At 39.9% G+C, this 57,671-nt stretch carries 62 protein-coding genes, 1 tRNA gene and 1 pseudogene (1 of these 64 cut by a window edge); 20 read left to right on the top strand and 44 right to left on the bottom strand.

Features of this window, described 5'->3' with window-relative positions; genetic code table 11:
- Positions 1-150 precede the first annotated feature (150 nt).
- The 6 genes from ACQKMF_RS15140 to ACQKMF_RS15115 all read right to left on the bottom strand — a co-directional run bounded on the left by ACQKMF_RS15140 (position 151) and on the right by ACQKMF_RS15115 (position 6,998).
- Positions 151-564 (bottom strand): MerR family transcriptional regulator, encoded by a 414-nt coding sequence (locus ACQKMF_RS15140; protein WP_157831082.1) that lies wholly within the window; start codon positions 562-564, stop codon positions 151-153.
- 85 nt (positions 565-649) lie between these two features.
- Positions 650-2,290: a SulP family inorganic anion transporter gene (locus tag ACQKMF_RS15135; RefSeq protein ID WP_402941494.1), complete on the bottom strand. Its 1,641-nt coding sequence runs from the start codon at positions 2,288-2,290 to the stop codon at positions 650-652.
- Between the two features lie 510 nt (positions 2,291-2,800).
- On the bottom strand, positions 2,801-4,210 hold the full coding sequence (locus ACQKMF_RS15130; protein WP_402941491.1) for a glycoside hydrolase family 1 protein: 1,410 nt from the start codon (positions 4,208-4,210) through the stop codon (positions 2,801-2,803).
- 256 nt (positions 4,211-4,466) lie between these two features.
- Positions 4,467-5,588 (bottom strand): NADH-dependent flavin oxidoreductase, encoded by a 1,122-nt coding sequence (locus ACQKMF_RS15125; RefSeq protein ID WP_402941488.1) that lies wholly within the window; start codon positions 5,586-5,588, stop codon positions 4,467-4,469.
- A 21-nt stretch (positions 5,589-5,609) separates the two neighbouring features.
- On the bottom strand, positions 5,610-5,918 hold the full coding sequence (locus ACQKMF_RS15120; protein WP_101224065.1) for a heme biosynthesis protein HemY: 309 nt from the start codon (positions 5,916-5,918) through the stop codon (positions 5,610-5,612).
- An 81-nt stretch (positions 5,919-5,999) separates the two neighbouring features.
- On the bottom strand, positions 6,000-6,998 hold the full coding sequence (locus ACQKMF_RS15115) for a Gfo/Idh/MocA family protein (RefSeq protein ID WP_402941483.1): 999 nt from the start codon (positions 6,996-6,998) through the stop codon (positions 6,000-6,002).
- Positions 6,999-7,205: 207 nt separating this feature from the next.
- Here ACQKMF_RS15115 and ACQKMF_RS15110 point away from each other — a divergent pair, with 207 nt between their 5' ends.
- Positions 7,206-7,991 (top strand): SDR family oxidoreductase, encoded by a 786-nt coding sequence (locus ACQKMF_RS15110; RefSeq protein ID WP_101224066.1) that lies wholly within the window; start codon positions 7,206-7,208, stop codon positions 7,989-7,991.
- Between the two features lie 64 nt (positions 7,992-8,055).
- Here ACQKMF_RS15110 and ACQKMF_RS15105 read toward each other — a convergent pair whose 3' ends face one another.
- Together ACQKMF_RS15105 and ACQKMF_RS15100 are read right to left on the bottom strand one after the other, a co-directional pair.
- Positions 8,056-9,279, bottom strand: a complete 1,224-nt coding sequence (locus tag ACQKMF_RS15105) for a multidrug effflux MFS transporter (RefSeq protein WP_402942914.1) — start codon at positions 9,277-9,279, stop codon at positions 8,056-8,058.
- Positions 9,280-9,948: 669 nt separating this feature from the next.
- On the bottom strand, positions 9,949-10,926 hold the full coding sequence (locus tag ACQKMF_RS15100; RefSeq protein ID WP_427573902.1) for a 2-hydroxyacid dehydrogenase: 978 nt from the start codon (positions 10,924-10,926) through the stop codon (positions 9,949-9,951).
- A 328-nt stretch (positions 10,927-11,254) separates the two neighbouring features.
- On the opposite strand from ACQKMF_RS15100, the gene ACQKMF_RS15095 reads away from it, so the two are divergent.
- Together ACQKMF_RS15095 and ACQKMF_RS15090 are read left to right on the top strand one after the other, a co-directional pair.
- The gene (locus tag ACQKMF_RS15095; RefSeq protein WP_427573900.1) at positions 11,255-12,220 is read left to right on the top strand and encodes an MBL fold metallo-hydrolase; all 966 of its coding nucleotides are present in this window, start codon (positions 11,255-11,257) and stop codon (positions 12,218-12,220) included.
- Between the two features lie 189 nt (positions 12,221-12,409).
- A complete protein-coding gene (locus tag ACQKMF_RS15090) occupies positions 12,410-13,606 on the top strand; it encodes a M14 family zinc carboxypeptidase (protein ID WP_427573898.1) in 1,197 nt (398 codons plus the stop codon).
- A gap of 157 nt (positions 13,607-13,763) precedes the next feature.
- Here ACQKMF_RS15090 and ACQKMF_RS15085 read toward each other — a convergent pair whose 3' ends face one another.
- Together ACQKMF_RS15085 and ACQKMF_RS15080 are read right to left on the bottom strand one after the other, a co-directional pair.
- Positions 13,764-14,735 carry a TRM11 family SAM-dependent methyltransferase gene (locus tag ACQKMF_RS15085; protein ID WP_101224070.1) on the bottom strand — a complete coding sequence of 324 codons (972 nt, stop codon included), beginning with the start codon at positions 14,733-14,735 and terminating at the stop codon, positions 13,764-13,766.
- Positions 14,736-14,881: 146 nt separating this feature from the next.
- Positions 14,882-15,973, bottom strand: a complete 1,092-nt coding sequence (locus ACQKMF_RS15080; protein ID WP_427573896.1) for a CotH kinase family protein — start codon at positions 15,971-15,973, stop codon at positions 14,882-14,884.
- A gap of 152 nt (positions 15,974-16,125) precedes the next feature.
- Between ACQKMF_RS15080 and ACQKMF_RS15075 the strand changes: the two are divergent.
- Together ACQKMF_RS15075 and ACQKMF_RS15070 are read left to right on the top strand one after the other, a co-directional pair.
- Positions 16,126-16,179 (top strand): annotated as a pseudogene (locus ACQKMF_RS15075) (hypothetical protein); the annotation flags it as partial.
- A 22-nt stretch (positions 16,180-16,201) separates the two neighbouring features.
- Entirely contained in the window at positions 16,202-16,660 is a 459-nt protein-coding gene (locus ACQKMF_RS15070; RefSeq protein WP_427574185.1) for a hypothetical protein, read from the top strand.
- 206 nt (positions 16,661-16,866) lie between these two features.
- Here the strand turns inward: ACQKMF_RS15070 and ACQKMF_RS15065 are convergent, their stop codons facing one another.
- Genes ACQKMF_RS15065 through ACQKMF_RS15055 form a run of 3 tightly spaced genes read right to left on the bottom strand, consistent with a single transcriptional unit; the run spans position 16,867 to position 19,609 of the window.
- Positions 16,867-17,178, bottom strand: a complete 312-nt coding sequence (locus tag ACQKMF_RS15065) for a DUF3870 domain-containing protein (RefSeq protein WP_427573894.1) — start codon at positions 17,176-17,178, stop codon at positions 16,867-16,869.
- A gap of 23 nt (positions 17,179-17,201) precedes the next feature.
- Positions 17,202-18,407, bottom strand: a complete 1,206-nt coding sequence (locus tag ACQKMF_RS15060; protein ID WP_101224431.1) for an acyl-CoA dehydrogenase family protein — start codon at positions 18,405-18,407, stop codon at positions 17,202-17,204.
- Between the two features lie 14 nt (positions 18,408-18,421).
- Complete coding sequence (locus ACQKMF_RS15055) at positions 18,422-19,609, bottom strand: CaiB/BaiF CoA transferase family protein (protein WP_101224073.1); 1,188 nt, start codon at positions 19,607-19,609, stop codon at positions 18,422-18,424.
- Positions 19,610-20,045: 436 nt separating this feature from the next.
- Between ACQKMF_RS15055 and ACQKMF_RS15050 the strand changes: the two genes are divergently transcribed.
- Complete coding sequence (locus ACQKMF_RS15050) at positions 20,046-20,984, top strand: DHH family phosphoesterase (protein ID WP_427573891.1); 939 nt, start codon at positions 20,046-20,048, stop codon at positions 20,982-20,984.
- 135 nt (positions 20,985-21,119) lie between these two features.
- On the opposite strand, the gene ACQKMF_RS15045 is transcribed toward ACQKMF_RS15050, so the two are convergent.
- From ACQKMF_RS15045 to ACQKMF_RS15030, 4 genes are all read right to left on the bottom strand, one after another.
- Positions 21,120-22,136, bottom strand: coding sequence for an aliphatic sulfonate ABC transporter substrate-binding protein (locus ACQKMF_RS15045; protein WP_427573889.1), 1,017 nt, complete (start codon positions 22,134-22,136; stop codon positions 21,120-21,122).
- Between the two features lie 41 nt (positions 22,137-22,177).
- On the bottom strand, positions 22,178-22,930 hold the full coding sequence (locus ACQKMF_RS15040) for an ABC transporter permease (protein ID WP_101224076.1): 753 nt from the start codon (positions 22,928-22,930) through the stop codon (positions 22,178-22,180).
- Positions 22,863-23,705 carry an ABC transporter ATP-binding protein gene (locus tag ACQKMF_RS15035; protein ID WP_427573886.1) on the bottom strand — a complete coding sequence of 281 codons (843 nt, stop codon included), beginning with the start codon at positions 23,703-23,705 and terminating at the stop codon, positions 22,863-22,865. The genes ACQKMF_RS15040 and ACQKMF_RS15035 overlap by 68 nt, the downstream gene beginning before the upstream one ends.
- Before the next feature lie 270 nt (positions 23,706-23,975).
- Positions 23,976-26,078, bottom strand: coding sequence for a YhgE/Pip family protein (locus ACQKMF_RS15030; RefSeq protein ID WP_427573884.1), 2,103 nt, complete (start codon positions 26,076-26,078; stop codon positions 23,976-23,978).
- Between the two features lie 310 nt (positions 26,079-26,388).
- Between ACQKMF_RS15030 and ACQKMF_RS15025 the strand changes: the two genes are divergently transcribed.
- A complete protein-coding gene (locus ACQKMF_RS15025) occupies positions 26,389-27,078 on the top strand; it encodes a DUF421 domain-containing protein (RefSeq protein WP_402941450.1) in 690 nt (229 codons plus the stop codon).
- Positions 27,079-27,255: 177 nt separating this feature from the next.
- Here the strand turns inward: ACQKMF_RS15025 and ACQKMF_RS15020 are convergent, their stop codons facing one another.
- Positions 27,256-27,780 (bottom strand): type 1 glutamine amidotransferase domain-containing protein, encoded by a 525-nt coding sequence (locus ACQKMF_RS15020; RefSeq protein ID WP_230177678.1) that lies wholly within the window; start codon positions 27,778-27,780, stop codon positions 27,256-27,258.
- A gap of 109 nt (positions 27,781-27,889) precedes the next feature.
- Positions 27,890-28,627, bottom strand: coding sequence for a tRNA pseudouridine(38-40) synthase TruA (gene truA, locus ACQKMF_RS15015; protein ID WP_402941446.1), 738 nt, complete (start codon positions 28,625-28,627; stop codon positions 27,890-27,892).
- Positions 28,628-29,563: 936 nt separating this feature from the next.
- Between truA and ACQKMF_RS15010 the strand changes: the two genes are divergently transcribed.
- On the top strand, positions 29,564-30,700 hold the full coding sequence (locus ACQKMF_RS15010; RefSeq protein ID WP_427573881.1) for a site-2 protease family protein: 1,137 nt from the start codon (positions 29,564-29,566) through the stop codon (positions 30,698-30,700).
- Positions 30,701-31,173: 473 nt separating this feature from the next.
- Here the strand turns inward: ACQKMF_RS15010 and ACQKMF_RS15005 are convergent, their stop codons facing one another.
- The 9 genes from ACQKMF_RS15005 to ACQKMF_RS14965 all read right to left on the bottom strand — a co-directional run bounded on the left by ACQKMF_RS15005 (position 31,174) and on the right by ACQKMF_RS14965 (position 37,662).
- On the bottom strand, positions 31,174-32,001 hold the full coding sequence (locus ACQKMF_RS15005) for a hypothetical protein (RefSeq protein ID WP_427573879.1): 828 nt from the start codon (positions 31,999-32,001) through the stop codon (positions 31,174-31,176).
- Positions 32,002-32,665: 664 nt separating this feature from the next.
- Entirely contained in the window at positions 32,666-33,223 is a 558-nt protein-coding gene (locus ACQKMF_RS15000; protein WP_230177409.1) for a DUF5381 family protein, read from the bottom strand.
- 13 nt (positions 33,224-33,236) lie between these two features.
- Positions 33,237-34,034 carry a hypothetical protein gene (locus ACQKMF_RS14995; RefSeq protein ID WP_402941437.1) on the bottom strand — a complete coding sequence of 266 codons (798 nt, stop codon included), beginning with the start codon at positions 34,032-34,034 and terminating at the stop codon, positions 33,237-33,239.
- Between the two features lie 9 nt (positions 34,035-34,043).
- Positions 34,044-35,291 carry a glycine zipper domain-containing protein gene (locus ACQKMF_RS14990; RefSeq protein ID WP_427573876.1) on the bottom strand — a complete coding sequence of 416 codons (1,248 nt, stop codon included), beginning with the start codon at positions 35,289-35,291 and terminating at the stop codon, positions 34,044-34,046.
- A gap of 260 nt (positions 35,292-35,551) precedes the next feature.
- Positions 35,552-35,719, bottom strand: a complete 168-nt coding sequence (locus ACQKMF_RS14985; RefSeq protein WP_157831085.1) for a hypothetical protein — start codon at positions 35,717-35,719, stop codon at positions 35,552-35,554.
- 35 nt (positions 35,720-35,754) lie between these two features.
- Positions 35,755-36,057, bottom strand: coding sequence for a WXG100 family type VII secretion target (locus tag ACQKMF_RS14980; RefSeq protein ID WP_230177407.1), 303 nt, complete (start codon positions 36,055-36,057; stop codon positions 35,755-35,757).
- 287 nt (positions 36,058-36,344) lie between these two features.
- Positions 36,345-36,761 carry a hypothetical protein gene (locus tag ACQKMF_RS14975; protein ID WP_054397148.1) on the bottom strand — a complete coding sequence of 139 codons (417 nt, stop codon included), beginning with the start codon at positions 36,759-36,761 and terminating at the stop codon, positions 36,345-36,347.
- 243 nt (positions 36,762-37,004) lie between these two features.
- Positions 37,005-37,244, bottom strand: coding sequence for a hypothetical protein (locus ACQKMF_RS14970; RefSeq protein WP_427573873.1), 240 nt, complete (start codon positions 37,242-37,244; stop codon positions 37,005-37,007).
- A gap of 346 nt (positions 37,245-37,590) precedes the next feature.
- Positions 37,591-37,662 (bottom strand) — tRNA-Val (locus ACQKMF_RS14965).
- 211 nt (positions 37,663-37,873) lie between these two features.
- On the opposite strand from ACQKMF_RS14965, the gene ACQKMF_RS14960 reads away from it, so the two are divergent.
- Entirely contained in the window at positions 37,874-38,095 is a 222-nt protein-coding gene (locus tag ACQKMF_RS14960; protein ID WP_101224088.1) for a hypothetical protein, read from the top strand.
- A gap of 17 nt (positions 38,096-38,112) precedes the next feature.
- Here the strand turns inward: ACQKMF_RS14960 and ACQKMF_RS14955 are convergent, their stop codons facing one another.
- Positions 38,113-38,670 carry a phosphatidylglycerophosphatase A family protein gene (locus ACQKMF_RS14955; protein WP_101224089.1) on the bottom strand — a complete coding sequence of 186 codons (558 nt, stop codon included), beginning with the start codon at positions 38,668-38,670 and terminating at the stop codon, positions 38,113-38,115.
- A 191-nt stretch (positions 38,671-38,861) separates the two neighbouring features.
- Here ACQKMF_RS14955 and ACQKMF_RS14950 point away from each other — a divergent pair, with 191 nt between their 5' ends.
- The 5 genes from ACQKMF_RS14950 to ACQKMF_RS14930 all read left to right on the top strand — a co-directional run bounded on the left by ACQKMF_RS14950 (position 38,862) and on the right by ACQKMF_RS14930 (position 41,758).
- The gene (locus tag ACQKMF_RS14950) at positions 38,862-39,584 is read left to right on the top strand and encodes an alpha/beta hydrolase (protein WP_101224090.1); all 723 of its coding nucleotides are present in this window, start codon (positions 38,862-38,864) and stop codon (positions 39,582-39,584) included.
- An 80-nt stretch (positions 39,585-39,664) separates the two neighbouring features.
- Positions 39,665-40,180 carry a YjcG family protein gene (locus tag ACQKMF_RS14945; RefSeq protein ID WP_101224091.1) on the top strand — a complete coding sequence of 172 codons (516 nt, stop codon included), beginning with the start codon at positions 39,665-39,667 and terminating at the stop codon, positions 40,178-40,180.
- Between the two features lie 4 nt (positions 40,181-40,184).
- Positions 40,185-40,613, top strand: coding sequence for a GNAT family N-acetyltransferase (locus ACQKMF_RS14940; RefSeq protein WP_427573869.1), 429 nt, complete (start codon positions 40,185-40,187; stop codon positions 40,611-40,613).
- A gap of 159 nt (positions 40,614-40,772) precedes the next feature.
- Entirely contained in the window at positions 40,773-41,036 is a 264-nt protein-coding gene (locus ACQKMF_RS14935; RefSeq protein WP_101224093.1) for a hypothetical protein, read from the top strand.
- A gap of 233 nt (positions 41,037-41,269) precedes the next feature.
- Positions 41,270-41,758 carry a spore coat protein gene (locus ACQKMF_RS14930; protein WP_101224094.1) on the top strand — a complete coding sequence of 163 codons (489 nt, stop codon included), beginning with the start codon at positions 41,270-41,272 and terminating at the stop codon, positions 41,756-41,758.
- 55 nt (positions 41,759-41,813) lie between these two features.
- Here the strand turns inward: ACQKMF_RS14930 and ACQKMF_RS14925 are convergent, their stop codons facing one another.
- Entirely contained in the window at positions 41,814-42,110 is a 297-nt protein-coding gene (locus ACQKMF_RS14925) for a hypothetical protein (protein ID WP_402941416.1), read from the bottom strand.
- A 152-nt stretch (positions 42,111-42,262) separates the two neighbouring features.
- Between ACQKMF_RS14925 and ACQKMF_RS14920 the strand changes: the two genes are divergently transcribed.
- Positions 42,263-44,536 carry an ATP-dependent helicase gene (locus tag ACQKMF_RS14920; protein ID WP_260357950.1) on the top strand — a complete coding sequence of 758 codons (2,274 nt, stop codon included), beginning with the start codon at positions 42,263-42,265 and terminating at the stop codon, positions 44,534-44,536.
- 197 nt (positions 44,537-44,733) lie between these two features.
- On the opposite strand, the gene ACQKMF_RS14915 is transcribed toward ACQKMF_RS14920, so the two are convergent.
- The 11 genes from ACQKMF_RS14915 to mgtE form a co-directional block, all read right to left on the bottom strand.
- A complete protein-coding gene (locus tag ACQKMF_RS14915; protein WP_034314458.1) occupies positions 44,734-44,988 on the bottom strand; it encodes a stage VI sporulation protein F in 255 nt (84 codons plus the stop codon).
- 114 nt (positions 44,989-45,102) lie between these two features.
- Entirely contained in the window at positions 45,103-45,243 is a 141-nt protein-coding gene (locus ACQKMF_RS14910; protein WP_101224097.1) for a YjcZ family sporulation protein, read from the bottom strand.
- 102 nt (positions 45,244-45,345) lie between these two features.
- Positions 45,346-45,702 (bottom strand): stage V sporulation protein AE, encoded by a 357-nt coding sequence (spoVAE, locus tag ACQKMF_RS14905; RefSeq protein WP_063577046.1) that lies wholly within the window; start codon positions 45,700-45,702, stop codon positions 45,346-45,348.
- 16 nt (positions 45,703-45,718) lie between these two features.
- A complete protein-coding gene (gene spoVAD, locus ACQKMF_RS14900) occupies positions 45,719-46,744 on the bottom strand; it encodes a stage V sporulation protein AD (RefSeq protein WP_402941411.1) in 1,026 nt (341 codons plus the stop codon).
- 3 nt (positions 46,745-46,747) lie between these two features.
- Positions 46,748-47,218, bottom strand: coding sequence for a stage V sporulation protein AC (spoVAC, locus tag ACQKMF_RS14895; protein ID WP_230177400.1), 471 nt, complete (start codon positions 47,216-47,218; stop codon positions 46,748-46,750).
- Positions 47,219-47,235: 17 nt separating this feature from the next.
- Positions 47,236-47,622 (bottom strand): YhcN/YlaJ family sporulation lipoprotein, encoded by a 387-nt coding sequence (locus tag ACQKMF_RS14890; RefSeq protein ID WP_230177398.1) that lies wholly within the window; start codon positions 47,620-47,622, stop codon positions 47,236-47,238.
- 402 nt (positions 47,623-48,024) lie between these two features.
- Positions 48,025-48,390, bottom strand: coding sequence for a DUF1360 domain-containing protein (locus tag ACQKMF_RS14885; RefSeq protein WP_402941406.1), 366 nt, complete (start codon positions 48,388-48,390; stop codon positions 48,025-48,027).
- 14 nt (positions 48,391-48,404) lie between these two features.
- Positions 48,405-48,977 carry a hypothetical protein gene (locus ACQKMF_RS14880; RefSeq protein ID WP_402941403.1) on the bottom strand — a complete coding sequence of 191 codons (573 nt, stop codon included), beginning with the start codon at positions 48,975-48,977 and terminating at the stop codon, positions 48,405-48,407.
- Between the two features lie 11 nt (positions 48,978-48,988).
- Positions 48,989-49,303: a hypothetical protein gene (locus ACQKMF_RS14875; RefSeq protein ID WP_260356938.1), complete on the bottom strand. Its 315-nt coding sequence runs from the start codon at positions 49,301-49,303 to the stop codon at positions 48,989-48,991.
- A gap of 306 nt (positions 49,304-49,609) precedes the next feature.
- Complete coding sequence (fabI, locus tag ACQKMF_RS14870) at positions 49,610-50,383, bottom strand: enoyl-ACP reductase FabI (RefSeq protein WP_402941400.1); 774 nt, start codon at positions 50,381-50,383, stop codon at positions 49,610-49,612.
- A 133-nt stretch (positions 50,384-50,516) separates the two neighbouring features.
- On the bottom strand, positions 50,517-51,887 hold the full coding sequence (mgtE, locus tag ACQKMF_RS14865) for a magnesium transporter (protein ID WP_402942911.1): 1,371 nt from the start codon (positions 51,885-51,887) through the stop codon (positions 50,517-50,519).
- Positions 51,888-52,009: 122 nt separating this feature from the next.
- On the opposite strand from mgtE, the gene prpE reads away from it, so the two are divergent.
- Positions 52,010-52,753: a bis(5'-nucleosyl)-tetraphosphatase PrpE gene (gene prpE / locus ACQKMF_RS14860; RefSeq protein ID WP_402941398.1), complete on the top strand. Its 744-nt coding sequence runs from the start codon at positions 52,010-52,012 to the stop codon at positions 52,751-52,753.
- 87 nt (positions 52,754-52,840) lie between these two features.
- Here prpE and ACQKMF_RS14855 read toward each other — a convergent pair whose 3' ends face one another.
- Genes ACQKMF_RS14855 through ACQKMF_RS14845 form a run of 3 tightly spaced genes read right to left on the bottom strand, consistent with a single transcriptional unit; the run spans position 52,841 to position 55,222 of the window.
- Positions 52,841-53,740, bottom strand: a complete 900-nt coding sequence (locus ACQKMF_RS14855) for an RluA family pseudouridine synthase (RefSeq protein ID WP_427573862.1) — start codon at positions 53,738-53,740, stop codon at positions 52,841-52,843.
- Between the two features lie 17 nt (positions 53,741-53,757).
- Positions 53,758-54,552, bottom strand: a complete 795-nt coding sequence (locus ACQKMF_RS14850) for an NAD kinase (RefSeq protein ID WP_053534153.1) — start codon at positions 54,550-54,552, stop codon at positions 53,758-53,760.
- A gap of 49 nt (positions 54,553-54,601) precedes the next feature.
- Positions 54,602-55,222 (bottom strand): GTP pyrophosphokinase, encoded by a 621-nt coding sequence (locus ACQKMF_RS14845; protein ID WP_034314484.1) that lies wholly within the window; start codon positions 55,220-55,222, stop codon positions 54,602-54,604.
- A gap of 316 nt (positions 55,223-55,538) precedes the next feature.
- Between ACQKMF_RS14845 and ACQKMF_RS14840 the strand changes: the two genes are divergently transcribed.
- The 4 genes from ACQKMF_RS14840 to ACQKMF_RS14825 all read left to right on the top strand — a co-directional run.
- Entirely contained in the window at positions 55,539-56,117 is a 579-nt protein-coding gene (locus tag ACQKMF_RS14840) for a CYTH domain-containing protein (protein ID WP_101224105.1), read from the top strand.
- Between the two features lie 30 nt (positions 56,118-56,147).
- Positions 56,148-56,804 (top strand): lytic transglycosylase domain-containing protein, encoded by a 657-nt coding sequence (locus tag ACQKMF_RS14835; RefSeq protein ID WP_311735920.1) that lies wholly within the window; start codon positions 56,148-56,150, stop codon positions 56,802-56,804.
- Positions 56,805-57,037: 233 nt separating this feature from the next.
- Complete coding sequence (locus ACQKMF_RS14830; RefSeq protein ID WP_402941388.1) at positions 57,038-57,442, top strand: globin; 405 nt, start codon at positions 57,038-57,040, stop codon at positions 57,440-57,442.
- Positions 57,439-57,671, top strand: the beginning of a protein-coding gene (locus tag ACQKMF_RS14825; protein WP_402941385.1) for a ClpXP adapter SpxH family protein. It continues 661 nt past the right edge of the window; the window shows 233 of its 894 coding nt (coding positions 1-233); its start codon is at positions 57,439-57,441; its stop codon lies off the right edge, out of view. The genes ACQKMF_RS14830 and ACQKMF_RS14825 overlap by 4 nt, the downstream gene beginning before the upstream one ends.

The following is a 57,671-nucleotide window of genomic DNA, read 5'->3' as shown; positions in this document are numbered from 1 at the left end:
AAAAAGATCTATAGACTCCGTTCTTCCAAAATAAAGTACCGCTATCGTATATAAAGTCAGGTTATCCTCATGAGTTTGAAGTTTTCATTAAATGGCCAGTTAACAAAAAAAGACCCAATCAGGTCTTTTTTGTTGAACTTGGCAAAAAGCTTAGGCGAGCATGGCAAGGATACTCAATAAAGAGCTGCCCCGAACGGAAAGCTGTTGTGCAGCATATGTTAATTGCTGTTCATCGAGCTGTTCCAATAAAGGCTTTAATTCCAGCAATTCATTCTCCAGTCCTTTAAGGTCTGTAGATAGCTTGTCCACCATCAAGAGCACTTGCTCAGAATCAACAGTGGTTTCAGACCAGACTTGTAACCGTTCCTTGATTTCAGTCAAAGGCATATTCTGTTCTTTATACCGATTAATCATTTGAAGACGATTTAAAGCATCTTCTGTGTAATACCGATATCTTGACCCAGTTTTTTCATAGTTCAGCATTCCTAATTGTGTGTAATAGTCAATGGTTCTTCTCGAAACATTCGCAAGTTCAGCAAGCTGGCCAATCCGATATATATTCACCCAGATAGTCACCTTCTTTTAAAAATCTACTGTTAACGATACTATAACATAACTATCCAAAAAGGTGACTTCGAGGATGAAACTATTAGACTACTTTATCCGAATTGCCCTTCAACTGCTTCTTGGCAAAATACAGGGCATCTTCCTTCGAATTAAAAAAGTGCTGTTTATCTATTTTATGATACAGACCAGTGCTGAGTAACAATTCCTTGGGTTGCTGCTGAATTCCGGAAATGATTAATTTCCCCTTATATTTTCCGATGCGATTAACAATCGCCAATAGTGCAGCCTCTGCTGAAGTGTCCATATATGTTACCCGGCGCATGCTTATTACCAACACTTTCGTCTTATTATCCAAGTTCTCCAATATCGATGACTCCAGGACGTCTATCGAACCAAAGAATAGGGGACCTTCCAAGTTATACACATTGATCTTTGAATCCGAATTATCAATTGGGACTATCTCGGTAATCTCATGACTTCTTTCCCTGACTTTTAACGTGTGGCTCATTTTTGCAATGAAGGTGATGAAGGCAATCAATAAGCCAATTCCTACCCCCATGATTAAATCAGTGAAGACTGTGACGAGGAAGGTGACTAGCAAAACCGCAGAATCCGCCGTCTTCGTTTTCAATACATGAGCGAATTCCTTTCTTTCACTCATATTCCAGGCAACAAACATCAATATGGGCGCCATGCTAGCCAAAGGTATATGCTCTGCATATGGAGAAAGCACCAGCAAAACAAGTAAAACGACAATTCCGTGAATGACTCCGGACATCGGGGAGGCTGCCCCGCTTTTTATATTGGTAGCTGTCCTGGCAATGGCACCTGTCGCAGGTATCCCCCCGAAGAATGGGGTCGCGATGTTCGCGATTCCTTGCCCAACCAATTCCTTATTACTATCATGCTTGGTTCCCCCCATGTTATCGGCCACGGTAGCGGATAACAATGACTCGACACCGCCTAACAAGGCAATCGTAAAAGCAACGGGAAGGAGTGTGATAATGACTTCCACTGATAGCTCCGGCACTTGGAATTGCGGAAAACCTTTCGGAATCGCTCCATACGTAGAACCAATCGTAGCCACCTTATCGGGAAATAAAAAGTAAGCTGCAATTGTGGAAATCAGCAAACCCAGAAGCGGTCCTGGCACTCGTGGCAAAAGTCTAGGTGCCAGCAGTATGACGACAAAACATATAATCGCAACAAACACACTATATAGATTGATCGTGTCTGCTTTAATCACCAGTTCCTTCATGTTATCCATGAACGCTTCATGTTTTTCCACTTTCATACCAAAGAAGTTGGCAATTTGCCCTGAAAAGATTATTATCGCAATTCCTGTTGTAAATCCAATGATGACGGGACGGGGAATGAACTTCATCAAATTGCCTAACTTAAGCAGACCCATCAGGACTAACATAATCCCCGCTAAAAACCCGGCAATTAGCAGGCTTTCATACCCATATTGCATAACGATTCCAAATAATAAAGGAACGAACGCCCCGGTTGGCCCTCCAATTTGATACTTGGAGCCACCCAAAATCGATATGAGGATTCCTGCGATGATGGTCGTATATAACCCGTATATCGGTTCGACGCCTGAAGCAATTGCAAAAGCCAATCCTAAAGGGATGGCCACAACACCTACGACCAATCCTGCCGTTACGTCCTTTTGAAAACCCTTCATATTATACCCTTGAAATCTAGAATCTTTTATCATCTTTTTAAAACTCACATCCTTAGTCGTTTTTTTAGTTGGGATCTACCATCATCAGGAAAAATGACTTTCTTTCATTTTAGAGGGAGTTGCTTGATCAAAATTAATCTGACTTGTAGGTTTTTTCAACGGGACAAACCATGCGGGGGGGACTTTTCAAAGCTAAGAAATAATCGTCATATGTAATCTCCTTATGTTAAGTTATTTGACATGGCCTCTACCACGCTTCAACATTATACAGTAAAACGTAAAACTGTACATTGTTAGTAACGTTAACATTTGTTTACAACTTATTGCATATTTTTACATTTATATTACAATCCGGGACCATGTTTCCAGTCTAGTTAATTTGAAGCCGTAGATTCAGACTATGAATTAGGAGGTTTGAACTTTGGTCTAATTTCCCATACCGGAAAACTTGAAAAAAGACCAATAGAAAAAGCATGTTTTGAGAAAGATTGCTCAAAACATGCTCTATAAAAACTCAAGGCTCTATATAAGTTTTCTTTCAGTTTACAGCTCTTCCCCTCTCGTCTCGATAATATGTTTATACCAATGAAACGACAGCTTCTTTTTCCGGTTTAACTGATCATGATGATCCACATAAATAAATCCGTATTGCTTCTTATACCCGTTTAACCAACTTAATAGATCAATGACAGACCATGCGTAATATCCTTTTAAATGTATGCCTTCGTTGATTGCCCGCTTAATCACTTTTAAGTGCTCCTCAATATATTTAATACGGGGAACATCCACTATTTCACCATCGATAATCGGATCCTCATCACCAAGTCCGTTTTCTGTAACATACATTTTAATATCACCATAACGCTCTTTTAACATATGCAGCCCATCTAAGAATCCTTGAGGTGAGATTTCCCAGCCCCATTTTGTATATGTTTTATCTTCCATTTTCACGGTCCGATAAAAGCCATCAAAAGACGGGTTTCCTGGAGCTAGAGTAGATGTTTCTCTTGAATGCTCCATGTTTGAAATCGCTTCCCGATTTTTTCCCACACGAATGGGCTGGTAATAATTGAGTCCGATAAAATCATTTTTCCCCGCATTTCTTTTTAGCGTATCCAGTTCTTCTTCGGTCCAGCTTGGTGTCCAGCCTTTCTCCTTTAATTGCTCAACCACATAAGCTGGATATTCACCTTTTAAAATTGGGTCATAATACCAAAAAGTTTCATATTCATTGGCATGCCTAGCAGCTAATACATTCTCATGTTTGTCATCAATACTATAAGCTGGTAGGAATACATGGGTAATCCCAATTTCACCGTAATGATTCAGTCCCTTGTATACCTCTACCGCTTTGGCATGTGCATAAAAAACGTAATGTGTCGCTTGAAAGTATTTATTTTCATCGTTTTGGATTCCAGGCGGGTGCGCTCCTTTTAAATACCCTAAACCGCAAAACATAACCGTTTCATTAAACGTGATCCAATGTTTGACGCGGTCTCCGAATGCGCGAAAACAAATCTCCGCATACTTGACGAATGCTTCAGCTGTTCGCTTATTCGTCCATCCCCCATCTTGTTCAAGCGTCAAAGGCAAATCCCAATGATACAGCGTAACAAATGGAACAATCCCATATTTTAAGCATTCATTAATAACATTATTATAAAATTCCAAACCTTTTTCATTGATTTCCCCGTCACCGGTTGGCAAAATACGTGCCCATGAAATGGAAAACCGATATGATTCAAGTCCCATCTCTGCCATTAATTTAATATCTTCTTTGTAACGATGATAATGGTCTATCGCTACATCACCGTTTGTACCTTCATATGTTTTCCCCGGTATCTTCGAGAAGACATCCCAATTCGTTATACCTTTACCATCTTCATCCCATGCTCCTTCTATTTGAAAAGAAGCGGAAGCTGCTCCTAATAAAAAATCGTGTGGAAACTTCAATTATAACCCTCCATTTCATACCCTCTTATTAAATTTATAATAATATATTTAATTCATTGGCACAAATATTAATTTTTAATTCACGTAAAACATAAGCCTTAAAGATAGTATTTACTATCAGGGAATGATTAAATCCAGAATTCTGCTGAATCAACCTCTCTTTTTCTAGCTGAAGATGATTGATTTATAGTTTCATATGAACATATGCAAAACCCGTCCACCTAAGGAGGACGGGTTACGCATTTATTCAAGGCAATCACTCCACAACCGGGAGCCATCCTTTTATCCCAATCAACTTTTCCCAAAGCGAATCTGGAATGACCAGTTCATCCTGATCTTTTTTTGAAAGGGTGGTCCGTATTTCCGCTTCTTTTCCAGACCTGATTTTTTCAATCCAATGCGGTTCCATAAGAAGCTCGCGGCCAAGGGCGATAAAAGGGACACCCGTTTCCATAGCTTCCGCAACTTCATCGGGTGTATGCAGTGAGCCTACACCGACAACAGGGATACGATTACCTACTTTATCGTAAATTTTGACGATGCGTGACTTTGTCCTATCACTCTCGCGGAATGAGCCATTCCAGAAGTGGCCTACCGATATATGTAGATAATCCAGGTTTTGATTCGCTAATCTATCAACGAATTGAATCGTATCATCTAATGTGATTCCAGGATTGCTGCCTTCTTCAGGAGAAAGGCGGTAGCCGATGATAAACGGCTTTTTCGCATGCTCAGCAACCGTTTTCTCGACTTCATTCACAATGGTAAGCGGGAAAATCAAACGTTTTCCCAGTGTTCCACCCCATTTATCCGTACGACGGTTCGAGTGTGGCGAGAAGAATTGCTGCAGCAAGTACGTATTGGCACCATGGATTTCCACACCATCGAATCCTGCTTCGATTGCCCTTCTTGTTGCTTCTCCAAATGCCTTAATAATGTCTTGTATTTCATCTTCACTCATTTCCCGCGGTACAGGTGCTTCCTCGCTGGAAGCGATGGCACTTGCAGAAACAGGTTGGTTATCAGGCAATAATTCCGGCGGACTTTGCCGGCCTCCATGATATATTTGCAGGATCGCTTTTGAGCCGTTTGACTGAATCGTTTCGGCTAGTTTTCTCAAGGAAGGGATAAAGAAATCGTCATCTGCACTAAGTTGGCCTGGGAATCCCTTGCCTCCAGCAGATACATAGGCACATGCCGTGACCACCGCACCTACACCAGCCGAGCGTTCAGCGTAATAGGCCAGTTCATCATCGGTTACAACGCCTTGATCATCTGAAGAATAAGTGGTCATAGGAGCCATCATGATACGATTTTTCACTTCTACCCCTGATGGAAATATATATGGTTGAAAAATCTTTTCGTATTTTTGATTCATGCCAATCCTCCCCCTTTACTCTTAGTGGTGATGATGTCCGTGCGGTTCTTTAGAAGGATTCGTGATTTCAAAGCCTTCTTCAGGTACATAAAAATATTTAATCCAGACACCATCCAGAAATTCTTCACGTGAATCAAGCAAAATATCGATTTCTTTATCTGTTTTGACGATTTCATCATGCTCTGCCGGTGTATCCAGCTTCATGTCATAATGGGCATGATCACCATGCATATGGGTGATATATACACGAATCATTTTCCCTTCGGCTTCTTCAGTGCTCAGCATTTTTTGTAAGACCTTTGCTGCATTGCGATTTATTTTGCAATTCATGTCCATTCCTCCAACAATAAAATTATCCCTGTACTGAATTCTACCCAATTAAGGGTTATCAGTAACATCCATTTTTCCCCTTCATGATTGGCCATGTCCTCGGTCTGAAGGAAAGACGATGCCGATTTGCTTTCTTGCTTCATCCATGATTTCCATGGTCAATAATGAATTCGAATATGAATTAATATCGGATTCCATTTTCCCCTGCTGTATCAAATCAACAAATTCTTTCGCTTCATAATACATGGTAGGCATATCCTGTTTAACAGAAATATTTTCAGTGGTTCCATCCCGATACTGAATATCCACCGCTTGCGGTCCTGAAATTTTCTGAATGATGATGCTTCCAAGTTCACCTTGAATTTCCGATGGCAAATTGGATTCAGTAATTTTGGAAAACATGACGACTGCCTCCATTTCATCATAGGAAAGCAGAATCGTCCCCTGCCCATCAACTCCTGATTCAAGCATCGTTCCTGATGCCTGCACCTTATTCGGTTTACCGAACAGTACAACAAGTGGATAGAGGACGTAAATGCCTAAATCCATTAAAGAGCCACTGGAGAATTCCGGATTGAATGCATTCAGCACAGTTCCTTGTTTATATGAATCGTAGCGTGATGAATATTGGCAAAAGCTTCCCGAGAAACGCCTAATCTTCCCGATTTTATCCAGATTCCCTTTTATACTTTCGAAATTCGGCATGATGGTCGATTTCATCGCTTCCATCAATAGCACATCATTTTGTTTTGCTGCCTCAATCATATCCCTTACTTCTGTCGCATTCGAGGCCATTGGTTTTTCACATAATACATGTTTTTTATTTTGTAAAAACAACACGGCTTGCCGGCAATGATGAGAGTTAGGGCTTGCTATATATACAGCGTCGATTTCATCGCTGGCAGCCATTTCTTCTATATTCGTAAAAGTCGTATGTACTTCGTATTTATTGGCAAATTCCTTGGCTTTCTCTTCTGTACGTGAATACACGGCGGTTAAAGATAAATCCTCTACATGCTTAGCAGCCTCCAAAAATCGTTCCGTGATCCAGTTTGTACCTATTACCCCTAATCTTATCAACATCCTATCCCCTTTCAAGCTAACTTAATTATGTCCTCAATATACAGACATTTCACTGAAAAACAAAGTATAATGAACACCCGCAATTGTTTAAATTGGATTTTTTAGGCAATATTCGTTTATAATTTTTCTATATTACCACTGCCATGATGTTTCTACATACTCCCAAATTGGGAATAGAAGACTTAAAAGGAGCGTGTGAAGTTTATGACAGAATTAATGAAAAACAAAGTTGCCATCATTACCGGTGGAGGATCGGGAATTGGCCGGGGCGCTGCACTGAAACTAGCTGAAAACGGCGCGAACATCATCTTTTTTGATCGTACAGTCGAAAATGCCGAAAAAGTGAAGGAAGAAGTGGAGAACCTTGGCCGAGAGGCTTTAATCATTAAAACGGATGTTTCCAAGGCTGAGCAAGTTGAACATGCCTACAAGACGGCCTATGAACATTTTGGAAAAATTGATTTTGTATTTGCAAACGCAGGCATCAACGGAGTGATTGCCCCTATAGAAGACATAAAGCCAGAAGATTGGGATCAGACACATACCATCAACCTCAAAGGCACCTTTCTCACCATCAAATACGCCATTCCCTACATGAAGGAAACAGGCGGCAGCATCGTAATCAACAGCTCCATCAATGGAAACCGATATTTCAAGAATTTTGGTTTTTCCGCTTATAGTTCATCCAAAGCTGGTCAAGTCGCTTTCGGAAAAATGGCTGCACTCGAATTGGCAAGATATAAAATCAGGGTAAATACCATTTGTCCCGGCTCCATCGATACGAACATTCACGATAACACATTCCCGGAAGATGAAAACTTAAAAAAAATCACGATTCCCATTGAATATCCGCAAGGCTCCCAGCCCCTGGCGAAGAAAGCGGGAACTACCGAACAAGCCGGTGATCTCGTATTGTTTCTAGCATCAGACATGTCCTCACATGTTACGGGTACGGAAGTTTATATCGATGGAGCAGAATCACTTTTATGATTCATACTTACCCCCTTAAAGGAAAAAGCTGAAATCCACATCAGGATTTCAGCTTTTTTCCTTTTTAAGCAACTCGCCTTAATCCGCGACGGGCAAGGAGTAAATAAGCGAACATGGCGATGACATGACAACTTACCATCACAATTCCCATCGGCAAGGGTGACTCACCTGAACCTAATCCCACCAAGGGAGCCATTAGTGATCCCAATATGAAGGGAAGCAGGCCTATTAAAGCCGAAGCACTGCCTGCTGTTTTTTTCTGATTTTGCATCGCTAAGGAAAAACTCGTTGTACCGACAATACCGACGCTGGAGACAGAGAGGAATAAAGCGACCAAGATTCCTGCCAACCCCATTTCAAGAAGAACTGAGGCAAGAAGTAATATCCCCCCAAACAAGGCTAGGCATAATCCCATTTGAAGCAGTTTTTCTTCTTTAATCTTCCCAGCAAGCTTCCCGGCAACTTGTGAAGCGATGATGATCCCAATTCCGTTTATTGCAAAAATCAGGCTGAAGGTCTGTGGGGAAACCCCATAAATGTTCTGGAGAACAAAAGGCGATCCGGAAATATAAGCGAACATTGCGGCACTTATGAATCCTTGTGCAAAAGCATAGCCCATAAACACACGATCCTTCAATAAGTTCCCAAAAGTCCTGACTGTATCGTTTACCCCACCGGCACTCCTGAGATTAGACGATAAAGTTTCCTTTATCCCAAAAAATGCAGCCGCAACCATAATGATACCTAATACTGAAATGACAATGAAAACTCCCCGCCAAGAAGTGAACTGCAAAAGTTGACCGCCAAAAACCGGAGCCAATATCGGTGCCGCCCCATTCACAAGCATTAACATGGAGAAGAACTTGGTCAAATCCGTTCCTGAAAAAAGGTCACGAACTATGGCCCTTGAAATGACAATGCCTCCCGCTCCTGCAATACCTTGGATAAAACGTAATAATAAAAGCAATTCAATGGTTGGAGCAAAAGCGCATAACAGAGATGAAATGCAATAAATGGATAAAGATATGACTAACGGTGTCCGCCTTCCTTTTGCATCACTTAGAGGCCCTAAATAAATTTGGCCCAAAGCCAATCCTAACAAGCAGGCAGTCAAGCTCAGCTGCGCTAAAGACGTACTGCTATTCAGATCCTCTGCCAGTGTAGGGAGACCTGGTAAATACATATCAAGTGACAGTGGTCCAATCGCTGCAAAAGACCCCAGCATAAGAGCCATCAACAGCCATTTGGATTTAGTCATTTCGTTGCCTGATGATATCGTTTCCTTCATTTCAATCATTATTACCCCTATCCCTTTCAACTAATTGTTTTTCCTAAATAAAACTCGACTTTCTTTATTTTACAAAAAATCGGCACAATTTACGATAAGAATGCTTCACTCGAATTCGTTTCTTCCATTCTGCATTCAATTAAGCATTAATGTGAGGATAAAGGAAAACTTTTAACGGACAAAACGATTCCCACCTTCGGATGCAACTCCATTTGAGCGTTATTTTCAGCTTCGGTTAAAAGAATCCAATAAAAAATGACCCCATTTTGGAGTCATTTTTTATTGTAGACATACTCGAAGTAAAGCGAGTTTGCCTGCCATTTTTTATTAAAAAAACGTTGCAGTTGATTTCAGCCGGACCACTTTTCACCACCTATACCGGACGTATTTTGTTATCCTGAGCTTTTCCTCGGCCGTTCTCATATTTATCCGACCTACACCCCACTTTTCGGTCGATCACGATTTTTTTCGACCTTTACCTCACTCCGAAGCATTTATTTTAAGATTCACGGATTAAATCCGCTCCCCATTCCGCCGACCGTCTGCCAAGTTCATCAATCTAGTAGGTTTTATCCTATAAAACAGTCAAAACTCAAGGAGTCTATTCAAGTCTCGTTTTAAAATCATGAAAGGGATTCGGGATGTGACCATTCCAAATCCCTTTAAGAGTCATTTTGATTTATTCAACACTACTAAATTACGGGGAATATCACCAGATAAACCCTCCATCAAGTTTTGTACAGCTAAAGCAGCCATTTTCAATCTTGTGGCAATGCTGGCACTGCCGATATGCGGTAATGTAACCACATTGGGCAATGTTAGCAGCGGGTGGTCCACAGGGACGGGCTCTTCTTCGAATACATCCAATCCAGCCGCCCAAATCTCTCGACTCTCCAGCGCCTGGTACAATGCTTTTTCATCGATAATCCCGCCTCTTGCGGTATTTATGAGCACAGCCGTCCCTTTCATTAATTCAAGCTGCTCCTTGCCAATCATGTAAGTGGTTTCCGGCGTGAGCGGCAGCATGACACAAACGAAATCCGAGATTTGGAGCAATTTCTCAAGAGGCTGATATTCGATTCCTAATGTATTTTCCTGTTCATATTTACGGCTTCGATTAAAATAAACTAAGTTCATATCGAACCCTTTAGCTCTTTTGGCAAGGGCTTCCCCAATCCTGCCTAACCCGATGATACCCAGCGTTGCACCGTGTACATCTTGTCCGGTCAACTGCATCGGCGACCAGGTTTCCCACTTTCCGCTCCTTAAATAATCTTCAGCCTCCATCATCCTTCTCGCCGTTGCAAGCAGTAAGCCGAAGGTTAAATCAGCTGTCGTTTCCGTTAAAACCCCCGGTGTGTTCGTTACCATGATGCCCCGTTTTGTTGCACTTTGAACATCAATATTATTATGGCCCACTGCCATATTCGCGATGATTTTCAGATTAGGTGCCTGTTCAATCAGTGACTCATCGATTTGTTCCGTCAATAAGCAAAGCAGTCCCTCTACTTCTTTCATTTCTTCTTCAAGGACTTCTCTAGGGACCGGTATATCCTCTTGATCCCACATCCTGACATCATAATTTTGACTAAGACCTTCGATGATTTGTCCTGGCAATTTCCTTGTAATATAAATTTTTTGCTTCAAACCCTAAACCTCCCATACCGTTTCGTTCCATGAAACGCATTTTTGCACCTTTTGTCGTCTTCAGTTTTTTTACACAAAAATAATTAAAAGAATATTGGCTAAATTACTGGCTTGTTTATTCAATTTTAAAATAAACTAGATAAATAGACCATTCATTTCCAATCAATCTTACTATTAAATTTCTCGATTGCCTGTAAGCTTCCGCTTGACAGTTTCAGTTCATTCAATTAATCATAGAATAATAACCCTTTAAATCTATTCGGTCATTAGTAATTTTCGCAATTTTCCAGATGAAGTTTATCTCGATTTAGGAGGATATGGGACGTTCATGAAAACGAATACAACATCTAAAATTTATCCAATTATAGCTCCAAGCGCTTTATCTTTAAAAAGTATAAACTTTTATTTAGTTAAACAGGATGAATCTTTAACATTAGTCGATGCAGGTATGAATGATGACGTCTGCTGGAATGCACTGCAGCAAACATTAAACGAAAATGGATTTACCGTTGGAGATATAACGGAAATTTTATTAACCCATCACCATGGAGACCATGTTGGTTTGGTCAACCGGATTACCGAACTCCATCCGATTCCCGTTTATGCCCATTCTAAATCCATTCCCCGTTTAAAAAGGGACCCTTCCTTCTTAAGTATGAGAATTGAATTTTATAAGCAGCTTTACCATGAGATGGGCTGTGGTGAACTTGGAGATAAACAAGTGGCTTACCTATTCAACGCGGTCGATAATAATAAAGATCAAAAACTGAATGGTGACATCATCGCAATCACGGAAAAACAATTGCTGAATTTTGAAGTGATCGAATTTCCAGGGCATGCCCCGGATCAAATTGCATTCCTTGACAAAGAAGGAAAACGGCTTCTTGCCGGTGATTTATTGATTGAACATATATCAAGCAATGCCTTGATCGAACCTGATGAAAACGGTAATAGAATGCTGACCCTTGTAGATCATATCGATTCATTAAAACGATGTTTAGCATTACAGGTGAATCTCCTCTTTCCTGGTCATGGTAACATCATTGAACAACCTGGTCATACGATTGAAAAAAGACTCAACAGCATAGAAAGAAAATCACAAAAGATCCTGGCCTTGATAGAATCCGGAATTTCTACAGGCAATGAATTGGCAAAGGAGTTTTACAAACAAAAGTATATAACAGAATTCCCGCTCGTCATGTCTGAAATCATCGGCCATTTGGATTATTTAGAATATCAGGGGAAGGTCACGAAACAACTCGTTGAAGATGTAGTTCATTATCAAGCTAAATGACATTAAAAAAGGCTGAAATTGAAATCGTCCCCACTTAGTAGGGACTTTTTTGTGGAAAAATATACAAAATAATTGAATCTGAAATACATAGGCCTTTTTGGGTGTTTTAATTAATCTAACAGGAAATAGATTAGAATGTGAAGAATTTATTATCTGAATATTAAATATTTTCAGAATAGGGGATTTGATGTGAAAAGAAAATTTTTAAAGGTTTTAAGTTCAACAGTAGTAGCCGCAACTTTACTTGGCCCAAATTTCAGCTTAGCTGAAAGAGGACCAAATCCGACAGGTGGAACGAATCTTTCTACCGAAGCATTCCTTAATTATGACGAACTTGTAAAAGAATTAAATCAACTTGAGCAAGCGAGTGCAGGGAAAGTCAATGTCGAAGTGGCCGGAAAAACTAATCAGGGCCGTTCCATTCAAAAAGTGACTGTCGGTCATGGTGACAAAGTCGTTCTTATTCAAAGTGAAATTCATGGAAATGAAAAAACAGGAACTGTCGCGTTATTGAACATTCTTAAAAACCTTGGTCAAAGTAACTCACCTGAGGTAAAGAAAGTACTTGATGAACTAACAATTGTTGCCATTCCAATGATGAACGTAGACGGCTCAGAGCTTGATCGTCGTGGAAATGAGATGAAATGGTCTGAAGTTGTAGGTAAATTCCCCCAACTTTCTAATGCAAAACCTACTTGGAACTATTACACTACTCCCAGATCAGGAGACGACTATGCTAGCAAACCGGGATTTGATGTTAATCGTGACTTCAATCCAGACCTAAATTATGTACCAAAGCCTCAAGACTTCCCGGGGGCATCTGAAAAGCCAGGCTGGTTTATTACCCCCGAAGCGCAAACGCTACGTGACACATATAAAGGGTTAAAATCGAAATTCGGGAAAGTGGATGTTTTTATCGATCTTCATCACCAGGGATTCCCATATATCGAAGGAACTGATGAGCGTGCAACTATGTCAATATCAGGAAAATTCGTTCCTAACCCAAGCACTCCAGAAGGTGCTAAATATGAAGAGTATGCAGATAATTTCAAATATGATTTCTCTCGTCAGTTGACACTTACTGCGTATAATGCACTGCAAGCAAAAGGGAATTCAGTTTTTACAAATATTTCATTATATGATCAATCTATTGACCTGCCAGGAACTGCTTTAGGGACGTTTGCTTTAAACGGAAGTGGGACGGTTCTATTTGAAGTTAGTGGTCAAACACAAAACTTTGGGCAAAAAAAGAATGGCCAGCTCGTAAAAACGGTTGAAACGGGGCTAATGGGTATTATCAATGGTGTAACAGATGGATCAGTTCATAATCTTAATCCATCAGACTATGAAAAAATTCCTGAAAGTTCATCTACACCCGGAATCTAGTCAATTTTGAAACTTAATTGTAAAGGGGGGCTTGTCCGCCATCTGGCACCGGTTGAATATCGAAGCCAGATGGCAGCAAAGCCCTTTTTATTTGTCTAATTGACAGGGGTAAGTCCATATCCAATTAAAGATTTCAGCCTTTTCTTGCTGAAGATACTCACACGCACACGACAATCTCTCTGGAAAAAATGCCTTTCCTGGCAACACAGCGATCGGCGATCTCAAATCCTGCTTCTTCAATCATATGATCCATCGTGTCGATCGTTACGACGACGACCTTGTCAGCAAAGCCCCTGGCATGTTTAAGGATCGATAGCTGATCTTCCGGCGTCGCATGTGTATATAAATTGTAGGGCATATCGATAATCGCTACATCATATTTACTTGTGACCTCCGAAATCGGACCTGTAGTTACATCACCTTCGAGTCCGAAATAAGCAATGTTCTCCCTGGAACCGTCGGTAACAAGCGGATTGATATCCCGGCCGACAATATTGATTCCCATCGACAATGCTTCTACCAATACCGTTCCAATTCCGCAACATGGATCAATTGCCTTCACTCCATCCGGATGCGGAACGGCTATGTTGGCAATGGCCCTCGCCACTCTTGTGCTTAGCGCTGTTGAATATTCACGGGGCTTTTTCATATGTTTTAACCAAACCGCTTCAGGTTTGACATACTTCCCGAAATACCAACGTCCGCCAAGGGTCACGATTCCAAAGACCTGATCAGGATTGCGTACATCGGCATTTCCCTGAATGTGCCAGCCAATCTCCCGTTCAATTTCACGCTGTCCATCATAATCTATTTTTGCTTCTTTATTCAAATCGTTAATTTTCACGAATAATACTTTGAACGTCGAATCAGGCAAATGGATATCCTTCACTTGCTCAACGATTTCGGATATGCTCTCCCCTTCAAACATCACTTCGACCCGCCCTTTTATGAAAGGGCTCCTGCTCGGTTCAATTGCTATATCACTTTTCAAAATATCCCCTGAAGTCTCAAAGCCAAAGAACGAGCGCATCTCCATTTTAGATAATGAGCGTTCGTCAGGGGTGCATGTAAACGTATATATATATGCCGGTTTGCGGCTATGATTAGTCAATCCATTCCCATCCTTCATTACTTTAGATTATCTCTTTCTATCAAACATAGCTGTAATAGTATAGAAAAGCAAATGGAATCGTGCAGTAAAAAGCAGGAATGCTTATCATTCAACATTCCTGCTGTTATATTTTTCATTGTTCCATCACTAGCGGATAGGAATTATTAATCCAATTTATACAGCCGGCTATTTATATACTTTGCACGGGCCTCAATGAATTTCAGGATGAATTCGGGCTCATTATCAAATTTCACAATATCCCCCTTGATATATGGATCTTTTGAAATATAAGGTCTTATTTGATCATGCATTTCCTGAATGATAGGTTTCATATAGCCCACGTTAAATTGATTGTTCAAAATCTCCTTAAGAAGTTCTTGGTATCGGACACGAAAACCCCTTACATCAAGGATTCTAGCAGTCAATGTATTGAACCCCTCGATTCCCACATAATCCTCTTCCATCACTTTCCCGTTAACATCCCTGCCCCATGTCGCATCATAATCCCATGGAATCATTTCAAAGAGTCCAGTTTCTCCATTTCGATACAAGGCATAGTTATGAACGAACCCATCAAAATTTTGTGTGAATATGACACCGGCCAGCCAGCGCAGGTATTTTTCGATATCGACATATTTTACTATTTCCTTTTCAAAATCCATTCTTGAAATTGTATTGATTTGAAGAATTAGCTCTTGTAAATATAATTCATCCTTTTCTGTTCCGCATTTTTTTTGATAGCCCATCTCCAATGATTTTTTGATTCCTTTATCCAAATCGCTCATCAATGAGAAATTGGCATCACCATCCACTGCATAGAAAATGGACCCCTGTGGCAGACCCCTTTTCTTCAAATAATATTCATCCACCGATTCCAATTCCAGGTATATCCCTTCGTCTTTTCCGTTCAAGTTCAGAAAAACGAACTGGGAGTTCGGTGATAAGGTTCCTATATCCGCAAAAAAGTCTAAAGATAATTTATTTCTTAGTAAAGATTTATCTTTATATTCGGCATTTAAATGAACTTCCTTGGCACTCTTAAAAGTATTAGGTTTATAAAAGACTACATTATAGGATTTTTTGCGAAAACCACGGATATGAGAGCCACGGTAAACAATATCAATATCAAGTTTTTTTCTGTTAAGTGTTAACTTTGCCGGTAAAGGATCATTGCACCATATATCTCTGCGAAGTTCCATTAAATTAACTGGTGAAATAAAAAGCTGGTACACAGGCAGCTTCTGGTCAGAATTCATATAACCCTTCCCTTCACTTTCACTTTCATATTAAATTATGAAAAAAAGCGAGGGGTGTCACCAAAACAAATTTTTATTAAAAATTGTGCTATTATCTCTGGCATATTACGTACAAACGCATAGTTTACGAATAGAAAGGAGGATATATAAATATGTCTGACATCATTCGAAATATACAAAATGCGGTGGATAGAGCCAATTCCTTCGGGTTAGGCGATTTCATGTATAATGACCCATGTTCAAAAGGCCGTTCTTCACGTAAAAACAACAATAATAGGCGAACTTCCCGTAGAAGCACTAAACGTTGCACGAGCAGGAATCGGTCCACTTCCGGCACGCAAAGACGCTCTTGCTGGAAACGGAGATCTACATGCAGCACACAAAGGCGCACTAGCAGGAGGAGATCCACTTGCAGCACACAAAGGCGCACTAGCAGAAGGAGGTCCACTTGCCGTACGCAAAGGCGCACTAGCAGAAGGAGGTCCACTTGCCGTACGCAAAGGCGCACTAGCAGGAGGAGGTCCACTTGCCGTACGCAAAGGCGCAATAGCAGGAGGAGGTCCACTTGCAGCAGACAACGGCGCTCCAACAGAAACCGGTGTTCGTCCAACCACTGCAGTTGGCTTTGCGGCAATAACTTTCGCAATAAACGGAAAAGGTGCTTCTAGTTTCATGGTACCGTTTTAATTACAACTAATATTTTTTTACTGGATTATTAAGCTTTACTTTAAAGTCCAATTTCTATAAAAAAACACAAACTCGTCCTATAGGTAGGGGCGAGTTTTGTGTTTTTAAAATTATCACGATAGTTAAATCCAGTCAAATGTCCCTTTCCTTAAACAATAAAAAAGGATCCTACCCTTTTACATACGGTAGGATCCTTCAAGTTTCGCTTATTTAACGGAGACCAATTCGAACTGTGCATACACATCCTTCAGCCCTGCTTGAATGGCTTGACCAGCCTTCCCACGATAATGCATTTGCACACGATCAATCAATTCTTCGATACCATCTTTCAGGCAATAACCGCGCAGCAGCTGACGAATGTATTCCCTTCCATGTTCTGTAGCAAGTGTACATGAAGCCTCGACTATTACTCCATATTTAAAGTCAAGCTCTACCGTGATGGTGATGGAATCATATATATTTCTCGCTGCCATCCCTTGTGGAAGCTTTGCATGCCCTGCAATAAAGTATGTGTTCATCATCTGATCTCCTATATCTATAGTTAATGTACGGAAACCTGCTCGAAGGGCCATGCAGGCAATTGCTTACGAAGCTCTTTATCTTGTCTGTAGCCAAGTGCGTATTCACCCTGCATTACAGTATGAATCTCACGGGTTCCTTCATAAATGACCGGAGCTTTTGAATTCCGCAGAAAACGTTCCACTGGATATTCATCCGAGTAGCCATAGGCACCATGAATTTGAACAGCATCATTGGCAGCTTCGTTTGCAGCATTACATGATATCCACTTGGCAAGCGATGTTTCCTTCGTATTCCTTTTTCCTTGATTTTTTAAGGTACCCGCTTTAAAAACGAGCAATCTGGAAATCTCTAAATTTGCGGTCATCTTGGCAATCATCTGTTGAACGAGCTGATGCTTGCCAATCTCTTTTCCGAATGTGCTTCTTTCATGGCAATACTTCAAGCTTGCTTCCAGGCTTGCTTCTATTAACCCTACAGCACCTGCGGCCACTGTAAACCGGCCGCTGTCCAATGCCGACATGGAAATTTTAAAGCCCTCACCTTCTTCACCAAGCCTATTCTCCACTGGAACTTTTACATCCGTTAAAAAGATTTCGCCTGTATTCCCGGCACGAATTCCCAATTTCCCTTTAATGGCTTTCGACTCCACTCCCTCGAAAGTCCGTTCCACAATAAAAGCAGTGATGCCCCTTGAACCGGCATCATGATCCGTCTTGGCGAAGATAAGGAAATGATCTGCATAATCACAGAGCGAAATCCATGTTTTAGACCCGTTCAAGATATAGTGGTCCCCAACACGTTTTGCCGTTGATTTCATTGCAGCAACATCAGACCCTGCATTCGGTTCAGTCAGACCAAAAGCACCTATCTTGATCCCCTTTGCCTGCGGTACTAAATATTTCTGTTTTTGTTCTTCCGTCCCCCATTGCAGCAGGGTCATGCTATTCAACCCTGTATGTACCGAAACTGCAGTACGGTAAGCCGTATCGCCTCGCTCCAGCTCCTCACAAACGATGGCCAGGGTATTATAATCCATTCCGACCCCGCCATACTCTTCTGGTATACAAACGCCCATCAACTGCAATTCCGCTAATCTTTTTAAAATATGTGGCTGGAATTGACCTTGCCTATCCCACTCTTGAATGTAAGGGATAATTTCCTTATCGACAAATTTCCTTACCACTTTCTTCACGCTTTGCTGCTCTTCTGTTAATTCGAAATTCATCATTAAAATTCCTCCTAAATAATTTTATTTTCTTTGAATTTGCTTATTTGGTCTGTACTATATCCAATATCAGCCAAAATGGAATCGGTGTGCTCACCATAGAGCGGCGGATGCTTTCTCATCGTAACCGGCGTTTTTGAAAGGTTCAGGGGCGATCCCGTCACTCTAAGCTCTTCGATTGTGGGATGCTCCATGCTCACCAACATGCCTCTTGCGATGATTTGCGGATCCTCGAACATCTCTGCTATATCATTGATTGGACCATTGGGTATCCCTGCATCATCAAACAGCCTTTTCCATTCCTTCTTTGTCTTTCCTTTCAACAAATCCTCTATTATCGGTATTAAGACTTCCTTGTTTTGCAAACGTTTTTCATTATGCTTAAACTGTTCCTGCTGGGCTAAATCAGGTCTGCCTATAACGGTTGAAAACCTTCTGAACTGATCATCATTTCCTACTGCAACGACAAGCTCTCCATCGCTTGTCCGGAATGTCTGGTATGGAACGATATTGGGATGCTGGTTACCCATTCTTTCAGGGGTCAAGCCACTGAATAAATAGTTGCTGGCGACATTCACCAATGAAGAAACCTGACAATCCATTAACGAAATATCAATTTCCTGACCTTCCCCCGCTTTATCCCTATGATGTAAAGCGGATAAAATGCCAATGCATGTATACAAGCCAGTCAATATGTCAGCTATGGCCACCCCGACCTTCACGGGACTCCCATCTTTTGCTCCTGTGATGCTCATCAAACCACTCATCGCTTGAATGATATAGTCATAGCCAGGCAAATCCTTATAAGGTCCTGTTAAGCCAAATCCCGTAATCGAGGCCAAGATCAGTTTGGGGTTCATTTCCTTTAAATCCTCATAACCTAACCCCATTTTTTCCAATGTGCCCGTCTTGAAATTTTGGATCACTATATCCCCTGAAGCCACTAACTTCCGGAAAATCTCTTTCCCTTGTTCCGACTTTAAATTCAAGGTCATGCTTTGCTTATTTCGATTGGCACATAAATAGTAAGCGCTTTCTCCTTGGGCGAATGGCGGACCCCAGCCTCTCGTTTCATCACCTGATTCATGATGCTCGATTTTAACAACATCGGCACCCAAATCACCGAGAATCATTGAACAAAACGGCCCCGCCAAAACACGGGATACATCGATAATCCTGACTCCCTCCAAAGCTCCATTCATATCATCACCCCTTTCAAACTGTCGGGATACACAAAAAAGAGCCAGTAAAACCAACAATGTCATTACATTGAATGTTTCACTGACCCTTATCCACGAACTGTCTTCCTGCAAAGGAAGATCAAGTGAACCAAGTCAATTTTTATAGATTCCAGTTTTATAACAAGCCGGCCATGCAACAAGGTAACTTGTTGTCATCGGTTTGGTAAATTAAGTATAGTGCTATTTTTTGAATTTTGCAATAATTTTGTATCAGTGTTTTCTGAAATACTCTGTAGCATACCTCCCGTTAATATAATAATACTTCCAGTAGTAATCGGAATTGCCTTTATTTGTGAGGCATGTGATGATTGAATATGCATAGCTGTCAATATTTGAATTATACATAAATATCAATTATCGCTCGCTAGACTAGGAAAAATGAAAGGGAGATGGCGATATGGACAATAAAAAAATGGAAATAATCGAAGCGATCAAGAAATACCACACGATCATCATTCATCGTCATGTTAATCCGGATCCGGATGCATTGGGATCACAAATCGGTTTAAAGAGGCTATTGAAGCATTCCTACCCTTCTAAAAAAGTCTTTGCGGTAGGCGAAGAAGTGGATAAGCTTCTATTCATTGGTGATATGGATGTCATTTCCGATAACAAATACAAAGGTGCCTTAGTGATTGTTTGTGATACGGCCAACATTTCACGGATCAGTGATTCCCGCTATGATCTAGGGGACATGCTTATCAAAATTGACCACCACCCTGAATATGAACAATTCGGTGACCTTTCTTGGGTTGACCCTTCCTATAGCTCCTCAAGTGAAATGCTTGTTGATTTATTCTTGGAATTTCCAGTGGGCTTCGTCATGAATAAAGAAGCGGCTAAATCATTTTATGCAGGAATACTTAGTGATACAGGGAATTTCATGAATGGGAATACCACTCCGCGGACATTAAAGATGGTTTCACATTTAAGAACTTATAATATTCAGCCAGAAAGAATTCATAACAGTCTTAATGTAAAGGGAAAAAACGCTTCAAGACTTCAAAAAGACATCCTCATGAGCTTCAAGGTAACCGATAAAGGAGTAGCTTACTTCATTATTACCGAGGAACTTTTAAATATGTATGGCGTGGATCGGCTCGAAGCTTCGAATTTAGTCAATACACTATCAAGTGTCAGGGGCAATAAAATCTGGGCTTTCTTCATCGAACATCCTTCTGAAATCCGTGTCAGGATACGTTCACGGAATATTCCCATCGCTTCAGTCGCACGTCAATTCAATGGAGGAGGACATTCACTGGCTTCAGGAGCTACCATCCATTCCTGGGAAGAGGTTGATCATGTTATCCAAGCATTGGATCAAGTCTGTCCATAACAGGGAGTTCATGACCTGCGATGTTTATATTCAGGAATATTTACCCAGTTCAATTAAAACGGATTAATTCATCCTTCGCCTGATTACAAAAAAAGCGCCAAAGCCAGGATGGCTGAGGCGCTTGCTTGTTTCAATTTATTTGGACACTTCTTGAAGAATTGATAAATCGATCATGCCTTTTATATCATTGCTAGGGATATAACCAGCTTCTTTGCTTATGTCGGCCATTTCCTGAATGACTTGCTCATTAACTTCGGTTGTCACTTCAAGGCGTGAAAATGCTGAAGCGACTTCTTCTTTACTTAATTCTTTTCCCGTCAGTTCCTTCAAATGCTTAATAACCAGTTCTTGGCTTTCTTCAGGGTTGTCTTGTATAAACTTCACCGCTTTTTCATGCGCTTTCAAATAGGAAGCAGCGAGCCCCTTTCTATCCAAGAACTTCTGGCTTGCAGCCACTACCGTGTTAGGTGAGTCTTTCCCCCATGCAAATTGATCCCAGTCAAGCAGTAACTTTCCTTTTGCCTGGTTTTCCAATACATAACCCCATGGTTCCTGGGTTGCTGCTGCATCGACTGATTTTTGGACAAAAAGGACGGTTGTGTCTGCAGGTGCTGCCGCATACAGCTCAACTGTGCCCCCATTTGTAGTCGGTTTTAAGTCAACATCTTGAAGGGCCTTCCTAAGCATGACATCCTGTGTGCTTCCAATGACGGGAATCGCTACCTTTTTACCGCCCAAATCTTTTAAATCCGTAACCTTGCTGCCCTCGCTAGCAACAAGTACGGCACCTCCATTAACAGCCCCGGAGATCAAGTGGTATTCAGGGTTTTTTACGTAAAAGTTAAGCAATGGACCAGGACCGACCGTTCCGACATCAATGGCGTTTGTAGCCATTGCTTCCATGAATAATCCGCCATTTGCCACTGTTTTGGTTTCAATCTTAACATCTTTACCAAACTCTTCTTCGAAAAAGCCTTTTTCAAGTGCAAGGATCGTTGCACTGTGGGTTAAGTTAGGAAAATACCCAATTTTCACGGATTTCCCCCCGGAGCCTTCTCCTTCTTCATCATTACTGCTGGATTGAGTGCATCCGCTTACTATTCCGATTAACAATACAGACAGTATAAGGGCAAAAAATGATTTTTTCAGCATATCTTTCTCTCCTTTTTAACTATTATTTTATTAAACTACCGTTACTTCACTCCCCATTTCAGTTGAACATTACGTTCAAGACGGGAGAAGACGACATTATCCACGATTGTTCCGATGATAGCGATGATGATCATCACGGAGATGACCAAATCCATTTGTCCCAGTGATCTGCCCATTTCCAGCAATTGTCCAAGACCGCCTCCCCCGCCAAGTAATTCACCGGCCATCAATGCACGCCAGGAAAAGGCCCATGCGATTCGGAGACCGGATATTATTTGCGGGACGGATGCTGGTAAAATCACGGTGCGAAGAAAATGAAACCCAGTCGATCCATATGTTTTTGCAACCCGCTGATACAACTGTGGTACATTCCGGAAGCCACTCGTTGCATTAACCGTCATCGTCCAAGTTGCGCCGATGGTGACGATGAAGAGGATCGAAAAATCATTCAATCCAAACCAAATGATCGCTAAAGGGAACCACACGATACTCGGGATGGACTGTAAAGCCGTCACGACGAATCCTAAAGTGTCTTCGACCAATTTAAAGCGCCAAATGAAATATCCTAATATCAGACCTACTATAATGGCAATCATAAAGCCGATCAGGATACGGCCAAGGCTTTTTCCGATGGCTTCGGTTATTTGTCCGCTCATCAGTCCATTAAACAGAGTTTCCAAAACCTGAGTCAGGCTTGGGAACATGAAATCCGGAAGACTGGAAAGTCTAGATGTGACTTCCCATATCCCCGCTATCATCGCGATGAATATGATTCGTCTTAAAGCTGTAATCATTCCCCATTTCCTCCTTCAGCACTTTTTCAATTTCCTCCTGCAAAATCGATAGAACCCTTTGTTCTGTATGCAAAGTTACACTATCCGGCATAACTCCATCTTTCATGGAAGGGACGGAAATCGTCTCTTTGATTTTCCCTGGACGGGTTGCAAAGACGATGATTTTTTCGGAAAGCTGAACAGCCTCACGAATATTATGGGTAACGAAAAAGATCGTCACTTTAGTTTTTCTCCAGATTTCGAGCAGCTCTTTATGCAAGACCATCCTCGTTTGCTCATCAAGCGCGGAGAATGGCTCATCCATCAACAGGATATCCGGTTCCATCACCAATGCTCTTGCGATGGCTACCCTCTGTTTCATGCCCCCTGAGAGTTGATGTGGATAGGAGTCAACATATCGGCTGAGGTGAACCATCTTTAAAATGTCCAATGCCTTGGCTTTAGCTTCTTCATTGGGAATTTTCTTTAACTTCAATCCGTATGTAACATTTTCAAGTACCGTCAACCAAGGAAATAATCCCGCCTCTTGAAACACTACAACCCGTTCCGGACCTGGCTTCACCACTTTTTTCCCAGCTACACGTATTTCACCTGTATCTGCCTTATCAAGTCCGGCAATCAGATAAAGGAGCGTGGATTTCCCACATCCTGAAGGGCCGACGATCGAAACGAAGCTTCCTTTCTCGACTTCTATGTTTATCTTATCGAGCACCTTTATGCTTTCTTTCTGTTCATTTTTAAAACTTTTTTCAATGCCATCTATTGTTAAATACATAAAGTCACCCCACTTTTATATCGCATCCATTTACTAAACATTATTTCTTAATAATGATTAATCCAATGGTTTTTGTCAACTATAAAAATGCAAAAATTCTAATTTATCGGTATCTTTCTATTCAATTGTCGATGTATTGATAAATATTCCAGACTTACACAAAAATACAAATGAACAAATCCCAATCAGCAAATATAAAAACCTGAGCCCTTTGTAAGGGTTCAGGCTAATTTTAATATCCATTTTTTCACCTAAACTCTTTCGATGACCTTAAAAAATCCTGCTTCCATACAATTTATCCTTCATCTTTTGTGTCCTTGCATGCAGAGGCTTTTTCAAAATGACACCTAAGATGAGTGTGAACATTAAAAAGAGAATCAGGATAAAAATGTCCTTGCCAGCTACGCTCCAAGTTATTCCCCCAACAGATTCACGAAGTAAACCCACAGCATAGGTGAACGGCAAGTACGGGTTAATATGCTGAAAAAAGGGCGGTGTGACCTGAATCGGGAAGGTACCTCCTGAACTTGATATTTGAAGGACCATCAATACGACGCTTATCCCTTTTCCAACATTTCCAAGAACGGAAACGAAGGTGTAGACAATGAGTGTAAATACTGTACTTATCAGAACAGAAAACAGGATGTACTCAAATTTATCCGCTACATATACATCTATCAGGATGATATTCCCAATGGAAACACTAAGAGCCTGCATTACCCCAATGATGAAAAATATAAGATACCGCCCGATATAAATTTGATACGGGCTGTAGACCTTTTGAGAAACACCCACGCTAAGCATGGAAATCAATATTGTACCGCCGACCCAAAGGGAAAGTGCCGTAAAGAAAGGAGACATGGCGGATCCATAGTTCGGAATCGGAAAGAGACTGTGTTTATTGAGCAGTACTGGTTCTGAAAAAAATTCACTTTCTTGTTCAATATCATTCCTTAGGAAATCGATCACTTCTTCCATATTATAAGACTTATCGAATTCCCTCATTTTAGAAGCTAGAGCCTTTATTTTCGTTTCGATTTCCGGAAACTTATTCTGTAACTTATCGATATCCCCTGTACGTGTTTCCAATGTTCGATTGGTCTCATTCAATAGCGTCCTAACCTCAGGAAGAACCTTCGCTCCCTCCTCCATCGTAATCTGGACACTATTCAATATTGCTTCTGTTTCAGTCCAGATTTCAGTGAATTTTGGTCCTGTTTCCTTTGAATAGCTCTCCTGGAATCTTGCCAAGACTTGATCATTGTTCCCGCCAAGTTCTATAAGTTTGCCGAAGGATCGGTTATTCAGCGCTTGAAGTTGGTTCGAAGCATTATCCCTTAGTTCATCAACCAGCTGTATTTCTGGCTGAAGCAAGTTTTGCTCATTAAATTGATTGACCCTCACCAATAAATTATACATACTGTCCAAAAGATACAACTCTTTATTTATCCTCGTTACCCCTTGTTCCACTAGCTGATCATACTCATTGCCATGCAAATCCTGACCCGTTAACCGATTCGCCAGCACTATAACGGATTCATTATCGCTCCTGATGTTCGCAATATCATTTTTCAAAAGGGGACTGATTCCTTCGAATGCCTGCCTTGTTGAATCTACATAACTAGAAACGTCCGATACCAATTTGTCCTTCTGCGATGTTACTCCTTCTATCGAATCCAGGCCATCATTAACCTTCTTAATGATATCTTCAGCCTTTTTGACATGTGTTTGAACGGTTTTGATATTTTGCTCGAGCTCAGGCAGTTCACCCTCTAATAAATACACCATATTCTTCATTTTTTGAATCGTCGGCAACTCGTTTTGCAAGGTGATTCCGAGTTCATTAAAGATTGCAAGGATACTCCCACTGGCTGATTTGATAAAGGTTTTGCTCACATTGTCCACAATGCTGTTGGCACCCGCTGCCGTTATTTTAGGAGCAATGGAATTGATCTTTTCATTAACATAGTAATCAATTTCCGCCTTCTTAGGGTCATCGGTCATGATCGTCGCAATATGTTCGGAAAAGTTCTCCGGAATGATGATGGAAGCATAGTAATCCCCCTTTTCCACCTTTTCTATCGCTTCTTTTTCCGATGTGAATCTCCAGCCTAGATCCTTATTCTCCTTTAACCCTTCCATTACTTCCTTGCCTATGTTCACGGCTTCACCATTTAACTCCGCACCTTTATCATTATTGGTAACACCGACAAGGATTCCTTCCGTATTTGCATACGGGTCCCAAGATGCGACAATATTGAACCACGCATAAATGGAAGGGATGAACATGAGAAAAACAACTACGATACATACAAAGAAATTTTTATAAATGCTTTTTAAATCGTCTTTGAAAATTTCCTGAATATTTCTCAAAACATACCCCCGTGCAAAAGTATTTTGATACTATTATTCGAAGAAATTTCTTTAACGATACAAGTAAACATATCCATCGATTTTTTCAGACCAAATAAAAAGAAGCAAGTAACGAACTGCTTGCTTCCTGAGATTTCACGAATCTTGAATACCTGGTTTAAAAATAAAGCTATCAATTTATGTAAGATGGGCTCCCAATTCAAGGACGGTTTCTTGTCTTTTTCCTTTTTGAGTTACAGAATAAACGGCAAGGTGTAAGAACATACTATCACAAACGAATTGTCGGGAGTTTTGCAAGGGAGAAATTGTCATGTCAGAATCTGTTGAAATCATCTTTCGAACCTTGACGTCTTTTATTTTATTATGGGTATTTGTCCATCTCCTTGGTAAACAGACGATTGCCCAGAGGACCTATCACCTTTATATCGCTTCAATTACGATGGGGACAATTGCAGGGAATCTAGCATTCAATATAAAAATCAAATTCCTGTATTTTATCATTGCAATTATTGTTATGGGTACCATCGTATATATGCTGAATCTTCTATCGATTCGAAATCCACGCTTCGGGAAATGGATCGCTGGAGAACCTGCTCCCTTAATTCAAAAAGGACAAATTCTCGAAGAGTCAATGGAACGAATGGGATATTCACTGGATTCTCTTAAACAGGGTTTGCGAGGAAAAGATATCTTCAACATTGAAGAAGTGGAATGTGCCATTTTAGAGACAAACGGCTCCCTCTCAGTATTAAAGAAAGAACAATACCAAAATGCCGCCAAGCAGGATTTACCTTTACTGCCCTCAGCAACAGTACCGATAGAACTGGTCCATGATGGAAAGATTCTTTATGAAAACTTATCAAAACACCCCTACGATTACGAATCGTTAATGGCAGAACTCAAAAAAAGAAACCTTGCTGTTTTTGATATCTCGTATGCTGTCGTAGGAACAAAAGGAAATTTGTATATTGACTTGATTAAGGATCAATCAACGGAATAATCTTTTGGTTTTCAGTAAGCATCAAATATCTTAACAATATCGCCCATATCATGATTGACCGTGTTTCATAAAATTAAACTGGATTAAATGAGTGAAGGTACTCCTTTTCATTTTAATATTTCATAAATAAAAAGTGGTTTTTCCAAAAGGAAAAACCACTTTTTCAGCCTATTATATTTAACTCTTTTCGATCACGTTTATCAATTCCCTTAAATAATCCGGTAGATCAGGCGGACGCCTGCTTGATACAAGGTTTCCATCTACTACGACGGGCTTATCTATCCAAGTTGCCCCGGCATTTTCCATATCATCTTTAATGCCCGGTGTACTCGTTACATTCTTCCCCTGTAAAATTTTAGCGGAGATCAATACCCAACCAGCATGACAAATTTGGCCAATTGGTTTTTTACTTTCTTCCATGCTTTGGATAAGTGATATCACTTCAGGAAAACGGCGAATTTTGTCAGGTGCCCAACCGCCCGGTACAAGAATGGCATCATATTCTTCAGCTTTAATACTGCCATACCCATAATCGGATATGGCTGGTACACCATATTTTCCAATGTATGTTTCATTCGCATTTTCTCCGGCGAGGTGAACAATCGCTCCTTCTTCTTTTAATCGTAAAATCGGATACCAGAGCTCTAAATCCTCAAAATCATGGTGCACAAGACTGATTATTTTCTTTCCTGCTAATCTCATGAAACCCTCTCCTTCTTTCGTTCTATTGCTTTACCATTCTTCCCTATTACTTCCCTTTTTCTACTGCCTGTACACTTTACATGCAATAACCGATGCATCAATATTTGACCTAAAAATCAACCTTAACCAAGCACAACCCAGCTGCCTCCGCCATACGGCCCGTTTGGATTCTTTCTTTTGACTCTAAAATACTCGGTATATTTTCAGCATCTATTTCATTTAACCCTACTTCTATCAACGTCCCGACAATCTTCCTAACCATATTATAAAGAAATCCATCGCCTCGCACAGTAATTTGGATGAAGCCGGCATTTTCTTCTATATCAATGGAATATATCTCACGCACCATGGATTTTTTCTTGGACTTTGCATTTGAAAAAGCAGTGAAATCATGTTCACCTATAAAAAATTGACATGCTTTTTTCATTCTAGTGATATCCAGCTTTTCCTCTACATGCATACTGTACTTTCTCATGAAAGGATTTGTGTATGGCTCGTTCCAGATCTTATACAAATAGGTTTTATCCTTAGCATTATAACGGGCATGAAAACGATCAGGAACTAGCGTAACATCGACAATGCTGATATCTCGGGGTAAATATCTATTTAAATAATTCATGATTTCAGCTTCAGTCAGATTTTCACCGAGCTTAAAATTGGCGATTTGAGCAAGGGCATGTACACCTGCATCCGTTCTGCTGCATCCGATGATTTCAATTTTTTCCCCTGCCATTTCCGTTAATACATTTTCTATTTTCCCTTGAATCGTATCATCACTATTACCCAGTCGTTGCCAGCCCTTATAGCGCCCGCCATCATATTGAATGGTCAATTTATAATTGTTCATTGCGTCCTCCTTATTTTATTCCTGTAAAGTCATCTAGACAGAAAATTCTCGATAAAATACAAGCCCCCATACAACTCCTGCTGTATGAGGGAACAGATGGTCCTTTCTTAGAAACATTTAAATTGTTAAGTTGTTAATGGTTTTGTAACTGCTGCACTAGTCTACAGAGTAAAAGGAGTTCCATTTTAAGGGTTCGTTTAAGATACACCCCCATGGACCATGATTTATGTAAAGATCCTGCAGCTCATCCATGCGATTCCATAGTAAATCCTAGCAATCAAACTAAAAAAGCACTTCTGCATAGTGTACCAAAGTGGCTAACGTCATGCAACGAACGAGCCGGCGTCACAAATCCAGTTTCCGTGCAATGCAGAATCACACAGGAATAATAAATGGAAATCAAAAAAATAAAAAGGCCCAAACCCCTGTGATATCAAGGATTTGAGCCTTTGGCAGTTGATGATCTGTGTGGGATTCGACCCACGACCCCTTCCCTGTCAAAACTATCTCATTGTTTTTCTCTAGTTCTTTATTATTCCCAGAAATACTGACACGTAAGGGGTTATCGCTCTTTTTCACAATAAAATTACCCTCTGATACTTTCCGATTATTTGGAATTCGCCCCCAATCAGACCGTATATTACTGATAAAATAGTGATTGTACCGCTTTAAACTATCGATTTTAATTAAGCATTTGAATTGATGGCTTTGGCGTGAAGAGAGGCGGAAAAGAAATTCCTAAATATAAAGGACTTAATCTTAATTATAAAAAAATGTAATACTTGAAAGTTAATACTCTAGGAAAAATATTCCTAAAAGGATAAGAAAAATACGATATAATAAGGATATTAGCAAAATGATAAATCAAGAAGACGCTCAGGTTGACATAGTGTCACTGGGGTCATCTATTTTCCCATTTACTCTAGGAGGTACATTTTGAAAGAATCTAAATTGAATAAAGGATGGTTAAGTTTGGGGGCAATCGGGTTATTTTTTCTGGGAAAAATAAAATGGTTGTTTGCGCTATTGAAAATAGCAAAAGTAGGTTCCCTGATTTCTATTTTCGTTTCATTAGGAGCGTATGCCTTGGTTTACGGTTGGAAATTTGCCGTGGCCCTAGTCTATCTAATTTACATCCATGAAATGGGGCATTTACTTGCTGCTAAGAGAAAAGGCATCAAAACATCCAATGCCATTTTCATCCCTTTTGTAGGAGCATTAATTGCCCTTAAAGAAGAGCCCAAGAATGCTAACCAAGAAGCTTATCTTGCCTTCGGAGGTCCTTTATTAGGTACATTAGCATTTCTACCAGCCATCCCCCTATTTATGATGACGGAAAATCCATTTTGGCTTTTAGTTATTACACTTGGAGCCATGATTAACCTATTAAATCTAATGCCTGTGCATCCTCTTGATGGAGGACGTATAGTGGGAGTCATCTCCACAAAGCTTTGGGTATTAGGGATTATCGGAATGGTTGTATATTTGTTTCTCCATCCAAATCCATTTTTAATTCTTTTCTTATTATTGGGTATTTCTAAGTGGTGGAAAGAATTTCGTAGCGAGACAACCAGAAATCAAAGAGACATCATCATCGAACTGAATCAATTTGGGTTAGGGCAACTCGAACAATATGCAGGTGCAACAGATGAAGAAAAAATTCGCCTGGTTAATATTTGGAATATGGAATTAAGCCAACTATATGAAAAGTTTAACAACATGAAGAGTTGGCATATCCCGCTATTTGATGATAATAAGCTAAAAGAAAAACAGCTGACCGAGATAAAATTAAATATTTATAGATCCTTAATGGATGCTGCTAATTCGAATGAATACCAGAACGGACCGACCGATTTTGAAAATATAGGCACGTATGAACGAATAGTAGCAACGTTCTTTAAAGAAGTGCAAGAACAAACTGAAATTAGGGATAAAGAGAAATCCTATTACTCATCGAGTCTCAAAACAAAAGTCATCTGGTTCTCATTATACATTGGGCTTGCCATTTTCTTAATGATAACAAGCTTATATGCAGGTGATTTAATGGAACAATATAAAACTTCATTACCGTAATACATTATGAAAAAGGGACCTCAATTTATGAAGGTCCCCTCAAACTGTAGACAAACCCGATTTTCATCGAGTTTGTCTACAGTTTTTTTGCTTGTACAAATTTGGACGTTGATTTCCATTTCATGCACTCGCTCCAATCAACTATGTTTAAAAATTTAGATAGAACTCCTTTTTCCTACAGTCTTTTTTGTTTTAAAATAGATCTATTAAAACTTGAGGTGATGAGGATGCTTTCGAAACATAATTCTATTCAGTGAGATCAACCGGTGCCGGCGAACCATTTGGTTCGTAAAATGGAGGCTTCCATTGACTTCACCTTCATTTACGAATTGGTGAAAGCCTCCTTAATAAATGTTCCAAATAAGCCCTCGTTTGGATCATTTATGATTAAGTAAATACCCCTACAAGTAACCTTCTAATAATTTTTGGTTCTGTTAAGGGTTATGGTGTTAATTAGACAAGAAAAAGAGGACCTAAAACACGTATAATCTATCGACTTCATCCTGTAAACCTAATTTTATCATTTCATGTATGACCAATTCTTTTAACGCTATCTCATCTGCAATTAAGTATGTAAATTGGACATCTCTGAAAAAAGCCATTTTACTTTCTGTTGTTGCAGAATTAAAAAAGGCCTTCACTTCTTCCATGTCAATCGTCATATCTTTTTCAAGTTTGTATGGGAGAAAATTGCTTGTAATGTTCTCTACAGGTATTATGCCTAACCCATCAAGGGTTGATAAAATAGTTTGTTGCTCTCTTTCTGTCCTTACTTTTCCTTCCACATAATGATAGACATCTTCTATTCGTTCGCTATCGAATGTGGCTATTATCTTTTCCACTACATAGTTTGCGTCCTCTTCAAATTCCTCATCTTCAGGTTCTACTTGTTTTAGTTCCTTGAGCAAACGAATATACTGTCCCTCTTCTTCCAGGATATTAAAGTTAGAAATAGTTAAGGCATCTTTCATCGTACAAACCAAGTTAAGAAACTCCCTTATATTCCTTGCTACAATCTTTATATGTGAATCAAAATCCATTGGACTAATACATACAACAAAAGCATTCTCTAAATCAGATACTGTTCCGAAGTCAGTTAGAAATCCGAAATGTATGCCGTCAACGCCTGTACTAGCAAATGTAATGACATCATAGGGAGTATTTTCATAAGGGGAGAAGTCAAATTCCAAATAAAGGGATAAATCACTTAAGGAGTGGCCTTCTTTTTCAATTTCCTTCTCTAATTTATGGAGCTTTTCAATTGTTGGTGGCATTTTCAAATACTTTCCGAGATAACTCACTATTTTCTCCTTTAATATTGTGCCTGTTAGGTGATTTAAGAATAACTCGTCTGTTAAATTTTTACAATATTAAACCATCGTAAGTATTATCGACCCTAATTCGGCTGATTTCATCAAACATTAATTTCACTCGGTACAGCTGATAATATTGAACACGAATAAACATATACTGATTTAACAAATTCACAAATTCACCTATGTATCGTTCAAAAAAGGAAGACAAATGGATTGCATTTATTGAATGTATGTTGAAGGGACTATCTCTTCGTTAAACAGCCGAAACACCGAATCGGTGATGGTCTTATTTTTAACCTCCATCATTAGCTGAATAAGCAAAAAGCTTTACCTACAGTTCCTTGAAATATTAATTATTATAAATAATTGACCTGTAGTACGTTTAAATCCTTCTCAATCCGCCACCGTTACGCCACCAATTGAGTAAATAATACAAAACGAACTATATTTTATAAACAAAAAAGGCCCAAATCCTTGTGATATCAAGAATTTGAGCCTTTGTCAGTTGATGACCTGTTAGGGATTCGAACCCACGACCCCTTCCCTGTCAGGAAGTGAAAGTAATCGGATTATAACAGATTTATAATGAAAAAGACAATTGGACACGAATCACCAGCTTTGGACTGAGATCTTTTAATTTAAATGATCGTTAATCAATTTTCTGCTCTTGGCGCTCGTATTTGGCTACTCTTTGCAATTTATCTAAATCCACCTTGCGATCCCATACTTTTTTTGCATTTTCTGTAATATAGGGATAAAGATATTGATCAACGACCACCTGATAATCCAGGTCATCAAGTAAATTATACGTACGAATTTTTATGGTTTTGTCATCAAGGGTGTCAATGACTATATCATTGATTAAATTCAGTGGATTTCTTACTAAATCGATATTCCGGATATTCTTAATATAAACTGTACCTTTCTTCGTCTTAATCGTACCATTTTCACCTTGGACAATCGTTAACAGGACCTTTCCTGGAATAAAACCTGGAAGTGACCAAAGCGTTAGGTAAAGGTAAAAAGGAGTAAAGATGAGACCACCACCAAGGTAAAATAAGGAATACTTGGACTCAAATTTCAAACCATGTATGATTAAGAAAAAACAAGCAATTAAAAACCCTACAGTCGCAAGAAACATCCACCCGTACATGAACTTTGACCCTTTTATCTGAATGGCGTTATTTTCTTTCTTAACGTTTACCAAATAATGCACCTCCTTAAGCTGGAAGAATCTTGTTGGTTAATAATAGTTGATTAATAGATGCCTCATTTGCTCTCTGAATACTCAGGTCAAGGTTGTTGTCCCTTGTAGCTAGCCAACATTCATTCTTTCCTGGAATCATAAAATAAAGATCTTTTAGGTCAGGGTTATTCTCTGAGTCATACGTTAAGCTTACTAAACTATCCATTTTACCGTTTCTATTCGAAATATCATTTAAAAACTCTAAGATACTAGTAGACTCTCCCTTTTTACTTACCCATTTCTGAACAATTGACTCCGGTAAAGAATGAGATTGACTTACATCTTCTAAAAGTTCTTCAAATTCTTCACTTTTTAACTGAAGAATAACTTCACCTTGCTTTTCTAACGTATGGAAATGGAAAAAACCGCTTATAACTGAAAGGATTTCTTCTTTCGGCAGCTTAGAAATAGAGTGAACTTGATGATCGTACAATACTTTATGTAAATAAACCTCTCCTTTTTTAAAATGAAAGGAAATACTATCTTCTCCATTTAAGTCTGGCTGATGTTTAGAAGCCGTTACGGTACTTTCTGCATTATTCAATGTATGAATATAGGCAGCAAATTCATCTTTTAACTTATATTGATTATTTACTTCCTTTAACATATCTTTTGCTAACAAAGAGCGAGAGGCAATTTCTAGCATTAATTTCAACTCGGCATCTTGAAGCGTTTGAAAATAGGTTTCCTTAATCGACATTCCTTGTTCAAATAAACCTTCACTATAAAATGAAAAAAGTAACTCTTCAATACTTAATTGAACGGTATTCATATATCCTCCTTAAAAAAATGAAAATTTATCCTCAAAAAAATCTTTTGCTCCATCGGCAAGGGAACTCGCTGTTTCTTTTGCTTTAGATAATCCCTTACCAATTTCCCCCACCTTCCCTATTGGGTCAGCAATAGTATCCTTAATTTGATCATTTAAGAAATCAACACCTTTATTAACACCTTCAACAACTTTCCCAGCTTTCTCCAAACCACCTTTAATCAGTTCAAGCCCATCATGTATAGGTTCTTTAATGATAATCGCTGCTTTCTCTGCTATACCTGCCGTAAGCTTAGCCGCTTGCTCTCCAACAAGTCCTCCTACAAATGAACCTGCAGCGGCTCCTACAACCGTACCGACTGGGCCTACTAAACTTCCTAGAGCCCCTCCTACGAATGCTCCCGCAATGGAACCTCCAGAAATCGCTACGGTATTATTCACTGCATTTCCTACCGCTTTTGCATTTTCTCGCTTTAAGACCTCTGGATTATTTCCATATTTCGCATAGTTTTCGGAAATTTTCAGTCCCATTCCGCCTGCTTCCATTACTCCTGTTACCAGTACTGCACTAACAGCGTTGGTTTTGGCAAATTTCGTTCCCGTCTGTAGAAATGATTTAAACGTTGTAGAGTCCAATGCTCGATGATTAATCCCTTCAAATAATGCCTTTGAACTATCTGTATACTTAACAACATCACCAGGAAGATATTTGGCAACCTTTTTGTGAACTAAATCAGCAAATGGAACATCTCTATATTTTTTCAATAAAAAGGTTGGATTTAAATAGGCTCTTGCTACATTACGAAATTTGGAATTATCGACTACATCTGTTAGTTTATTTAGGACATTCATATGTTTATACATATAGACATCATCACTATTTTTGATAAATTGTGTAAATCCTAGCCCATAAAATGCAAGCTGCTTTGATACTAAAGCACCCATTGCAGTGAGCGCTCCATATTTCTCATGCAGTTTATAAAGTTGACCGACTAAGTTATCAGCATCGGAAAATTTATTGGCGGTCATTCGAAGGTCGATCTCCATTTCACTCAGAAGGTCAACTATTTGATTTCCTGTTCCCCACGGATCTCCTACTTGATAAAAACAATGACTATACTCTGCTGGAGCACTGCTAATTAGGTTCACTAGTTCCAAATGAAGACTCTTGTATTCTTCTTCAATTTTTGACAAGTGCGAGACAAACTCATTTGCTAAATATTCTAAACGATCTGGGTCTACGGAAATTTTATTCCCCACTGTATCATCCTCTTTTCTTTTCCTTTATGAACTATTTCATCTATATACTATGAAAAAAGTGATGTCCTAATAGAATAATCTGTAAAGGCAGGATAAATGGGTCGACACAATCCGGTACCCAATTTTTATCCATTCCTTGCTTACCGCCATCTTCTTTTTTCTTTCCTTGTCTCTACTTATTACGAGCCATTTTAAACCTTTCAAAACGATTATCATATTGGCAAGTACAGTTGTATAACTTTAGCGGACATAAGGTAGACTTAAAAAAGAGTGATTATTTGATGTGCCAAAACACCAAATTGAATGAACAAAATAAAAAAACCACCGCAGCCGGGGAGTAAACTACCATCTTTATTTTGCTTATTCTTATCCGGGAGGATCCAGCCTTCCTCTTCCAAACTTTTACGATCCCTATTCTTCGGTTTCATATGACACCTCTTTATATCCTTCATTCATTTTGTTTCTACTCATCCTTCATACAAGCTAGGCGCTCTAATTCTCTTTGTCTTTCAATCTCTTCTCTCACTCTGTCAACTTCATTTGCTGCGCTTTCTAATTCTCTACTTATTTGATAAAGATTGTCTGAATGTCTTTGAAATAGGACAGCTGCTTCATCTAGTATTGAATCAAATTTTTTCCGGGCTTCGCCAGCCCATGTCTCCGTATTTGTATGTATACTCTGCATTAATTTTGATTCATCTAATTTTAACTCCTCAGAAGATTCCTGAAACACTTTTGTTAATGCTCTGACTTTATCCGAATTCATCTTTTCACCTCATTATTGAGTCAACGTACTTTTTCTCTATTTATTCTCAAATACCATTTTAATACAACAATTCCCTATTTTAGATAAGTAAATGTTACTATAATTACTAAGTCACTTCCATAGGCCCCCAGTATTGAAATAAGAAATAGATATAGGAGGAATGTTTTATTTTATTAACATAACGAGTGTAGTTGAAAAGTATGCCATGATATAACGAGGAAAACTGCAATTTTCCTCATTCAGAGGAAGAAGGTTTATCCATTTCTGCACCATTTTCTTAGAGTACATTAATTTATTAGCATTTTATCTAATTCACGAACCTTATCATATGACTCCAATAGTTGTTCAGGTATTAATGTTCTCCCATAATCCCAAGCATTAGTTTCTATTTCAGATTTTAGCTTTTCTTTTTCTTCTTCGTGACCATACATTAAAATCCTTAAATCATGTTTGTTTTTCTTAAAATCTAAATAATAACCAATCATACGATAAAGAATAATTTTAACAAAGTCTTCCTCTGTCTCTTTAATTCTAATTTTCCCTTTATAACCGTTAACTTGAAGGTAATTGAATTTTATAGTATTGGTCGATACGTTATAACTCATAGGTGCACTTAGATTATTGTCAAATTCATAAATAATATCCAAATTGTGCTCATTTAATGTGTTATTAATTATCTTTTCGATATCGCTTATATAAAGCATTTAACTATCACTTCCCTTTTAAAGACTTACTTCATTATAGTAGTAGATTAAGTTATTCTTCCTATATCAATATGATAAACTGTTGAGATATTAAAATCACACAGTTAAAACCAGGAAACATTTACCATATAATACTGAAGTGGAGGGGAAGTCATACGAGAAGTATGATTAATCCCCTAATAGAACCCCTAATTGGAAAGGAATTTTACTTTTAATTACTCTTCCATACTTTCCTCCTTCTATTTATTTCACTTTAAAACTTTCTATCATTGCTTGTAATTCTTCTTGATATTCTTCTACCATCATTTCAAGTGAAGGGATTGTATTATACTTTTCAAGCCAAGAAACGTAATGAAGTGCTACATTATGCGCAATATCAAAGTAGGGGACAGGTTCGTTGTAACCACACTCTCTGTGAGCTGAAAATTCATCTCTGAAGTCTTTCATCGTTTGCCGATATTTTGCATAGTCTTCATGCGTCATGTTCAGAGCTTCCAAGAAGTATTCCCGTGCATGGTATTTGATAGTAAAGGTAATCCAACACATTATAGTAAAGTGGGTTTTACCGAAGAATATAATTTTGTACCTTTTAAAGAAAAGCCAAAAATACGGTCTTATTTTTAACATCCAACGTGAGCTGAATAAGCAAAAGGCTTTACCTACAGTCCTTGAAATATTAATTATTACAAATAATTGACCTGTAATGCGTTTTAATCCTTCTCCATCCGCCACCAATTGAGTAAATAATACAAAATGAACTATATTCTTTTAAAAATAAAAAAAGGCCCAAATCCTTGTGATATCAAGGATTTGAGCCTTTGTTAGTTGATGACCTGTGAGGGATTCGAACCCACGACCCCTTCCCTGTCAAGGAAGTGCTCTCCCACTGAGCTAACAAGTCGTATGTAATGACTGACTGGTTACTTAAGTACATAATTTATTATAAGTTTTTTTGTTAAAAAGTCAACGCATTATATTAAAAAAGTTTTAATTTTTTCTTATTTTATTTCCCCGCTCCGCAAAACACGAACAAACATTCCCTTTTCACTTGCATATAAAACGTACGTTCGCATATAATGATAGCAAGCAAGTCAGCAAAGGAGTGACAGGGAATGAAATATATACTTCGTAAACATATGGAAGGAAATGCTCCATTGGAGATAATTTATCTCTCCGAACAAGGTAAGATCACGCAGCGGAAAATACAGGTGCTTGAAATTTATCCAGGCCATATTCACGCATTCTGTTTTCTAAGGCAGACAAAACGGACATTTAAAGTGGCCAATATCCTTTCTGCCCGCCTCATTAAGGCTAGGTTTGATAGGTCTGGCTGAAGATTGTTAATCAAGGTTCAACCGATTAACTCTTCTTCTTCCTGGATGTCCTTTTCCTGTTCGGTTAACGATTCTTCTTCATCTCTCAGACGGTGAGCTAACCTTGAGGCGGCACTCGCGGCAATGCTAGCAACGATATCATCCAGGAAGGTATGCACGATTCCTTCTTGCTTCTTATCAAGTTCGTGTATGACGCCTATTTTATTTTTATCCAAATGGCCAAAGGTCGTTACAGCAATGCTTCCGTAACCGAGCACTGCACCAAAGGCAATCGTTTCATCCACTCCGAATAGCCCTTCATCAGACTCAACAATCGATTGCAGGGGTTCTGATAGTTTTTTTTGCTCGGCCAGTTTATCCAGCTCCACACCGACTAAAATGGCATGTTGAATTTCCCTTTTCAACAGGACACGCTCAACGCTGTGGATGCATTCCTCCAGCTTTAGATCAGCTTTATACGGGAACTGCAATTCATAAACGATTTTTGCAATTGCCTCCACACTGACACCACGCTCTAATAATGTTCGTTTAGCCGCCTTCGTTACTTCCCTGCTGTGTACTTGTACATCTGCCATTTTATTCGCCACCTTTTTTATTGTATTATTTTTCTATATCCTTTTATTATAGCACCTTATTATTCAAATTTTTAGAAAATACAATGAAAATTTTCTATTCTAAAATCTTGTCACGGGAAAAAGTCGCTAGGCTATGCTAAAATAATCAAGTAAGTTGTTTTTCATTATTAATTATCATGAGGTGCGGGAGAATGAGTTTACGCAAAGGCACAATTAAAGAGTACATGTTTAAAAGCGAAGCTTTAGCAGAAGAATTGGAACTGCTTGTTTACTTACCTGCTAATTTTTCGCCACTGTATAAATATTCGCTTGTGATTGCTCAGGATGGCCGTGATTATTTTCAAATGGGTCGAATTGGTCGGGTAGCAGATGAACTGTTAGGGAACGATGAGATTGAGAATATCATCATTGTCGGCATTCCCTATAAAGACCGCTTTGACCGCAGGCGCAAATATCATCCCGACGGGGAACAGCACATTGCATACATACGTTTTCTTGCCCATGAACTTGTCCCGTTTTTAGATGATGAATTCCCTACCTATCAAATGGGACATGGTCGAACTTTGATCGGTGACTCTCTTGGCGGTACAGTTTCTTTATTGGCCGCACTAAAGTATCCGCATACATTTGGGAAATGCATCATGCAGTCGCCACTTGCCAATGAGGCAGTAATGGATGCTGTACGTAATTTTGAGGATCCGCATCTTCTCGAACTTTACCATGTGATCGGGACTGGGGAAACGGATGTTCCGACGACGGATGGCAAGAAGGCAAACTTCATAGAGCCCAACAGGGAATTGCATAAATTAATAAATCAAAAAGGATTTCCGTACTTCTATGAAGAATTTGAAGGTAATCATACCTGGAAATACTGGCAGGCAGATTTAAAACGAGCACTATTGGAAATGTTCTAACCCTCTCCTTTTGTGAAGGGTTAAAGAAAAACATGGCCAACTATAATACAACGATAAAAAAATATCAGGAGGTTTTATTTATGAAATATGGTGTTGCAATTTTCCCTTCAAAAAAACTTCAAGATTTAGCTAACTCCTATCGCAAACGGTATGATACGAAATATGCTTTCATACCACCGCATCTGACGCTTAAACCAACGTTCGAAGCGACGGATATGGAAATTTCAACAATCGCCGATCAATTAAAAGACATTGCTCGTAAGTGCAGGCCTTTTACGATAAGCGTTACGAAAACGAAGTCTTTCCAACCTGTAAGCAATACCATTTATTTCAAAGTGGAATTATCCGAAGGGCTTCAAGAGCTGCATGATGCACTTAACAATGAGGACTTCATGAAAAGTGAAAGTGAACATGCATTTGTCCCGCATATTACCATCGCTCAAGATTTATCCGATAATGAGCACTCTGATGTTTTAGGCCAATTAAGCATGCTTGACATCAGCCATGAAGAAGAGGTGAAACGAGTTCACTTGCTGTATCAACTTGAAGATGGGGCATGGACAGTTTATGAAACATTTAGATTAGGAGCTGAATGATTTCGTGTTTGTAAAAATCGCAGAAAACAGCCAAGAGCTTGAAAATGCTTATATGATCAGAAAAAAAGTGTTCGTCCAAGAACAAAACGTCCCTCTTGAAGAAGAGATCGATGAATATGAACAAGAGTCTACACATTTCGTTTTATATGATGATCAGCATCAGCCAATCGGTGCCGGCCGTTTCAGGGTCATCGACAACATCGGTAAAGTCCAGCGCATTTGTGTACTATCATCTGGCCGTAAGAATGGTGCCGGTGCCATGATCATGAATGCTATTGAGGAATACGCCATCCAGCAGAAAGTACCTCAATTGAAGCTTGATTCCCAGGTCCATGCCATCCCTTTTTATTCGAAATTAGGGTATGAGGTCGTTTCCGACGAATTCATGGATGCCGGCATTCCTCATAAAACGATGAAGAAAACCGTTTTATAATATACAAAAGCTGTCCTTTCAGTTCTCTGATTGGACAGCTTTTTTTGTTCGTTCATGAACTTAAATTATCGTTTAATAAAAAAAACCATTTCCGTTCAATGGCAATCTCAGCAAAAATACATAGTCTATATATAGAAAGCAAGAAGGAGGGAAAATTTTATGGGTAACAATGATTTTAACCTGGAGGAGTCTCAAAAAAGACTGATGGAACTGCTGGTTTCGAGGACTATGAGAAAACATGGTTTCAAAAAGGAAAAAGTCGATCTGACTGAAAGAGAGAAAAACAACCTTAAAGAAACCATTCGCCATTTACAAGAGCAATCACAAAAAATCATAAACCAAGAAAAGAACATCACTGAACATGATGTTAATCCAGTTACAAATTCCATTCACAACAAATTCACGGATTCCAAAGATAAATGACACACCATATCACCTAATCAAACCTTACTTGCTGGCGAGAATTAAGTAAACCGAGTCATAGCAGCACTTACATTTCATTCCTAAAGCTCCAGCTTCTTTATTATTCATCCCCACACACTAATACTTTCTCTAAGTATTAAAAAATAGACGAATTAACTGATTTATTCGTCCAACCCGATTACCCATCAAAGCATATTTTAATAGGGAATAAAACCTAAGGAGGAAAAAACAACATGAACCAAAATGTATATCGTAGCAACTGTAACACACATGAAGACTCTGAAAGATCATGGTCGGCTCTAGATTCAGCTTCCAGACATCCCCTGTCAGGGTTCTGTAACGACGATGACACACGCATTGACCAAGAGGCAAGACAGGATAATAATCAAGTTCAGCTTTCTGAAGAACTTATTTACATTAAAGATTCTTGTAATGTAAATGTCACTTCAACGGATGTTAAAGCGGCCCTTTCTCTTCAAGCTGCTCTACAAGCTGCAATTGCGGTCATCGTAAGCATTTCAATCGCAGATTCTGATAATGCTGAAAAGATCACTCAAGAATTAATCCAATCTTCTAATGTTAAACAAATCACGCGCCAAAAAACAATTGTTGAAAACAGCCGTGATATCGACATTACAACAACTGATGCACAAATCGCTCTAAACATCCAATTATTATTGCAACTATTGTTAGCTCTAATCGTAGAAATTGACATTCTCTAAGGAATCAACACAAAAAGGACACTTCGCGTGTCCTCTTTTGTTTTTGGTGGCATATCTAGACAACTTCGTTGAAGAACCCTCCTTTTCCTGTCATTTCCGCCGTTATTTCTTCACTGACCCTCATGCCCATTTGATATTTATTTGTGCCTGCCCCATATGTACTTTCCCGATTATTATCTTTAATTTGATGTAATCCTTCAAAGCTTCCCCTTTCACTTTTAAGCACCTGATCAAAACGGACAGGTTGAATGGGTGTCGTCCCTTTAACAATTCTTACATTCTCTGCAGCTTCGATCGTCCGGTTGGCATATTGAATATAATCAAATTGTGTGACAGGTGCTATGTACCCCATAGTTTTCCCTCCTTATATTTACATAGTTGTATTGTCATTTAATTACCCGTCCGAAACAATATTTAAACACGATTTTCCGCATTCTTTTTTCCTAATCTTCTGGTATGATGAGTATTGCCGATATTTTTAATAGATTAGAGGTATCCATTTATATGAATCAAGCAAAATCTGGCAATGAAATCGTACATTTACATACCGTTTCAGCTGGTGAGCTGCAGACACTTTTTGAAAAAGGAAAACGTGATCAGCTTTCTTGTATCATTTGTCATAAACCAGTGAAATTATTTATTGGAATCCATGAAACGCCTTATTTTTATCATAGTGATCCATCGCAGGTACCCTGTGACTTGCCAATTTCAGAAACAATAAATGAGGAAAAGCCATTAGAATATATGGAACAGAATGGATTTAGGATTCCTACATCACGAACCATTACGGAAACAAAAACCATTACAGAACCTTTCCTTAAAAGCCGGCCCATAACCGGCAACCCGAAATATTCAGATAAACCATCCTGTCTGGCACAATCAGAAGAACCATACTTTCAAGAATTATCCTCATCAGGGGTTGTTCTCGATGCAGAGCAACTCAAGGCGGTAACGACAATCGATGGACCAATTCTTGTCCTATCCGGAGCAGGCAGCGGGAAAACCCGCGTATTGACGGTACGTACAGCCTACATGCTTACAGTGAAAAAGATTGATCCTAAAAGTATCATGCTTGTAACATTTACGGCGAAATCAGCAAAGGAAATGCAGCAGCGTCTGCTCGGTTATCCATATATGACTCCTTCCCTTGTTTCTCAAATCGTGAGCGGGACCTTTCATAGCATCTTTTATAAAATCCTCATTTTCCATGAACCAGCCAAATGGCAGCGTGATTTCCTATTGAAGTGGGAGTGGGAAAAAGAAAAGGTATTGAAACAGGCTGGCAGGGAATTGGAACTTGATGAAAAGGAATTTGCATATGATCAAGCCCTTCAACAAATTGGGCTTTGGAAAAACTCATTGGCTTTTCCAGAGGATATCCAACCTAAGGACGATTGGGAGAAATCGTGTTTATTTTTATATAAGAAATATGAAGAATATAAACAGCAAACAGGGAAGTATGATTTTGATGATATGCTTGTAGGCTGTTATGTATTTTTAAAAAACCACCCCGATTTTTTAAAGAAATATCAGCAAAGGTTTAATTATTTTTTGGTAGATGAGTTTCAGGATATCAATAAAGTTCAATATGAATTGATAAAACTCCTCTCTGCTGAATCAAAAAATGTATGTGCAGTTGGCGATGATGATCAATCGATCTATTCATTCCGGGGAAGCGATCCGAAGTATATTTTGAATTTCAATCATGATTTCCCTCGTTCCCAAGTTGTGAAGCTGACGGAGAATTACCGATCTTCCCATGAAATTGTCGCTACAGCGAACCGATTGATCAAGCGCAACCAGAACCGGATGGAGAAAAAGATGAGGGCACAGCATGATTCAGGAAATCCCCCTGTTTTATTTTATCCTTATGATGAGGAATTGGAAGCAACGATGATCGTATCCGATATCCAAGAGAAAATATCCAAGGGAGCAAACCCTGGGGATTTTGCGGTATTGTACAGGACACACACGATGTCCAGGGCCATTTTTGAACGGCTGGCCGCTTCCAACCTGCCATTCGTCATTGAAAAGGATGCGGATTCGTTTTATCAGCGCAAGGTCATTCGCGGCATGCTTGCCTTTATGCGTTTGAGTTTGTTCCCGCATGACAGCAAGGCAGCAGCTGATGTCCTTTCCTCCTTATTCTTAAAGCAAAGTATATTACAGGAATTAAAAGCAATGACAATATTGCAGGATTGTGATTTTATTGATGCATTTGCTTTTGTTAAGACAGGACATGCTTTTCAGGAACGAAGATTAAAAACGATTCCAGGACAGATCCGCTCTTTAAAAATAATGTCGCCTCTCGTAGCTTTGGAAATCATCGAAAAAGATTTAGGATACCAGGAATATGTAAAAAAACGCGGAAATGATGCGAACCTGGAAAAAGGGTCCGATGACATCCGTGACTTAAAGGTGGCGGCAAATCGTTTTCCTACCGTCGCCGCTTTCCTAGAACATGTAGATCATATGACTGCGATGATCCAAGAGATCAAACAGCTATCGAAACATTTTAAGGATGCCATACAGCTTACCACCATACACCGTTCCAAAGGGCTTGAATACCCAACCGTTTATGTCCTTGCTGCTGTTGATGGCAGCATCCCTCATGATTTCGCACTTGAATCTTACCGAAAAGGGGAACTAACCCCTCTTGAAGAGGAAAGACGATTGCTCTATGTAGCGGCAACCAGGGCCAAAAAGGATCTTTACCTTTCCATCTTGCAAACTAGACGCGGACGGACCGCCCATCCATCACGTTTCTTGAAGCTTTGACCAAAGCTGATGCTAACCATATATGGAATTGGATGGATAAAACAAAATAGGGTTCGGAATGGCCTCATCCCGAATCACTTACAAATTTATGGAATGAAATCAAGCTTGAACTTTTTTTAAATAAAAAAACTGCAGACAAACCCGCTTTCCTCGAGTTTGTCTGCAGTCTGAAGGCCTGCATGATAGCAGGCCTTTTTTCACTTTTTATTTATCATATTGGATATCGTCCCGAAATCGAGTTTATTCCCTTCAGCTACGATGGAATGAACGATTTTATCTTCCGTTTCTTTATTGACCGGTTTATTCGCGATTTTTGAAACGCGCTTAATGACATTTCTAACAGTCGTTTCATCTTTGAAATTGGCTCCTTGGAGCGAGTTTGCCAATTCTAATACATCTTTCATATTTACGCCGGTTTTACCTTCTATGTTTTTAAAAAAGTTATTATCCATACCTAAGCCCCTCCCTTTTCTGTACCTATCCTATGGCATTATCAGAAAAATGGTGCTAGGCCCATACAAATAAAAAAAAAATGGAATAGGCTTCTTCTGCCTATTCCATTTTCCTTAGCAGAAAGAAGCCCCTACAATGATCAATAGGATAAACAATACAACGATTATCGCGAAAGTGGAACCGCCGCCACCGTATCCTCCGCCGTATCCATAACCGCTGCCGCCACAACAACCGTAGCCACCATAACCAAACATACATATCACCTCGCTCTCGCTAAAGCTTACTGATAACATATGTAGGTCTGGACATATATGTATAGGCCATGTCCTAGTCCAGGCTGCCTATTTCCGCTTGTTTCATCCTTTTGGTCTGAAAACCAAAGCTCCGATGAAGCCAAAGACGATTGCTGCAGAGATACCGGAACTTGTAATTTCAAACATGCCTGTCAATACGCCGACTAGACCATGTTTTTCGGATTCCATCATCGCCCCGTTCACCAGCGAGTTCCCGAACGAAACGATCGGTATGGTTGCTCCGGCACCGGCAAAGTCAACAAGCGGCTCATATAAATCAAATCCGCCTAGAACAGCTCCTATTACAACGAATAAGCTTAACGTATGCGCCGGTGTCAGCTTAGCAACATCGAAAAGTAGCTGGCCGACTACACAGATCAAGCCACCGATGACAAACGCCCAAAAAAACATTGCTAACATCGAAATCTCTCCTTTTTCATGAATTCATCCCATATTCAATGGCTACAGCATGGGCAATGCACGGAATCGTATCTTTTTGCTGGACGGAAAGTGGTGACAATAATGCTCCTGTTGCGACCAGCAGGATTTTTTTATATTTGCCGGAAATCATTTCATTCAGTATATGACCGTATAATACCACTGCCGAACATCCCGCACCGCTCCCGCCAGCCAAAACAGGCTGATCCTTTTTGAAAATCATCAATCCGCAATCCTTGAATTTTTCATGATTGATTTCACAGCCTTTTTGCTTTAATAAGTCAAGAGCTGTCTCACTCCCTATTTGACCTAAATCACCCGTTATGATGAAATCATAATCATCCGGGGTCAAACCAGTATCTTTGAAATGGGCAAGTATCGTATCGACTGCCGCCGGGGCCATCGCTCCCCCCATATTGAAAGGATCTTTCAATCCCATGTCAATGACCTTACCGATAGTGGCGGAGACAATATGAGGAAATTCCCCTTGCTTGCTTCCATCAGGAGCAACAAGCGCCACCCCCGCTCCCGTTATCGTCCATTGAGCTGTAGGTGGTTTTTGCCCGCCATATTCAGTTGGATAGCGAAATTGTTTTTCAACAGCTGCATTGTGGCTCGAGGCGCCTGTCAACACATAATCAGCCCCGCCATAATTAGTGATGAACGCAGCTAGAGCAAGCCCTTCCATCGATGTGGAACAGGCTCCAAACAAGCCGAAATATGGAATTCCATTGGTTCTGGCTGCAAAGCTTGTAGGTGTAATCTGATTGATTAAATCACCCGCCAAGAAAAATTGCACCTGCTCCTTGTCGATCTTACCTTTTTGCAATGCAAGCTCAACCGCTTTTTCCATCAAATGCCGATGAGCTTTTTCATATGAATCCTGCTCCATCCACAAATCGTCGTATAGAATATCGAAATCACCCGCGATTTCTCCATTAGCTTCAAATGGCCCGCCTGTTACCCCTGTTTCCAAGATGACCGGTTTATTTGTGAAGATCCATGTTTGTTTTCCCTTTAACACCGCTTAGCCCCCAATCATTAGGTAAATCGTTTTTATCAACGCCACGACAAAGGCTGAAAATACTCCAAATAAAATGACCGATCCGGCCAATTTAAACATATTGGATCCAACTCCAAGTACAAAACCTTCCGTCCGATGTTCGATGGCTGCCGAAATTACTGCGTTACCGAACCCAGTGACAGGGACGGCACTTCCTGCCCCAGCAAACTGGCCAATGCGATCGTAAAATCCGAAACCGGTCATCAAAAGAGCCAGGAACACCATGGTAGCAGTGGTCGGGCCTCCGGCTGTCTGTTCCGTAAAGTTGAAAAAATAAATATAGAAGTAGGAAATGGCTTGTCCCACTATGCAGAAAATGCCACCTACTAAAAAGGCCTTCAAACAATTCTTCACTATCGGTCTTTTAATTTCATGCTTCCCTTGGAGTTCCTGATACGCATCCTGCTGTGGGGTCGTTTTCTCCTTGCCGCTCATAGTGCTGAACCTCTCTTCTAAATTAATTCTTTTTGAAGTTCTTCAATTTCCTTGAACTTCTTCCTTGCCTTTTTCTCGGGTACATCTTTTTCCTTAAGTAACTCGTTCAATCTTACCGATTCCAAAAAGATTTTATAATCGCTAGATACGATAAAATCATTTTTGGGAAACTTCTCTTCCAGATGTTTAGTCACAGTCTTTTCAATTTTCTTCATATGAAAACGTTGTAAGTGCTTAACTTTATAAGCGACGATAATCTTTTTGTCGTTTTTCACGACGATCACGTCATAGATGGTGTCTTCATTAGCAACTGTTTCCTTGACCTTTGAGATCAGTCCTTTTTCATCCTTCTCATCCATCCCATTAATGATATCCATCGGTTCAGGATTCGTACGTTTTATCATTGCTAAATTCTCCGTTTTTCCATCATTCTTATTGCTGCATGCAGTAAGCACACACAAAACAACTATAAAAACCAGAAAGCTGGCCTTAAAAAACCTTCCTTGTCTGAACATAGAATCACATCCTAATTTATCGTTCTCTTTTTATTTTCTTGTTTAACTGTTTTTTTATGAATGGTAGGATTAGGAAATAAAAAAACCTTTCCGAATGGAAAGGTTTTTTTATACTCAATATCCTTTATTTTTATTGTTATTATTACAGCCACAGTCTTTCTTGATTTTGACCGGTTGATCTTTTTTGATCGGTTTGGCATAAGCCCATGGATTTTGATTCTGATTCAATTTATGACTCCTCCTTTAACATCTATACCATACTATATGAACGAAGAGACAAGTTGTTTCCAATCAAATGTCCATAATTTTGCTGATTATGACTTCAATAATCGCTCCTACTGCTGCTACGGCAAGGATTAATATCAGTACGTCACCTATAAACCAATGTTGGATATAAATAAAAACCAGAAAAAGGCTGACCCAGACACCCACGCACCAAAAACAGCTTAGCAATTGGCCAAACCAGCCAAGCAGGCCCTTTTCCTTGGGAATTAAAAATATTTCCACTTCTCCTGCTTCATTTTTTTCCTCTATCTCTTTAAAAAAGGGGCGGCGCAACGGCTCCATAATTTTATCGAAGACGATCAAACGTGTCAGCCTGAAGGAAGCCAAGCCTAATATGATAAATAAAGTAAATTCATTTTGTGGGGGAAACATTTAATATTGCTCCTTCACTTGGATTTTTCAATTATTTTGGCATCGATAATATCAGGCAGACCGACGAAACGGATTTGGTTCCCTCTTTTAATCTTCACTGATTCCCCCTTCATTCCCAACACATGAAATTGAAGCGTTTCTCCGTTAATAACAGCCTCACATAGTGGCTTTGGAAAACCTTGATGATTGGATAGGCGGGAAATGATGTCCCGGGAAGAATCTTTCTTCTCCACCTTTTTCCTTTTTCTCTTAACTGGCTTTTCATTTTCCTGTATTATTTGTTCAGGATGTTTCATTTCTTCAACCGGCTTTTGCTCAGGGACATATTGTTCGGTGATTTTCCTTAAACCCGTAATCTCCTTTTCAATTTCCTTCATGGCATCATAAACACCAAATTCGCGTTTGACCTGTTCGATTTTTTCTTCTTTATTCTCGTCTTCTTCCTGAAGTTCCAGCTCAACGCTGTCTTGAGGTTTAGCTTTTTTCGTTCGAAAATCACTTTGCATATTCCCACGCAGATCTGATATTTTTGCTTGATCGACATATATAAGTGGTTTCGATTCTTTATCGCCATTTTTCCCTGACATGAAAACCCTCCTTAATATTTCAGAATATCCACGGACTGCAGCTGTTCCATTTGGTATTGGACAACTTTTTTCCCGAATTTATGCCTTATGAACAAACTGGATTCTTTTTTTTGTTCCAATTTCCCGAATAGTGTACGGTCATTGATGATGAACTTACAAACAGGCTTAGGTGCAAAGGCTGGAAGTCGGGACAATAGCTCCACCAGTTCCTCGGCGGTATATGAAGTGCTGATATTTTTTTCATGTAAATTGATATGTCTCTTCAGCGTATTTTGTATGGTTTTTTTTCCATCAGCACAAGGCAGACCAACTTTCTTCACGTCCATGATGCCCCTCCTTCTTTTTCACGAATAGGGTTGAAAGCAGGTTTATGCTGATTCACGCAAACAATGAATATCCGCTCTATGTATCATTTATATGAAATTCACCCTTCTTTATGCTGGAGATGTGACACTCCCCCAAAAAAGGACACTAACCAAGCTTAAGGATGTTGGGGATTAGCTGAAAAAACTAAAACATTCGAAGATGAAAAAATCGGAAAGATTTCAATTGAGGATGCAGTCACTAAATATACCTGCAGAATGGAGAATCAACAAAAAAAGGGGACCGATATCGGCCCCCCTCCTATATTGTCATCCAATTATATGATAACCCGAATCCACATGGATATTTTCCCCGGTAATCCCGCGGGACATGTCACTTAATAAAAATACTGCCGTATCCCCTACTTCTTCAGGAGTCGTTGTACGACGAAGCGGTGCTTCTTCCTCAATCTTCTTTAAAATTGTATTGAAGTCGCGAACACCTTTAGCGGATAAGGTACGGATAGGTCCGGCAGAAATTGCATTCACTCGAATGTTATCTTTGCCAAGATCACTAGACAGGTAACGGACATTGGCTTCAAGTGAGGCCTTGGCCACTCCCATTACATTATAATTAGGCATGACACGTTCACCGCCAAGATAAGTCATTGTGACAATGCTGCCACCTTCCGGCATGATATCCTTCGACGCTTTAGCTACAGCGGTTAAAGAAAATGAACTGATATTATGGGCAAGCAAAAACCCTTCACGGCTCGTGTTGACGAACTCACCGTCCAGCTCTTCCTTGTTAGCGAATGCCACACTGTGTACCACGCCATGAATGATACTTGTTTCTTCCTTAATCGCCGCGAAACATTTTTCAATGCTTTCATCCTTCGTTACATCACATTGTAAAATGATGGAGGGCTTCCCTTCCAATGTAGAAGATAGTTCCCTAACGCTTTTTTCCGTACGGTCTTTTCCGTAAGTGAAGATCAGCTTTGCACCTGCTTTATGTAAGGAACGGGCAACTCCCCATGCAATACTTCTTTTATTAGCTACACCCATTAAGACAAACGTTTTTCCTTCTAATGAAAAAGTCAACGTATATGACCTCCTATTTTTAATACAAGTTATTAGTACCTGCTACTAATTACAGTATATCAAATTTCCTTTGATAAAAACACCGTTTTCTAAAGCCACCTGGGAATAACGCTTCAAAAAGGCCTTCTTTAGCTTATAGTAAATAGCCCATGAATAATGTAGCTAATCCGAAGTAAATCAGGATACTGATAATGTCATTGATGGTTGTGATGAATGGTCCGGAAGCTACCGCCGGGTCGATCTTCATTTTATGCATGAGGAGCGGTACAAGCGATCCCGCGAGTGTGGCGACTATCAATGTAATGAAAATAGATATGCCGACCAATAAACCGAGCATTAAATCCCCTTGCCAAATATATACGATTAAAGTGATGGCTATTCCACATGTCAAGCCGGTGATGAGGCCTGTCCCGGCCTCACGCAAAACTAGCTTCCACTTGCTATCCTGCTCCAAGTCCCCTGTTGCAATTCCCCGTACTGCAACAGCCAATGCTTGAGTTCCTGTGTTACCGGCCATTCCGCCTATTAATGGAATAAATACAGCAAGAATCGCTTTTTGGCTAAGTGTCTCCTCAAAACGGCCAATTAGGCTGGCGGTCAATAAACCTAAAAACAAAAGGATGATCAACCATGGCAGCCGTTTCTTAGCAGCAGAAAAGGGACTCTTATCAACATGGTCCAAATTTGATACACCCGCCAATTTGGAATAATCATCAGACGCCTCTTCATCCATGACATCAATGATATCATCAACCGTAATAATCCCTAACAAATGGTTTTGGAAATCGACGACAGGCACGGCAAGGAAGTTATAGTCCCTTATTTTTCGTGCCACCTCTTCCTGGTCTTCCGATACAGGTACGGAAACTACCCTGTCATCCATTAAATCACCGATCAAGGCATCTTCATCAGCTATGATCAATGTCCTGAGCGATAAAACACCAAGCAGCTTCTTATCCTGATCGGTAACGAACACATAATATATCGTTTCCGCTTCCGGAGCTTCCCTTTTTAAGATTTGCATGGCTGATCGAGCTGTTTCGTTTGCTTCAATGGCAATGAACTCTGTCGTCATGATGCTTCCTGCCGTAGATTCCTCATAGTTCAGAAGCTCTTGGATTTCACTTGCAGCTTCATCATCCATGATGGTCAAATAGCTGACCGCCTGCTCATCATTGATTTCATTCAGGACGTCAGCCGCATCATCCGCATACATATTGGAAAGCATATCCGCTGCATAAGAAGGGTTCATTTCTGCCAGCAGGCTTTCATAATCATCTTCATCTATTTCTATATTTTCAAAAAGGCCTGCCATTTCTTCCGGTGACAAATATTTGTAAACGACGGATCTGAATTCATCTGACAGGCTTGTATAAAATTGAGCCTGATCATATGGATGCATTTCAAGGAACTCCGTACGAAACTGATCCAGATTTTCCGTTTTAAGCGCTTCAAGCAAAAGCTCGTTATTCATTTGACTGCTCTCCTGCTCCCGGTCCTTCATCTCCTCCATGACCATACACCTCCTAATACATATTTTTTCATTTCCTCGTTTATATTTTATTTTTTTAAATAATACTATACTAATACCATAACCATAGACAAAACAAACAAAGGATGTGTCAAATGAACATCGATATCATCGGGGACATTCATGGATGTTTCGCTGAATTCAGGCAGCTGACCGAAAAAATGGGCTATACGTGGGAGACTGGGTTTCCTGTACATCCCTCTGGAAGGATTCTCGGCTTTGTAGGGGATTTAACCGATCGCGGCCCAAATTCCCTACAAGTAATAGAGGTTGTCCATGAATTAGTCATTAACCAAAATATTGCAAGGTATGCCCCAGGTAACCACTGCAATAAATTGTATCGTTATTTTTCAGGCAATAAAGTTCAAATATCGCACGGTTTAGAGACTACTGTAGCTGAATATGAATCACTGAACATCCGGGAGCAGAAGAAGATCCGAAAAAAATTCATGGATCTGTATGAACGTTCCCCACTTTATCAACTCCTTGATGAAGGGCGATTGATCATTGCCCATGCAGGAATTCGCAGTGACTATATTGGTCAATATAGCAGTAAGGTAAAAACCTTTGTCCTCTATGGTGATATAAATGGCTCCAAACATCCCGATGGGTCTCCGGTCAGGAAGGACTGGGCCCAAACATATAAAGGGGAAACATGGATCGTATATGGACATACACCAGTTCCTGAAGCTAGACGAGTCAATCATACATACAATATTGATACAGGCTGCGTCTTCGGTGGAAAACTGACCGCTGTCCGTTATCCCGAAATGGAGCTTCAAGAGGTGCCTTCAACTATGCCCTATATTGCGGAAAAATTCAGGACATCTTTTGATTAACCAAAAAAACTCGCCATCTTGGTGAGTTTTTTTGCGTCTATGGATTTTTCATAGGCTTGAATTCGTTTTAATGCGCCGGTTATAAAGTCAACTTCCCTCGAGCAAACGGCTCATATCTTCTGGTAACTCCTCTTGAAACAACATCATCTTCTTGGTGAAAGGATGTAAAAATTTCAATTCAAAACAATGAAGGGCTTGGCGAGGGATACCGTTCCTTTTCCCTCCATATAAATCATCACCAGCCAGCGGGTGACCTATATGCGCCATATGGACCCTGATTTGATGTGTTCGCCCTGTCTGGAGTTCCAAATTAAGGAATGTATGGGACTCTGTGTGTGCCAATACCTTAAATAGGGTACTGGCATACCGGCCATCCTCCCTGACTTCCCGTTCAATGATGCTGGTCGATTTTCGTCCGATTGGCGCCACTATCTCTCCTACAGGACCTTCAACGATTCCTTCAGCTATGGCTTGATATCTCCGTTTAACCTGTCCTGATTTTTGCTGTTCACTCAAAAGGTGATGGATATGCCGGTGCTTGGCAATTAAAACCAGACCGGATGTGTCCCGATCAAGACGTGTAACTATATGGATCGTTGCCTGTATTCCCGTCTTCCTATAATAGCCCGCCAAGCCATTCGCCAAACTGCCGTGGGGATGCTCGCGGGAAGGAATGGTATTCATGGAAGGGGGCTTTGCCACAACCAATACAAACTCATCTTCATACCTGATATTCAGGGGGATGGGTTCCGGCAAAAGGCCTTCGCTTGCCTGCTCCGGCGGAAATATGACGGTGACGATGTCGCCTGTCTCTATCCGTTCCCTTACGGTTACTTCTTCGCCGTTCAGCTGGATATATCCACCTTTAAACTTAATATCCGTTAATGCTCGTTTTGAAATATCGCATTTGTTGAGAAACTCTCGCAATAAAGAGCCAGAATCCTCTTCAAAAACCGACCAGGTCAAAGAAAAGTTTTGATTTGACATGAGGTGAGTCTATCTCCTTAATTAGCAATAAATGAATCATGCACTCTTTTCCAGAAAGGAAAAGGGCGGAATCTGGCAAATCGGATCTTCTCATCTGCCACTCGGCACTGTATTGACTTTACATTTTCCTGAAGCAAGGACAAATGGTCGACGGTAATTTGAAAATTGACCGCATTGACCGGCCTGAACATACAAGTATGATGTGCCGGCAGCAGAAGTGGGGATCCTACCGTCCTAAACACCCGGTTATTAATGGATGCCAATTCGGTAATCTGGATGGCATCGATTGATGGATGGACGATGGCCCCTCCAAGCGCCTTATTATACGCCGTGCTTCCAGATGGCGTCGCAATGCATAAACCATCTCCACGGAACGTCTCAAAATGCTGGCCGCGAATTTCAACGTCCATGACGAGCGTCCCTTCAACACTTTTGACTGTCGATTCATTCAAAGCCAAAAATCTGGCTTCCCGTCCACCATGCTGATAACGGACAATCGTTTCGAGCAGTGGATATTCCACAATTTGAAATGGTGTTTTTGCTAAAGCAATCACCAATTTTTCAATTTCATCAGGGGTCCAATCTGCATAAAAACCAAGATGTCCTGTATGTACACCAACAAAGGCGGTTTTATCCAATCGATTCTTATAACGGTGAAAAGCATATAATAAAGTGCCATCACCACCGACAGAAATGACAATATCCGGCTGATCTTCGTCATATTCCAAATGAAAGTCCTGAAGATACGTTCGCATCCTTTGCATTAAAGTATTCGATTTCGCATCTCCTTTTGACGTAATCGCAAATTTCATGTAATCCCACCTTCAATTTAGATTTCTTCTCGTTTACCCATTTATGCTTTCAAGAATCTTTCTTCCGGGAAAAAAGACGCTGTGCTTCCTGGATTTCCGTACGGATTTGCGACATCTCAGCATCAAGCAGGAAGGCAGCTTCAGCTGCACGTTTGAGTCGCAGTTGTATATCTTCCGGGAAAATGCCTTTATATTTATAATTTAAAGAATGTTCGATCGTCGCCCAAAAATTCATCGCAAGGGTCCTGATTTGAATTTCGGCAAGGATATTCTTTTCGCCATGGATCGTCTGGACCGGATAGCGGATTACAACATGATAAGAACGGTAGCCGCTTGCTTTTTTATGGGAAATATAATTTCTCTCCTCGACTATCTCGAAGTCATTGCGGCCTCGTAATAGTTCAACTACCTGTTCGATATCATCCACGAACTGGCACATCATCCGAAGCCCTGCAATATCCTGTATTTCCGTTCCCAATTTATCAATGGGAATATCCTTCAGGCTCGCCTTATCCAAAATGCTGACAATCGGCTTTACCCTGCCTGTTACAAATTCGATCGGTGAGTGAATATTCTCTCTCTCAAACTGTTTCCTTAATCCTTTAAGCTTAACCTTTAATTCTTCGACAGCCTGAGTATAAGGCGCCAAGAAATCGTCCCAACTCTCCATTGCCACACCACCTATATCTATCTAAAAAGCGCCTGTTCAACTCTGGTATGGGCAGAACGCTCTCCTAAATCCAGCAGTCACATGACCTTATGCCATTCACCACTGGATCCTATTAAATCTTTCTAGCAAAAAGTATGTATTAAATTTCTATATATACGATATACCATTTCTCATGCTCAACGTTTATATTTTATCATATCCTGCAATTGATTCCTAAATATTCAAGTACAATAGCAAAAAATTATTGCATTCAATTTGACAGCTCGAATGGTTCTTATATGATTAACCTAAGAATCAGCCAGAAAGGATGGAACACATGAACCAGCATATTGAAATTGAATTTAAAAACCTCTTAAGCGAAAAAGAATTTCATCAACTGATCGAACACTTTCATGTCGGGGCATCGAACTTTAAAACACAGAAAAATCATTACTTCGATACACTCGGATTCACTTTAAAAAATCAAGACTCTGCCCTTAGGATCCGCGAGAAAAACGGGCGTTACGAGCTGACTTTAAAACAGCCCGCTACAGAAGGATTATTGGAAACGAATCAAGATATCTCTGAAGAAACCGCATATGCGTTTCTGAATCATAACACATTCCCTGATGGCGAGATCCAACTTCTTATCCTTGAATGCGGAATTGATCCAAAAGACTTTACCTGCTTTGGGACATTAAAGACGGACCGTTTTGAATTTCCTTACAAAGAGGGCTTACTTGTTTTAGATCATAGTTCGTATTTGAATCAGGAAGACTTTGAGCTTGAATATGAAGTGACGGATGCAAACGCCGGGAAAAAAAATTTCCTGACCCTCCTTGAAACCCTTCAAATTCCAGTAAGGGAAACCGAAAATAAAGTGAAGAGGTTTTATCGCGCCAAATTCCAAAAATAATCCTGTTTGAACCCATTCGGAGGTGGAGAGTTGAAGATCCAAGATTTCAAAACGTTCATGGAATTGCAGGCAATCCAGCAATTCACAAATGGCAACAACACAAATGCAAATTCATCTCGATCCATTTTCCAGGACATGCTCTCGGAACTGGTTTCGGTTGATGCTCTTGAAGGCGCTTCACAGACATTGGGTTCCCTTTTATCACGCGTGGAAGCGGAAACGAAGTCCTTCCTTCAACCCGGCGGCATGACACCCATGAACATCAACCCGGTATCCATTGCCCCTGCTGACAATGAGAGCAGTGAAACAGCACCAAACTATGATCATATCATCAGCCAGGCGGCCAGCTTATATAATCTCCCGGAAAAACTGATTAAGTCCGTCATTAAACAAGAATCGAACTTTAACCCTGAAGCCACCAGTTATGCGGGTGCAACTGGCCTTATGCAGTTAATGCCAGCAACTGCAAAAAGCCTTGGGGTGGATGATGCAACCGATCCGCAACAAAACATCATGGGCGGGAGTAAATATTTAAGTCAAATGATGGCACGTTATGACGGGGACATCCAGATTGCCCTTGCTGCTTATAATGCAGGGCCTGGAAATGTAGATAAATATAACGGCATCCCTCCCTTTAAAGAAACTCAGAACTATGTTCAGAAAGTTTATGGCACATTTTCAAGCTAAAGCAAGCTGACCCTGTTTATTTGTGAAGGGTCAGTCTTTTCATGTCTATATTCTTTTTCCACGAATTGTTAACAAATCGTAAAGCTCCCCAAAAACCTGTCATTTCCGGATCATTCGCATGTGTCATACTACAGATGTAAAATTTTCTTTAAGCTATATATTTGTTATATCATGACGTCATTGATAAAATATGAATAAATATCAACCATCTTTCTTTAAAAGGAGTAATCAACATGATGCAAGGGAACCCTACACCATATGAATTAATTGGAGAAGGGCAATTACACAAGTTAATTGATGTGTTTTACTCCAACGTTAGTCAACACCCGGATCTGCACCCAATATTCCCTGACGATTTAACAGAAACGGTCCGTAAACAAAAACAATTTATGACTCAATATTTAGGCGGTCCCTCTTTATATACAGAAGAGCATGGCCATCCTATGTTGCGGGCTCGACATATACCTTTCGAAATTACACCAGAACGTGCGAAAGCATGGCTCACATGCATGTATCAAGCTATGGACGAAGTTGGCCTTGAGGGTGAGATTAGGGAGTTTTTCTATCACCGCCTCTATTTGACGGCGCAGCATATGATCAATACATCCGGAACTGACGGGAAAGGAGAAGGCAGTTGAGCGCACAAAAACCAGTTTTCAATATTTCCGATTGGATCAAGACGCAGCATTGCTATGATATAGGAAAAAAGCCAATTGAAATTTATGTTTTTGTTGATCCGCTTTGTCCCGAATGCTGGGGCTTAGAACCAATTATTAGGAAATTACAGATAGAATATGGCCAATTGTTCAGTTTACGCCATGTTTTAAGCGGTAAAATCGATTCTCTTAATATGGGGAAAAATAAAAA

Origin of the sequence: Peribacillus sp. NPDC101480 (genome assembly GCF_050277335.1) — a bacterium.
In the GTDB taxonomy this organism is placed as follows: Bacteria; Bacillota; Bacilli; order Bacillales; family DSM-1321; genus Peribacillus.
Note: the sequence above shows the minus strand (reverse complement) of the source record. Positions and strands in the feature narration are given on the sequence as shown.

Excerpts from the sequence above, each read along its gene's own strand:
- ACQKMF_RS15135 (WP_402941494.1), bottom strand. The coding sequence starts at position 2,290 with ATGATAAAAGATTCTAGATTTCAAGGGTATAATATGAAGGGTTTTCAA.
- ACQKMF_RS15125 (WP_402941488.1), bottom strand. The coding sequence starts at position 5,588 with ATGAATCAAAAATACGAAAAGATTTTTCAACCATATATATTTCCATCA.
- ACQKMF_RS15120 (WP_101224065.1), bottom strand. The coding sequence starts at position 5,918 with ATGAATTGCAAAATAAATCGCAATGCAGCAAAGGTCTTACAAAAAATG.
- ACQKMF_RS15110 (WP_101224066.1), top strand. The coding sequence starts at position 7,206 with ATGACAGAATTAATGAAAAACAAAGTTGCCATCATTACCGGTGGAGGA.
- ACQKMF_RS15105 (WP_402942914.1), bottom strand. The coding sequence starts at position 9,279 with ATGAAGGAAACGATATCATCAGGCAACGAAATGACTAAATCCAAATGG.
- ACQKMF_RS15095 (WP_427573900.1), top strand. The coding sequence starts at position 11,255 with ATGAAAACGAATACAACATCTAAAATTTATCCAATTATAGCTCCAAGC.
- ACQKMF_RS15085 (WP_101224070.1), bottom strand. The coding sequence starts at position 14,735 with ATGAAGGATGGGAATGGATTGACTAATCATAGCCGCAAACCGGCATAT.
- ACQKMF_RS15080 (WP_427573896.1), bottom strand. The coding sequence starts at position 15,973 with ATGAATTCTGACCAGAAGCTGCCTGTGTACCAGCTTTTTATTTCACCA.
- ACQKMF_RS15070 (WP_427574185.1), top strand. The coding sequence starts at position 16,202 with ATGACCCATGTTCAAAAGGCCGTTCTTCACGTAAAAACAACAATAATA.
- ACQKMF_RS15065 (WP_427573894.1), bottom strand. The coding sequence starts at position 17,178 with ATGAACACATACTTTATTGCAGGGCATGCAAAGCTTCCACAAGGGATG.
- ACQKMF_RS15060 (WP_101224431.1), bottom strand. The coding sequence starts at position 18,407 with ATGAATTTCGAATTAACAGAAGAGCAGCAAAGCGTGAAGAAAGTGGTA.
- ACQKMF_RS15055 (WP_101224073.1), bottom strand. The coding sequence starts at position 19,609 with ATGAATGGAGCTTTGGAGGGAGTCAGGATTATCGATGTATCCCGTGTT.
- ACQKMF_RS15050 (WP_427573891.1), top strand. The coding sequence starts at position 20,046 with ATGGACAATAAAAAAATGGAAATAATCGAAGCGATCAAGAAATACCAC.
- ACQKMF_RS15045 (WP_427573889.1), bottom strand. The coding sequence starts at position 22,136 with ATGCTGAAAAAATCATTTTTTGCCCTTATACTGTCTGTATTGTTAATC.
- ACQKMF_RS15040 (WP_101224076.1), bottom strand. The coding sequence starts at position 22,930 with ATGATTACAGCTTTAAGACGAATCATATTCATCGCGATGATAGCGGGG.
- ACQKMF_RS15035 (WP_427573886.1), bottom strand. The coding sequence starts at position 23,705 with ATGTATTTAACAATAGATGGCATTGAAAAAAGTTTTAAAAATGAACAG.
- ACQKMF_RS15025 (WP_402941450.1), top strand. The coding sequence starts at position 26,389 with ATGTCAGAATCTGTTGAAATCATCTTTCGAACCTTGACGTCTTTTATT.
- ACQKMF_RS15020 (WP_230177678.1), bottom strand. The coding sequence starts at position 27,780 with ATGAGATTAGCAGGAAAGAAAATAATCAGTCTTGTGCACCATGATTTT.
- truA (WP_402941446.1), bottom strand. The coding sequence starts at position 28,627 with ATGAACAATTATAAATTGACCATTCAATATGATGGCGGGCGCTATAAG.
- ACQKMF_RS14995 (WP_402941437.1), bottom strand. The coding sequence starts at position 34,034 with ATGAATACCGTTCAATTAAGTATTGAAGAGTTACTTTTTTCATTTTAT.
- ACQKMF_RS14985 (WP_157831085.1), bottom strand. The coding sequence starts at position 35,719 with ATGAAACCGAAGAATAGGGATCGTAAAAGTTTGGAAGAGGAAGGCTGG.
- ACQKMF_RS14980 (WP_230177407.1), bottom strand. The coding sequence starts at position 36,057 with ATGAATTCGGATAAAGTCAGAGCATTAACAAAAGTGTTTCAGGAATCT.
- ACQKMF_RS14975 (WP_054397148.1), bottom strand. The coding sequence starts at position 36,761 with ATGCTTTATATAAGCGATATCGAAAAGATAATTAATAACACATTAAAT.
- ACQKMF_RS14970 (WP_427573873.1), bottom strand. The coding sequence starts at position 37,244 with ATGACGCATGAAGACTATGCAAAATATCGGCAAACGATGAAAGACTTC.
- ACQKMF_RS14960 (WP_101224088.1), top strand. The coding sequence starts at position 37,874 with ATGAAATATATACTTCGTAAACATATGGAAGGAAATGCTCCATTGGAG.
- ACQKMF_RS14955 (WP_101224089.1), bottom strand. The coding sequence starts at position 38,670 with ATGGCAGATGTACAAGTACACAGCAGGGAAGTAACGAAGGCGGCTAAA.
- ACQKMF_RS14950 (WP_101224090.1), top strand. The coding sequence starts at position 38,862 with ATGAGTTTACGCAAAGGCACAATTAAAGAGTACATGTTTAAAAGCGAA.
- ACQKMF_RS14945 (WP_101224091.1), top strand. The coding sequence starts at position 39,665 with ATGAAATATGGTGTTGCAATTTTCCCTTCAAAAAAACTTCAAGATTTA.
- ACQKMF_RS14935 (WP_101224093.1), top strand. The coding sequence starts at position 40,773 with ATGGGTAACAATGATTTTAACCTGGAGGAGTCTCAAAAAAGACTGATG.
- ACQKMF_RS14930 (WP_101224094.1), top strand. The coding sequence starts at position 41,270 with ATGAACCAAAATGTATATCGTAGCAACTGTAACACACATGAAGACTCT.
- ACQKMF_RS14925 (WP_402941416.1), bottom strand. The coding sequence starts at position 42,110 with ATGGGGTACATAGCACCTGTCACACAATTTGATTATATTCAATATGCC.
- ACQKMF_RS14920 (WP_260357950.1), top strand. The coding sequence starts at position 42,263 with ATGAATCAAGCAAAATCTGGCAATGAAATCGTACATTTACATACCGTT.
- ACQKMF_RS14915 (WP_034314458.1), bottom strand. The coding sequence starts at position 44,988 with ATGGATAATAACTTTTTTAAAAACATAGAAGGTAAAACCGGCGTAAAT.
- ACQKMF_RS14910 (WP_101224097.1), bottom strand. The coding sequence starts at position 45,243 with ATGTTTGGTTATGGTGGCTACGGTTGTTGTGGCGGCAGCGGTTATGGA.
- spoVAE (WP_063577046.1), bottom strand. The coding sequence starts at position 45,702 with ATGTTAGCAATGTTTTTTTGGGCGTTTGTCATCGGTGGCTTGATCTGT.
- spoVAC (WP_230177400.1), bottom strand. The coding sequence starts at position 47,218 with ATGAGCGGCAAGGAGAAAACGACCCCACAGCAGGATGCGTATCAGGAA.
- ACQKMF_RS14890 (WP_230177398.1), bottom strand. The coding sequence starts at position 47,622 with ATGATAAAACGTACGAATCCTGAACCGATGGATATCATTAATGGGATG.
- ACQKMF_RS14885 (WP_402941406.1), bottom strand. The coding sequence starts at position 48,390 with ATGTTTCCCCCACAAAATGAATTTACTTTATTTATCATATTAGGCTTG.
- ACQKMF_RS14880 (WP_402941403.1), bottom strand. The coding sequence starts at position 48,977 with ATGTCAGGGAAAAATGGCGATAAAGAATCGAAACCACTTATATATGTC.
- ACQKMF_RS14875 (WP_260356938.1), bottom strand. The coding sequence starts at position 49,303 with ATGGACGTGAAGAAAGTTGGTCTGCCTTGTGCTGATGGAAAAAAAACC.
- mgtE (WP_402942911.1), bottom strand. The coding sequence starts at position 51,887 with ATGAAGGACCGGGAGCAGGAGAGCAGTCAAATGAATAACGAGCTTTTG.
- prpE (WP_402941398.1), top strand. The coding sequence starts at position 52,010 with ATGAACATCGATATCATCGGGGACATTCATGGATGTTTCGCTGAATTC.
- ACQKMF_RS14855 (WP_427573862.1), bottom strand. The coding sequence starts at position 53,740 with ATGTCAAATCAAAACTTTTCTTTGACCTGGTCGGTTTTTGAAGAGGAT.
- ACQKMF_RS14850 (WP_053534153.1), bottom strand. The coding sequence starts at position 54,552 with ATGAAATTTGCGATTACGTCAAAAGGAGATGCGAAATCGAATACTTTA.
- ACQKMF_RS14845 (WP_034314484.1), bottom strand. The coding sequence starts at position 55,222 with ATGGAGAGTTGGGACGATTTCTTGGCGCCTTATACTCAGGCTGTCGAA.
- ACQKMF_RS14840 (WP_101224105.1), top strand. The coding sequence starts at position 55,539 with ATGAACCAGCATATTGAAATTGAATTTAAAAACCTCTTAAGCGAAAAA.
- ACQKMF_RS14830 (WP_402941388.1), top strand. The coding sequence starts at position 57,038 with ATGATGCAAGGGAACCCTACACCATATGAATTAATTGGAGAAGGGCAA.